Raw genomic sequence first — 57,671 nt, 5'->3', positions numbered from 1 at the left:
AGCACCAGCACCGCGTACACCACGAACAGCACCCACCCCCCGGCCACCGCCCGGGACGTGGAGAGCCGGTTGTCCTCACCGATGACGGGGGCGAGCGCACCCCCACGGCTCCGGTGCAACCAGGCCGCGCCCGTCAGCAGCCCGGCCACCACGACCGCCGCGACCAGCCCGGCGGTCCGCGCCGCCGTCCACCCCGCGCCGATCGCGGTGAGCGCCTGCGCCAGCAGGAGCGCGCCCACACCTCCCCAGACGGCGTACGCGGTGTACCGCCACAGCCGCGCCAGCCAGGCCGCGCCCTCCAGCCGCCCGCGCTCGGCGACGAGGTCCGCGGACTGGGTCAGTTCGTCGGAGACCCACTGCCGGGACGCGGACGCCGAGTGCGCGACGCCGGCCGGCAGCCCGCGCCCGGACGCCAACTCGTCGCGCTTCGCGAGGAATTCGGCGACGGCACGCCGGTGCCCCGCCCGCGCCCCGTGCGGGCAGTCCCCACAGGTGCAGCCCCCTTCATGGGCACCCCCGGGGCCACCTCTCCGGCCTCCCCCGGACGCACCCGAGAACGCACCGGGATCCGCCCCCTGCCCGGCTCCCGCCCCGGCACCGCGCCCCGCACCGTGTCTCGCCTCCTGCACCGCCACGCCCGCTGCCGCCTTCCCGCGCCGCACATCTCCGCGCAGCCAGACCTTCCGTACGCCTGACTGCCGCACAACTGCCTTACAACTGCCCCGCGATGACAGCGAATTGTGCCGTACGGAACACGGCCCGAATCCGGCAGGTCTGGTCAGCGTGGGTGAAGCACCGGCGCCCGTGTTGACCGGGCTGCGAGAATTTCCCCATGGCCGAGATCATCCAGCGCGACGGGACCTGGGCCTTCGACGGCAGCACGGTCAGGATCACGCCGGGGCTCCACCGTTCCGTGCCGCTGTTCCGCCAGACGTACGGGGAGATCGCCGTCCCGCTGGAGGCGGTGGCGGGCATCGTCTACGAACCCGAGCGCAAACGGGGCCGGCTGCGGCTCAGGCTGCGCGAGGGCTCGGACCCGCTGCTTCAGGCTACCGGGGGCAGACTGCCCGACGCGGCGGACCCGTACCGGCTCACGGTCGACGTCGACCGGTCCGGCGTCGCGGAGTACGTCGCCGAGGAGGTCCGCCGTGCGCTGCTGCTGGACCAGATCCCCAAGGAACCGGCGCGGACCTACCTCCTGGCGGGCCCGCCGGTCCCGGTCTCGGTGCGCTCCAGCGACGGGACGGTCTCGTTCGACGGCGTGCACGTGCGGATCGACTGGGCGGACACGTCGGACCGGGTGAAGCGGGCGACGGGCCCGCGGATCATCGCTGTGGGCGACCTCGTACAGGTCGAGTGGCTGCCCAACTCCGGTTACGAGGACGGATTCCTGCGTTTCGTCACCCGCGAGACGGTGTTCTCCAAGCTGCCGCCCGAGAAGGACCCGTATGCCCTGGACCTGTGGGGCAGCACGCGCCGTGACCTGCTGACGGCGCTGGTCGCCGCGGCGGTGACGGCGCGCCTGCCTCATCCGTCCACGCGGACGGGCGAGCACGTGGCCCGGGAGCGTCCCGCGCTGACGGCGGCGGCACCGCCCGCGTCGGACCGGCACGACGTACTGCTGCGCCGGCTCAGGGAGTTGGGCGAGCTGCACCGTGCCGGGGTCCTGACGGACGAGGAGTTCGCCCTGACGAAGGCAGCGGTCCTACGCGACTTCTGACCCACAACCCACGCCCCCAATGCACCGCCCCCCCAAGGCGCCCCCTCAACGCACCGCCCTCCGACGCACCGCCCTCCGACGCACCGCACCCAACACCACGCCACGCCTACGCCACACCGCCCCCAACGCCACACCTACGACAACAGATCCGGCTCACTCCGACTGATGTCCTGCCACAACGGCTGGTAGTTGATCCACGCCACCAGATCACCGCCGAGCTGTTCACGCGTGGCGACCGCCTGCTTGTGGTCGATGAGGAGGGGACGCCCCGCCGCCTTGGCGGTGAGCTGGACCTGGCAGGACCGCTCCATGGACAGGAACCACCAGGCGGCGGCGTCCACCGAGTCGCCCACGGTCAGCAGCCCGTGGTTGCGCAGGACGAGCGCCTTGCGGGTGTCGAGCGCGGCGGCGATCCGACGGCCCTCCTCGGCGTCGACGGCGACGCCGCTGTACGCGTCGTAGAGCGCGTGATCTTCGTAGAAGGCGCAGCTCTCCTGGGTGATCGGGTCGAGCAGGTCGCCCAGCGCGGCGAGGGCGCGCCCGTGCACGGAGTGGCAGTGCGCGACGGCGACGACGTCGGGCCGGGCGGCGTGGACCTGGGCGTGCACGGTGAACGCCGCCTGGTTCACGTGGTAGCGGCCCTCGATCACCTGCCCGTCCTGGTTGGCCAGGACCAGGTCACCGACGGTCACGTGCTTGAAGGGCATCCCGAACGGATTGACCCAGAAGCAGTCGCTGTACTCGGGGTCGCGCGCCGTGATGTGTCCGGAGACCCCGTCCTCGAACCCGAACCGGCCGAAGACGCGCAGCGCCCCGGCCAGCCGCTCCTTGCGGTGCCGCCGCTCGTCGTCGACCGACTCGTGCATCGGCGGCATGGCGAACCGGAGCCGGTCGGTGGGTAGGGGCAGGGGCGGGGTGGGCCCGTGCATATGTCCTCCAGCACTGGCGTGTGCGGTACGGAGCGGAAGTTACCCGGGGTCAGCGCAGGAGAACAGAGTCGTTCGGTGAAGAGATGGCCACAACCGTGGCCGGAGGTCACTGGTCTGTCTGGGTGACACCGACCCACGCCTGGGACACGGGAGGCACGCATGAACCGCGCAGAGCGGCGGATCCTCGTCCTGCTCGGGCAGCTCGCGGAGCGGGACTTCGTCGTCGTCGACGATCTCGGCGGCTCACCGCGCCGGCTCGCCACGCTCGCGTACGTGGCCGAGCAGCACGGTTTCCGTTACGCGGAGGCGCACCGGGTGGGACGTGCGCTGCAGATCCAACTGGTGCGCACCGAGCGCGCGGGAACGGCACCGAAGGCCGAGGACTCGCGCGCGGGAACGGCGCCGAAGGCCGAGGACTCGCGTGCGGGAACGGCACCGGGAGGCGAGGGCTCGCACGGCGGGAAGGCGCCGAGGACCGACGACTCGCGTGCCGTGCCCGGGCTGCGTCCCGGCACGCTCCGACCGCTCGGGGACGCGGCCCGGACGGTACGCGGGCTCCGCGACCGGATCGAGTTCGACGCGATGGCCGAGGATCCGAGCGCGTGGTCCCGCGCGGCGATCATGACGGGCTGCGCGCTCTTCGTCTCCCTGGTCTGCGCGGTGTACGGCTGGCGTGCGGCGCTGATCGGGTTCGCCGTCGCGGAGGCGTTGTCCATGGGCTTCCTGGCCCTGGAGGTCGCCCACCGCCGCAGAGTGGCGCGCCGCGTCGGCACGGCGGGCCTGGCCTCCGGCTGACCGAGACCAGGACATCCGGCCCCGAGGCCCCCACACCGACAGGGGACCCACACGGAAACCCGGACGGAAACCCAGACAGAAGATGTCCGGTATCCACGCCACACTCCTCGCATGACCGAGCACCCCACGCCCCGCCCACCGGACCCCGCTCCCTCGGCGCCCTCCTCCCGGTCGGCGCCGACTGCACAGTCGGCGCCCCCTGCACAGTCGGCACGATCGGCACCGCCGAAACCGGCGAACTGGGCAGCCTTCGCCGCCGCGCAACCGGATCTGGCCAGGACGGTCGAGGACCGCTTCGGCGGCTTCACGCACCACGTCCTGGCGACCCTCCGCATGGACGGCTCGCCCCGCACGACGGGCCTGGAGGTGCGCTTCCTGAACGGCGAGCTGTGGCTCGGCATGATGCCCGGCTCGCTCAAGGCCCTCGACCTGCGCCGCGATCCGCGCTTCGCGCTCCAGGCCAACCCGGGGCCGGGCACGGGGATGGGCGGCGGCGACGTGCGGATCAGCGGCCGAGCGGTGGAGGTCGGCGACGAGGACGCGGCGACGAAGGCCGCGTACGTGAAAGAGGTGGAACCGCCGCAGCCGTTCCACCTCTTCCGCACCGAGTTGACGGAGGTCGTACGGACCTACGTCGAGGACGACACGTATCTGGTCGCCGAGGTCTGGCGGCCCGGAGAGCCGGTGCGGACTCTCAAGCGGACGTGACCTGGGGATCTACTCCCACTCGATGGTGCCCGGGGGCTTGGACGTCACGTCCAGGACGACGCGGTTGACGTCCGCCACCTCGTTCGTGATCCGGGTGGAGATCCTGGCGAGGACCTCGTACGGCAGGCGCGACCAGTCGGCCGTCATGGCGTCCTCGCTGGAGACGGGGCGCAGGACGATCGGGTGACCGTACGTGCGGCCGTCGCCCTGGACGCCCACGGAGCGGACGTCGGCGAGCAGGACGACCGGGCACTGCCAGATGTCGCGGTCGAGGCCGGCGGCCGTCAGCTCCTCGCGGGCGATGGCGTCGGCCTCGCGCAGCAGGTCGAGGCGCTCCTTGGTGACCTCGCCGACGATGCGGATGCCGAGGCCGGGGCCGGGGAACGGCTGGCGCTGGACGATCTCGTCCGGCAGGCCGAGCTCCTGGCCGACCATGCGGACCTCGTCCTTGAAGAGCTTGCGCAGCGGCTCGACGAGCTCGAACTCGAGGTCCTCGGGGAGGCCGCCCACGTTGTGGTGGGACTTGATGTTGGCCGTGCCGGTGCCGCCGCCGGACTCGACGACGTCCGGGTAGAGGGTGCCCTGGACCAGGAAGGCGACGTCCTCGCCCTCGGCGGCCTCGGCGATGATCTCCGCCTGGGCCTGCTCGAAGACGCGGATGAACTCGCGCCCGATGATCTTCCGCTTCTCCTCGGGGTCGGAGACCCCGGCCAGCGCGGCGAGGAAGCGCTCCTCCGCGTCCACGACCTTCAGCTGGACGCCGGTGGCCGCGACGAAGTCCTTCTCGACCTGCTCGGTCTCGTCCTTGCGCATCAGACCGTGGTCGACGTAGACACAGGTCAGCTGGGAGCCGATGGCCTTCTGGACGAGGGCCGCGGCGACGGCGGAGTCCACGCCGCCGGACAGGCCGCAGATGGCGCGCTTGCTGCCGACCTGCTCACGGATGAGGGCGACCTGCTCGTCGATGACGTTGCCGGTGGTCCAGTTCGGCTTGAGGCCGGCACCGCGGTACAGGAAGTGCTCCAGCACCTGCTGGCCGTGCGTGGAGTGCATCACCTCGGGGTGGTACTGCACGCCGTAGAGCTTCTGCTCGTCGTTCTCGAAGGCCGCGACCGGGACGACGTCCGTGGACGCCGTGACGGTGAAGCCCTCGGGTGCGGCGCTGCACGCGTCGCCGTGCGACATCCACACCGACTGCTCGTCCGGGGTGCCCTCGAAGAGGGTGGAGCCGGACTTCGAGACGTGCAGGGGCGTGCGGCCGTACTCGCGGGCGCCGGTGTTGTCGACCGTGCCGCCGAGGGCCGTCGCCATCAGCTGGAAGCCGTAGCACATGCCGAACACGGGGACGCCGGCCTCGAAGATCTCGCGGTCGAGGCGCGGGGCGCTCTCCGCGTAGACCGACGAGGGGCCGCCGGAGAGGATGATCGCCGCCGGGTTCTTGGCGAGCATCTCCGCGACGGGCATGGTGCTCGGCACGATCTCGCTGTAGACCCGGGCCTCGCGGACGCGACGGGCGATGAGCTGGGCGTACTGCGCACCGAAGTCGACGACCAGGACGGTGTCGGGGGCGGCGGCAGCGGGGGTCGCTGATGACACGGGTTGCCTTCCGGCGGTGAGCATGGTGTGTGTGGTGCCGAGTCTACCGGGGGCCGGGACCGTGGCGCCTACGCCGGGTTTGTCACCCCCGCCCGGGGCCCGCGGGAGCCCACCGGGCGGCCCGCCCCGGCCACACCCCGAGCACCCCGCCCGGACTCACACCGTGCGCGGCCTGCCCGAGGTCACACCATGAGCGCCCCGCCCGGGGTCTCAGCATCCGAACGAGCTTGGTCCGCGTCCGCCGCCGGTGCATACTGGCCGCATGCTCACGCACCAGACCGCCGCGATCTTCGCGTTTACCTATGGCAACCGGCCCACCGGCTGCCATGGTCGTGCTGCTTGAGCAACTGACAAGCGACTTCCCAGGCGCCCCGGGCCGACAAGGCCCGGGGCGTCTGCCGTTTCCGGGACCTGCCGCCCCGGGGCATCCCTCCCACGGACAGAGGAGCCCCACCATGGCCGACGTACTCGACAAGACCGGCGCCCGCACCGACGAGGCCGCCGATGTGATCACCGGTGCCCGTGAGCGCATCGACGCGCTGGACGACCGGATCATCGGTCTCATGCAGGAACGGATGGCCGTCTCGGCGGTGATCCAGGAGGCCCGGATCTCGTCCGGCGGCCGCCGGGTGAACCTCTCGCGCGAGATGGAGGTGCTCGGCCACTACAGGGAGGCGCTGGGCAAGCCCGGCACCTCCCTGGCCATGACGCTGCTCGAGCTGTGCCGGGGCCGCATCTGACCACGTCGGGGCCGCTTCTGAAGCCCGTACACGGCGTACGCACGTACGCATTCCGTCTCACCCGTACGGCGCGTGACCGGGCCGCCGCGGGCTTCGTTGGTCCCGGTGTCCGTGTCATCCAGGGGCGGGCCCGAAAGAACCACGCGTGGCTCCACTGGAGCGATGAGACGTACGGATCGTGCTGTGCGTCGTGGGACCTCGTTCCAGGGGTGTGACCGGACGGCAGGGGACAGCAGCCCGGTCACTCAAGAGAACGGTCGGCTCCGGGGACGCCCGGGGCCGGCCGGCGGAATCCGTTCGGAGGCGGTCGCGACGGTTGCGGAGGCCGTCGCCCGTCCAGCACGATGCGAGAACGGCTCCCGTACGGACCCTCCGGCACCCGTCAGTCCCGTACGAACAGCCCGCACGACTCAGTCCCACGACGACCGGTCCGGTACGAACAGCCCTGCACGACTCAGTCCCGTGTCAGTCCCGTAGGCATCAGTCCCACAGGCATCAGTCCCGTACGAACGGCCCACCGTACGAGGACACCCGCCGTACGAGAACGATCCCGGCTCTCATGGCGGACATCCCCGTAGCCGACCGATCAGCCAACCGGATCCACTCCGCACCGCAGTACGCCCGTACCACCCGCTTGCCAAAGGTCGACACCACGTGCGCGCCTCGAACGCGCCGGGGCGCACGACCGGCGGTCACACCGGACCACCCCCGGACCGGCGACGCACCCCCCGGCGTCGCTCCCAGGCACCGGCGCTGCCCTGACGTCGGTGCTGACGAAAGAAGGGCCCCGCGGCACCTCCCTGATCTCTCGGCTCCGCCCGAGCAGGGACCACCGCGGGGCCCTTCGTCATGTCGCGCCGTGTCCCCGACTAGGTGCGGGACAGCGTGCCGCAGGCGCCCGGCTCGGAGTCCTGGATGCCGCGGCTGCGGTCGTACGGGTCGACGGTGGGCCCCGACGGGTCCGGTCCGCCGGGGTCGGCCGAGTCGAACCGCGGGTGCAGGAAGCCGTCGTGGACGTCGCAGGCCGAGTTGGCCAGGTCGCGGTCGTAGCGCAGGATGGCGAGCTTGCCGGGGGTGACCCGGTACTTCGCCGGGTCGGAGACCTCCAGGTCGAGGACACGGCGCACGATGGTGCGGGTCACCTCGGTGGAGTTGTTGTCGGCCCGGGTCACGGGATACACGAAGCTGTAGTCGGCGTGGATGACGACGGAGGCGCGCTCGCCCGCCTTGAACGTGATCCGGCCGCGCGTCTTGACCACGTCCCCGACGAGCCGGATCTCCTTGGGGTCGAACCGGGTGAACAGCGCGAGCGGATCGTCGTCCTTGCCCGGCGACCGCAGCCAGCGGTTCACGTCGTCGAGCATCTTCGGCTGCTTCGGGTCGAGCGTGGCGATCGCCGCCTCGGGGCGTTCGCCGCGCAGCGTCGACCGGTCGAGGTTCGCATCGACGAGCAGCGTCTTGGCGCGCTTCAGCGCGGTGGCGACCTGCGCCTCGGTGAGCGGGCCGACCGCGGTGGCCCGAGGGACGACGATGCCGTCCGCGCCGTCGGCCCAGCGCTCGGCGGGCGATCCGGCGAACGGCCTGTCCAGCGTCGGGGTGCCGGACGACGCGGAGGGCGCCGCCGTCGGGGGTGCGGTCTCGTCGGGGAGCCGGGAGACCGCGGGCGCGTCGTCGGACGACGTGCCGAAGGGGTCGCCCGGCAACAGGGACGGCTTCATCGCAACGACCGCCACCACGACGGCGAGCGGCACGCCGATGGCGGCCCACAGGCGTCGGCGCCGCCCGGCACGGCGATGCGCCTCCTGCACCGAGGGGCCCACCCGCCAGCTCTCCGGCCGGTCGCCGCGCTCGTCCTGCTGCCGCAGCCGCTCGGTCACCATGCGCGCCCGCGCGGACGGCTCCTTGGGAGCCGAACTCCGGATGTCGCGCTCGGTGTCGCGGGCGAACTGCTCCCACACGTCGTCGCTGAAGGACGAATCCCCGTTCCCACCCGGCTTGTTGTCAGACACGAGGGACATTTCTAAGCGGTTCGAAAGGGCTTGCACAAGTCGCACCCGGATGTGACTCAGCACACATAAAAATCATGTGAGGTACAGGACAACCATTCCCAGGTCCCACCGGTCACACCTGCAGAACCAACGGCCACACCCGCGCCCCACACGCGGAGGCCTCACCCAGACGAGCCCACTCGAGCGCCCGCGAACGCGCGGCGCACCGGACTTTCGAGGTCTTCATGAAGCTTCGCCGTGCCATGGCCGCTGCGGCCGCGACGGCTGCCATAGCCCCGCTGGCGCTGCTGTCGGCGCCGGCCGCGTTCGCGACGGACGACACTCCTGCCAGCCCGACCGCGAGCGCAACCGCATCCGAGTCTCCGAGCGAGTCGGCATCGCCGAGCGCCACCGAGACCACCCCCGAGGCGACCCCCTCCGCGACCGCCTCGGCGTCCGCGACCGAGTCCGCCCCGGCTCCGAGCGACTCCGCGTCCGCTTCCGCCACGTCCCCGGCTCCGAGCACCTCCGCTCCGGAGGAGTCCGAGTCGCCCGACCCGGAGCCGTCCGAGTGCGAGGACTCCAAGGTCGACGTGTCCATCACCGGCCTGCCCGGCAAGATCGCGGTGGGCAGCGGCTGGCACAAGTTCTCGCTGAACGTGGCGAACAACTCCGAGTCCACCCTCAGCGACCTCGGCTTCTTCGCCGGCGCCTCCTCCGACAAGGCGGGTGAGGACCTCTTCCAGAGCAAGAAGGTCCAGCTCCAGGCCTACAACCCGGACGACAAGGTCTGGGAGGACGTCGACTCCGAGGGTTACGCGGTCGGCTTCGTCGGCTACACCGACGAGCTCAAGCCCGACTACGAGGTCAACATCCCGATGCGCATCAACGTGAAGTCCAGCGCCCCGGTCGGCGCCGGCTTCTCCCTGGGCGCCAGCATCTACGGCGACGCCGACGGCGAGTGCACGGGCTTCGGCGAGGTCGCGTACAAGTTCCAGATCGTCGCCGCGGGCACGGACACCGACGGCACCAAGCCGCAGGAAGGCGGCAAGGTCCCGGTCTCGGACAAGCCCGCCGACAAGGGCAACACGCCCGAGGTCGACGGCAGCCTGGCCGAGACGGGCTCCAGCTCCGCCCTGCCGATGATCGGTCTCGTCGGCGGTGTCGCCGTCGTCGCCGGTGCCGGCGCGGTGTACGTCGTCCGTCGCCGCAACTCGGGCGGCGCGACCGCGTAACGCGGCCGGGCCCGTACGCCTGGGCAGCACGCCTGGTACGAGAAGAAGGACCTGCGCTCGGAGGGGGGCGCAGGTCCTTCTTTCTGTCCTCCGTGAGGGGGCGGACCTTCTTCCGGACTTTCTTCCGGACCTTCTTCCGTGAGGCACGGACCGGGTACGCGGGGGCCGAGCACCGGGCGGGTGGCGCCGGCGCGCACAGGCCCCCCGCGGGTCACTTCTTCGGCGGCACCGCGGGTATCCCCAGGAACGGCAGCTTCAGCGCGCCGAACGCGTCCGCCGGGACGGCGGGGTGCAGCGGCTCCACCGGCTGCAGCCGCTCGTACGCCGCGCCCGGCGCCGGACGCGGGTCGGCCTCGCCCTTGTTGGGCCAGTACGACATCGCCCGCTCGGCCTGGGCGGTGATGGTGAGCGACGGGTTGACCCCGAGGTTCGCGGAGACCGCGGCACCGTCGACCACGGAGATGCCCGGGTGGCCGTACAGCCGGTGGTACGGGTCTATGACGCCCGCCTCGGCGTCGGCGCCGATCGGGCAGCCGCCCAGGAAGTGCGCGGTCAGCGGCGTCCCCATCAGCTCGCCCACGTTGCTGCCCGCGAAGCCGTTGATCTCGGCGGCGATCGCGGAGGCGCTTTCCGAAGCCGCCTTGATCTGCTTGGGGTTGGGCGCCCCGTGGCCCTGCCGGGCGGTCAGCAGTCCCTTGCCCGCGCCCTTCGGCTTCAGGTACGTCGTCAGGGAGTTGTCCAGCGACTGCATCACCAGGCCGATGATGGTCCGCTCCGACCAGCGGCGGTTGGACAGCGAGCGGGCCACCAGGACGGGGTGCCGCGCGGCGTTGGCCAGCCAGCCCAGCACCCTCGACGAGCCCTCCGCGTAAGGGACTTGGAGGATGGACAGGCCGCCCATCGAGTTGGATCCCTTGCCGTAGCGGACCGGCTCGATGTGAGTGTTCTCGTCGGGGTGGATGGAGGACGTGATGGCGACACCGCGGGTGAAGTCGACGCTCTCCTCGCCGGTGGCCTTGCGGTAGCGGCGGTTGTCGGTCTGCGCGCCCACCAGCGCCTCGGAGTTGGTGCGGGTCAGCTCGCCCAGCTTCTGCGACAGGTACGGCAGCTGGCCACCCGCCTTCATGCGGTGCAGCAGGGTCTGCGTGCCGTAGGTGCCGGCCGCGAGGACGACCCGCTTCGCCTTGAAGGTCCGCCCCTCTCCCTTGCGTTTGCGGTCCGTGGGGAGGGTCTGGACGGCGTACCCGCCCTGCGAGTCGTCGGTGACGGACACCACGGTCGTCATGGGGTGGACCACCGCGCCCGCCTTCTCGGCGAGGTGGAGGTAGTTCTCGTTGAGAGTGTTCTTCGCGCCGTGACGGCAGCCGGTCATGCACTCGCCGCACTCGGTGCACGCCTTGCGGCTGGGTCCGGCACCGCCGAAGTACGGGTCGGCGATCTCCTGGCCGGGTCCCGCCTTCGCACCGCCGTCGGCGTCCTGGCCGTCCCCGAAGAAGACGCCCACCGGCGCCATGTGGAAGGTGTCGCCGACGCCCATCGCCTCGGCCGCTGCCTTGAGGTGGACGTCCGACGGGGTCATGGTCGGGTTGAGCCGTACGCCCAGCATGCGCCGGGCCTGGTCGTAGTACGGCTTCAACTCCCCTTCCCAGTCGGTGATGTCCTTCCACTGCGGGTCCTCGAAGAACGGCTTCGGGGGGACGTAGAGGGTGTTGGCGTAGTTGAGGGAACCGCCGCCGACGCCCGCGCCCGCCAGCACCATGACGTTGCCCAGCAGATGGATGCGCTGGATGCCGTACATGCCGAGCTTCGGGGCCCACAGGTAGTTCTTGATGTCCCAGGAGTTCTTGGGCAGGGAGTCCCGGGTGAAGCGGCGGCCCGCTTCGAGGACGCCGACGCGGTACCCCTTCTCCGTCAGGCGCAGGGCGGTGACGGAACCACCGAAGCCGGAGCCGACGACGATGACGTCGTAGTCGTACGCCGCCTCGTCCGGCTGATTCTGGGCAGAGCTCTCCTGTGACACGTGCTGCTCTCCTCGTTTCTCCTCGTCGAGAACCGCTGTGAGGAGCGGTGCGAAAGGGTGGGACGGACAGGGGGACGATCGGGACGGGTCGGGGAAGGGGCGGGCGGACAGGCCCGCCCCGGGGGCCGCGGCGCCTAGCGGAGCCGGAACGCCTTCATGACCTTGAGGCTCCGGCTCATGAACGCCGCGTACTTCTCGTCGTCCATGCCGAGCGACGGCGCCATCGGCAACAGCCGCTGCTGGGCGACCGTCTGGGCCTCCGTGTACTTGAGGATGCCCTCGGAGCCGTGCCGGCGGCCGAGACCGGAGTCCTTCATGCCACCCATTGGCGACTGGACGCTGCCGTACGCGGGCGCGTAGCCCTCGTTGACGTTGACCGTGCCGGTGCGCAGCCGGGCCGCGACCGCGCGGCCCCGGCGGCCGTCCTTGGTCCACACGGACGAATTGAGGCCGTAGGGCGTGGCGTTGGCGAGCTCGACGACCTCGTCCTCGGTCTTGAAGCGGTAGAGGGAGACGACGGGCCCGAAGGTCTCCTCGGCGCAGACGGCCATCGGTGCCTCGACGCCGTCGAGGATGGTCGGCTCGTAGAAGTAGGGGCCGATGTCGGGGCGGGCGACTCCGCCGGCGACGACCTTGGCGCCCTTGGCGACGGCCTCCTCCACGTGCCGGGTCACGGTCTCCAGCTGCCGCACGCCGACCAGGGAGCCCATGTCGGCGCCGTAGGCGAGCGAGGTGCCGAGGCGCATGGCCTTGGTGCGGGCGGCGAACCGGTCGGCGAACGCGTCGGCGATGGACTCGTGGACGTAGAGCCGCTCGATGGAGATGCAGAGCTGGCCGGCCGAGGAGAAGCAGGCGCGGACGGCGCCCGCGGCGGCCTTGTCGATGTCGGCGTCCTCCAGGACCACCATGGCGTTCTTGCCGCCGAGTTCGAGGGAGACGCCGACGAGGCGGGCCGCGGCGCCCTGGGCGACCTCCCGGCCGGTGCGCGTGGACCCGGTGAAGGAGACGTAGTCGGCGTGCTTGACGACCTCGGGACCCACGACGGGCCCGTCGCCGATGACGACCTGGAAGACCTCGGCGGGCAGCCCCGCCTCGATGAGCAGGTCGCGCGCCCACAGAGCGGTGAGGCAGGTCTCGGTGTCGGGCTTCATCACGACGGCGTTGCCCGCGACGAACGCCGGGAGGGCGTCGCCGACGGACAGTTCGAGCGGGTAGTTCCAGGGGGCGATCTGGCCGACGACACCGCGCGGGTGGCGCAGCTCGGTGACCTTGGTGAGGGTCGGCACGGCGCCGGTGTGCCGCTTGGGCCTCAGATACGCGGGCGCCTTGCGTCCGTAGTGCCGTGCGGCGACCGTGACGGCCTGGACCTCCTCGTGCGCGTGCAGCCGGGCCTTGCCGGTCTCCAGCTGGATGAGGTCCAGCACCTCGGCCTGCCGGGCGAGGACGAGGTCGTGGAAGCGCAGGAGCACGGCGGCGCGCTGCCGGACGGGCGTGGCTCCCCAGGCGATCTGCGCCGTGCGGGCCCGCGCGAACGCCTCGGCGACGTCCTCGGGGGTGGACTCGGGCAGGTCGGCCAGCTTCTCGCCGGTGAACGGGGTGTGGTTGGCGGTCCGCCCGGAGCCGGCCACGCCCTTGGTGAGCTGGGCCACCAGCTCGGGCGTCACGACGTCGGCTGCGGTGCGGGCCCCCGCGGGGGCGGGCGCGAGGGGGTTGGTACCGGGCCTGCCCGTACCGGCCTCGTCGCCGCTGGTCGTTTCCGTGGCCTGCTCCGTGGCCTGCGAGTCCGTCATGAGCCGCAGGGTATGCCTGCCCGGCCCCTTTGGGTACCCGTCGGTAATCGGCTTTCACGGACTGCACACACGCTGCCAGTGATCGCTGGCAACAAACGCCCTGATCAGGGCGTTGTTCGCCCGACGATCACGGGTTGATGACATCGCGGGGACGTCGCCGGGACACCGCGGGGACGACCGGGACGCTCGTGGTGGCGTTCCGGGGTGCCCCCGGCGGAGGCCTCAGGCATCCTCCGCCCTCGGCGGGCGACCGGGGCGGCGTCGGCGGAAGACCCCGGCGCCGTGACCGGAGGGCCGCGCCGTCCACGCCAGGGCCTTGTCGCCCGACGGACCCTCAAAGCCCCTTCGGCGTACGGGCGATGCAGGAGCGAACACTTCCGACCTTGATCGGTTGACGATTCCTTGACCCGTCCCTCATAGTCCTTTCACCCTCGGACAGATCGAAGGATCGACAAAAATGAAGAGACTCGCGCTGTCGCGCGCAGGCATCACCGCGGTCGCCTCGGCCCTCACCCTCACCCTGGCCACCGGCTGCTCCGACAGCTCCGGCGACAGCGGCAAGAGCACCGGCGCGGACAAGGAGACCACTGCCGCGAAGGCCCTCAGCAGCGCCGAGCTGGGGCAGCGGATCATCGTCACGAGCGACGTCGACGGCTACAAGGTCGAGTCGACGGACAAGTCCGACGGGTTCACCACCACCAAGGACGACCTCGAGGTGAAGGACGAGAAGTGCGCGCCGATCGCCTACGTCATGGCGGGGCTCGCGCCCGGTGACTCCGCCGCCGACGTCAAGCGCGTGGTCACGCAGGACCCTTCGGCCTCCCCCAGCGCGTCTCCCTCCAAGAAGCTGGAGGACATGACCGACGAGGAGCTCGACGACGCGATGAAGTCGATCACCGACGCCCTGACCGGCACGGTGACGATCGTCTCGCTCTCCTCCTACGAGGGCGACGGCGCCGAGAAGACCCTGTCCTCGGTGTCCGACGCGGTGAAGGGCTGCGCGGGCGGCTTCGAGGCCGCGGACAAGGGTGACGCCCAGAAGATCACCAAGGTGGAGAGCGAGAAGGCCTCCGGCGACGGCGACGAGGCCCTCGCGTTCGCGGTGACCGTGGGTGCCGACGGTGGTGACGTGACCGTGCACGGCGAGGTCGTCCGCCACGGCAGCACGGTCGCCACGTACTACACGCTGAGCCTGGCCGCGTTCTCGGGCGAGACCGCGGACGGCGCCGCCGACTACGACATCCCGTCCGAGATCATCAAGGCCCAGACCGCCAAGCTGGCCTGATCCCCACCCGGGCCTCCGGCCGATCCGGCCCGCCCGGGGCCGCCGGTCGGGTCGAGCCGGGACTGCCGGTCCGGCCCGAGCCCGGACTGCCGGCCTAGCCCGAGCCGGGACTGCCCGTGCCGGGTCCGCCGGTCAGACCCGAGCCGGGCTCGGGCCGCTGAAGCGGCCTGAGCGCAACCCCTCCCCCGCGACGGAGCCCTCAGAGCTTGTCGATGTCCAGGTTCGCGATCGCCGCCTTTGCGACTTCGCGGCCGCGTGCCGTGAAGTCGCCCTTGCCCGGGTAGCTGATGGTGAGCTTGTACATGTCGCGCGCGGACGACTTGTAGTAGAAGATCTGCACCTCGCGGGGGCGGGGGTTCTGGCTGTCGGTGGTCGTGTAGCGCACCGTGTTCTCCGCGGCGGGCTTGCCCTCGTACTTGGCGCTCCCGTCCGTGGACGTCCGCGGCCCCTCGGGCATGTTCAGTGCGTACTCGCCGCTCTCCTTGAACTTGTCGTTGTCGGCGTACATCTCGGCGGCGGCGGAGCCCTTGATCTGCTTGCTGGTGTCCTCCACCCTCCTGGCCAGCGTGAGACCGACCCAGACGCTGCCGCTCAAGTCGGTGTACGTGACCCAGTGGGTCTTGTCCGACGAGCGGTCGGGCCTGCTCGCCTGGTAGTCCTTGGGCACCGCGAGCGTCGCGGCGACGTCCTTCTCGTGCACCTTCTTCCAGCCGTCCGGCAGCGGCCCCGCGAAGGGGTCGGCGATCACCAGGTACGCCGCCACGGCCGCCGCGACGACCGCCGCACTGATGCCGAGCAGGGCCTTGCGGCCCACCCGGATGCCCTTGCCGTCGGGCAACGCGACCTGCGTGACCTGCGCGACCTGCGTGGGCGCCGGGGCCGGCGGTCGCGCCGCCTCCTCCAGGAGCCGCCGCACCCGGTCGGCGCCCGGCCGGCGTGAGGGGTCCTTGTCCAGCAGGCCGTTGATGACCTCGGCGAGCGGGCCGCTCGCCGAAGCGGGCGCCGCGGGTGTGGAGTTGAGGACCGACTGGAGCGTCGCGGGCGTGTTGCTGCGCCGGAACGGGGAGACGCCCTCGGTGGCCGTGTAGAGCACCACGCCGAGCGACCACAGGTCGGACGCCGGCCCGGGGCGCTGCCCCAGCACCCGCTCCGGAGCGATGTACTCGGGCGAGCCGACGAAGCCGCCGGTGTCCGTCAGACTGGTCTCGCCCTCGATCTGCGCGATGCCGAAGTCGGTGAGGACGACGCGGTCGTGACGGCCCAGCAGGACGTTGTCGGGCTTGACGTCGCGGTGCAGGACGCCCGCCGCGTGCGCGGCCTCCAGGGCTCCGAGGACCTCCAGGCCGACGCGTGCGGCCTCACGGACGCCGAGCGTGCCCTCCTGGAGGGCGTCGCCCAGCGAGCGGCCCCGCACGAGCTCCATGACGATCCAGGGCTGTCCGTCCACGACCGCGACGTCGTGGACGTTCACGACCGCCGGGTGGTCGAGCCGTGCGGCGGCGCGCGCCTCGCGGCGCATCCGCTCGAAGGCGTTGGAGCGTTCACGCTCGGGAAGGTGGTCCGGGACGCGTGGTTCCTTGACGGCGACCTCGCGGTCCACCGTCTCGTCCTTGGCCCGCCAGACCGTTCCCATGCCGCCGTGCCCGAGCTTGGCGAGCAGGCGGTAGCGTCCGGCGATCAGCCGACCCGTCCCCGGGTCCTGCGCGGCGCGGGCCTGCTGCTCGGGGACGACCTGGGTGGGCGCGGCGTAGGGATTGCCCGGGTACGGGACGGCCGACTGTGGTGCCGGTGCCGCCGGGCGCGGCGGTTGCAGACCGAAACTCGTTGGTTCGTCGGCCCCGTGAGGGACTCCCCCGTTGTTGCTCATGCCTCCATCTCTATCGTGGTGGGGGTTCGGCTTCCAGCCCCACCGGCGGCCGGTCACAGACCCGTGACGCGCGCCATCCCTTATCTCCTGTTTACGGCAGTACGTGCGGCGTGCGCCCTGGCCCCCGCGTACGCGGCCGTCGCGGGACGCGCAGACGGCCGTTCAGGTCGCCGTGAGCCGGCGCGCCGACACCCGTTCAGGACGCCATGAACCGGCCCACAGACACCCGTTCAGGACGCCATGAACCGGCGCGCACACACCCGTTCAGGACGCCGTGAACGTGTCCACCGCCACGTCGAAGTACTCCTTCGCCTCCGTCACCTTCCCGACCGGCGCCGAGACCCACACGTCGTACATCCGGCCGCCCTCCTCCCAGCACAGGTCGTAGGTGTGCCGGGCTCCCTCCGCCTCGTCGAAGCCGTCCCAGGTGAACTGCCACAGCGCGGCGGGCGCTCCGGCGTGAGTGGTCCGCTCGACGACGCCGTCGCGGTAACCCGGGTTGTTCGCGGGGCCCTTGGCGGCGGACTCCCGCATCACCGCGAGGGGGCCGCCCGGTTCGGGGTCGGCCACCTTGATGCCGATCCGGAAGGTCTGCCCCGGTGACATGTAGAAGACCCGCTCCCCCTGCGGATCGCGGGTGAACCCGTCGGGCACGGCGAGCGAGAAGTCCTGCTCCCGCGCGACGTGGTAGCCCGAGGGCGCGGTGCGGGAAGTGGCGGCAGGGCTCTGCCGCCGGGTCACGGTCACGGTCGGGGCGGGGCGCTCGGGCGACGCGGACGGCGTACGCGAGGCGCTGGGCGTACTCGGTGTCCCGGACGGGTGGGCCGTGCTCGACGAGGCGGGCGCACCGCCCCCGCCACCGCCGTCGTTCATCAGCAGTGCCGCCGCCGACACGCCCGCGCCGGCCATCGCGGCGACCAGGGCCGCGGCGACCAGGACACCCCGCGTGGACTGCTTCGGCGGAACGTCCGTCACGGCGCCGGTCGACGGGGACGGCACGGGCTTCGGTCTCGGCACGTCGCGCTGTGTCGGCGTGTACGGCACCGACAGCCGCGGCGTACGCCCGGTGTCCCGGAAGGCGCGCAGCATCCGCTCGGCCTCGGCCGCGCCGAGCCGCCGCTCGGGATCGCGTTCCAGCAGGCCGCGCACGACGGGCAGGAGCGGCGCGGCCTGGGCGGGCGGGCGGATCTCGTCGACGACGACGGCGTGCAGGATGCCGCCCAACGAGTCGCGGCGGAAGGGCGATTCACCGCTCAGGATCGTGCACAGCAGCGCGCCGAGCGACCACAGGTCGGACTCGGGTCCCGTCCTGACCCCGGACATCCGCTCGGGAGCGGTGTACTCGGGCGAACCGACGAACGCGCCGCTCTCGGTCAGCGTCGTCGCGCCCGCCACCTGGGCGATGCCGAAGTCGGTGAGCACGATACGGTCGCTGCCCGCCTCCAGCAGGACGTTGGCGGGCTTGAGGTCGCGATGCAGGACACCCGCGTCGTGCGCGCGGCGCAGTGCGCCGAGGAGGTCGATGCCGATGCGCGCGGCCTCGCGGGCGTCCACCGGCCCGCGCGCGGAGATCCGTTCGGCGAGGGAACCGCCGTCGATGAGCTCCATCACGATGTACGGCCGCTCGTCGTCCTCGACGACGTCGTGCACGACGATGATGTGCGGGTGCCGCAGCTGCGCGACGGCGCGGGCCTCGCGCAGGGTGCGGTCGCGTTGCTGCCGGGCCTCGTCCGCCGAGAGCGAGTCGTCGAGGGAGAGTTCCTTCACCGCCACCTGTCGGCCGAGCAGCTGATCGGTGGCACGCCAGACGACACCCATGCCGCCGCGCCCGATCCTGGCTGTCAGCCGGTAACGGCCCGCGATCACACGGACGTTCTCCCCCTCGGTCCCCATGGGCCCCATCATGCCGCACCGGATGGACGCCTTCCGGAGCAGCGACCGGCCAAGTATGCCGCCGCTCCAGGACAGCCGGAGGCACACTGCAGGGAACTCAGGCCTTGGCGCGGACCATGCTGGACCAGATCGACGAGGCCACCGCGATGGAACAGCGCATCAACGCTCGCGGCCGGGGACGGGATCAGCGAGTCCCCCGCCCACGCCTGCACCCGCGCGATCATCCACCTGCTCGCCGAACGCGCGCCTGATCGACTGAAGGTCCTGCGCGAGGCCCATCCGGACTTCGCCACCGACAAAGCCGTCCTCACGGAGGCAATCCAGCGCCTTGCCGAGCTCCGACGGGCCCGTGCTTCCTGCCGGACGTCTTGTCTACGAAGATCCGGGAGCAACCGGCTCGGCACACCAGCAGTCCAATGGCGCGCGACGGCTCCTTGGAGCCGGCGGGTTCGGCCAGTCCGTCGGCGTGCGTGAGCAGGGCGGGCCGGGCGGTCAGGGGCGATCGTTTTCGGCCACACCCTGTTTTGGAAGAATACAAAGCGCGGCAAATCGCCAAGAGATATACGACACGAAGGGCAAAGCGGGCGGCTGGAATCAAACTGTCATGTGAATCATGGAAGCCTTACCTTTTCCTTATGGGAAACACATGGAAGCGCCTTTCCGTCACGAGCGTCGCGGCGGTGGCCATATTCGCTGCGACCACAGTGACCAATGCCAGTGCGGCGAGCGGCGGAGCCGCGTGCTCGGTGACCGGCGCCTCGGGGACTCTCGCGTTCACCAACTGGACATCCAGCCATGTAGACATCAGCGGTTGGGTCAAGGACACCGCTGCCGATGGTCACCATGTGGCCATTCGGCTCGTTTCCATAGACGAAGGCACTGGATGGGTAACGGAATGGCCCTGGCATTCCGAATACGACGGAAACGGATCGACCAACTCATTCACGACTTACGCGTCGCCCACCACCGAGGACCTCGACTACATCGGCGCGCAGGTGGCGGTCATCGAAGGGAGCACGATAGTCCGTTCTTGCACGGACTATGCCTGATCCTCAGGCCGCCTGAGCCGCGGCCGGAGCAGGCAGATGCGCGGCCGTCTCCAGCAACACCCGTACCTGCCCGGCGCTCGGACGGCGGGCAGGTCATTCCGCAGAAGCCGTTGATGGCCTCGGCCAGCGCCCCTCGGCCGAAGTCGGCGCGGCAGGCATCGAGTCGAGGACGGACTGCAGGGTCACCGGAGTGTTGCTGCGGCGGAACGGCCAGGCGTCCTCACTCGGCGCGTACTGCACCACGCCTAGCGACCAGAGAGCGGAGGCGGGACCCGGCCGGTTCCCCAACATCCGCTCCGGGGCGACGGGAGCGACCACGGTGACAGCGGAACCTTTCCTGTTCCACCAGGATCAACCCTCCTGGAAGCCCCGCAGGATCCAGTCGAACTGCTTTCTGGTGGCGGTCCAGTCGTCGGCCGGCGAGGCCGCGTAGATGGCGTACTCGGTGCCGTCACCATCCATGTACCCGACGTCGATCGCACGGTAGGGCCCCGGGAAGTAGTGCGGCCCGTCCTTGGCCAGCGCGTTCCACGTGTACTCCCAGCGGACACCCGGCAGGTCGCGGAAAAGCTCTTCCTTGAGTCTCAACTGCTCGTAGTCCTGCAGCCGCCCTGAGACCCGCTGCTCCAAGTAGCTCATGTGCTCGTACGAGGTGCGGAAGTCCGGCGCCGTGTCGACGGCGACCCGCACGAGGTGCTTGCCCTTGTCCGGCGAGTAGTCGACCTGCCGGAGGCCGTCCTGATCGATGGAGACGGACCGCTTCCACCCCTTGGGCAGGGAGATGCTGAAGCCCACCGGGTCGTTGCGCCGCTCCCAACCGGCGGGAACCGCGCCCTGACCACCCTTGTCGCTCGGCGTGACACTGTCGCTCGGAGTCGACGACACAGAGTCGGAGTCGCCGGGGCTGCCCGTGCCGAACTGCTGCAGCGCGACCGCGACACCCCCGCCGACGATCGCCGCGAGGGCGACGACCAGAGCGAACATACGCAGGCGGTGCCGCTTCGGTGGCGCGGACACGGGCCCGTTCGTCACCGGCGGATACTGCGTGACGGGGGCCGTCTGCGCGCGGGTACCGGTGCCGGTCCCCGTCTCCACGGTGTCGTACCCCGCCTGCCCCGTCGGCGCATACGACCGCGCCGCACTCGGCAGTCGTCCCGCCGCCACCTCGACGAGCATCTGCTCGGCCTGCGCCGCGCTGGGCCGCTCGACCGGATCCTTGCGCAGCAGCGCGGCGAGGACGGGCCCCAGCGCACCTGCGTTGACCGGTTCGGCGGGTTCCTCCTCGACAACGGCCTGCATGGTGCTCAGCGGCGAGGTGCGGCGGAACGGAGACCTGCCCTCCACCGCCGTGTACAGCGTCGCGCCGAGTGCCCACAGGTCGGAGGAGGGCCCGGGGTCGTGCCCACGGACCCGCTCGGGCGCCAGATAGTCCACGGAACCGACGATCTCGCCGGTGCGCGTGATGGTCGTGTCGCCCTCGACCTGTGCGATGCCGAAGTCGGTCAGCAGGACGCGCCGGTCGACGGACAGCAGGACGTTGCCCGGTTTGACGTCACGGTGGAGTACGCCGGCGGCGTGGGCGGCCCGCAGCGCACGGAGCACCCACAGCCCGATCCGGGCCGCCTCGGCCGGTTCGACGCGGCCCTGTTCCTTGACCTCGTCGGCCAGCGAGTTGCCCTCGACCAGCTCCATGACGATCCACGGACGGTTGTCGTGCTCCAGGACGTCGTGCACGGTGACGACGGCCGAATGGTTGATCCGGGCGGCGGCCCGCGCCTCCGCATGGGTGCGGGCGAGCAGCCGGGCCAGGTCGCCCTCGGCGACGTACAGCGCGGCGGTCAGCTCTTTGACCGCGACCGCGCGGTGCAGCACCTCGTCGTGTGCGCGCCACACCCGCCCCATGCCACCGCTGCCGATGGAGTCGACAAGCCGGTAGCGGCCCGCGAGGAGCAGGCCCTGCATCTGATTCACGTTTCCCCGCAATGGTCTTGACAGGGTCAGACTAAAGAGCGGTCCCCGCGCAGGGAACAAGCGGGGTCGTACGGAGACCGCACTGTGACGGTTCTCCCTTCCGTGTACGGAAGGGAACCATCCGATGTTCACGCCTCTCGCCTGCGCACACCGGTGTTCAGGGGCCGGACGCCCGTACGGTCCGTGCTCAGCCGGTGACTTGGTAGGTCTGCGACGCCTGCTCGTACAGGCGGGTCACCTCGTCCCGCTCGGCCTCGGGGCCGCGTACCTGCACCACGTGGTAGCGCCCGCCGACGAGGATCGCGAGGTTGCGGACGTAGAGGGAGCGGCCCTGGGAGTCCTGCCAGGTGAACTGGCCCTCGGCCATGGCCCGTCCGCCGACGTCGATGCGCCGCATCCCGCTGGACGTCGCCCAGGTCGAGTCCCGGAACGGCTGCAACTCCTTCTCGCTCTCCCGCTGGTACGTCATCGGGTCGCTGCCGTACGTCCCCGTGCCGTCCCGGCCGGGCACGACGACGAGCTCGAAGTCGCCCTGGGAGTAGACGACCTGACCGCGGCCGTTCTTCGGTGCGCGGTCCCAGCCGCTCGCCACGGCGACCCGGAATCCCTCGGGGTCCTTGCGCAGGGTGAAGCCCCGGGCGACGTCCGGGTCGTCCGGGCTCTGCGAGGCGGCCGAACTGGACGCCCCCGACGGACTCTTGTCCGTGCCCGGGGAGGTCTGGTCGGGACGTGGCTCGCTGCTCGCCTTCGCGTCCCCGCCGGTGTCGGGCGGGGAACCGACGTCCCCGGCGGAGCCGGTCCGCTGGCTCGCCGAACCGCCGCTCCGGTCGGCCTTGGGCATGAAGACCATGGCGTACGCGATCGCGGCGGCCAGCAGGAGCAGGACCAGCAGGAGCAGGTTCCGGCCGAGCCGGCGGGGTTTCGCCGTCCGGTCCTGTTTGGCGCGCTTGTGGCGGGCGTGCGGGCTGGTCGCCGGCAGCCCGGCGCGGCGCCTGCGGACGAGCTCGCCCCGGCGCCGCACGATCGGCAGCCGGCTCGGGTCGACGGGAGGTGCCGCGACGACATGTGCCCCGGCCTCCGGTTCCGGCGCGGACCGTACCAAGGACCGCAGCCAGCCACGCAGCTCCTCGAAGTCGAGGCGCTCGGTGGGGTCCTGGCGCAGCAGCGACTCCACGACGGGCCGCAGCGGCCCGCACTCCTCGGCGAACGCGGGCGGCTCCGCGCACACCAGCTGCACCAGCTCGGCGGTGTTCTCCTCCGGGTAGGGCGCATGGCCCTGCACGGCACGGAAGAGCAGCGCGCCCAGCGCCCACAGGTCGGTCGCGGGGCCGATCGGCGCCGCCAGCTGCCAGTTCTCGTGGACGGGGCCGGCCTGTTCGGGCGCCCACCGCTCGGTCACGGGGCCGACCACGGCCATCCGGGCCTGCCGGGCCCGCTCCGCGGCGAGCGCCGTGCCGGGCCCGCGGCGCGAGGGCGCGGCGCCGACGAGCTCGCCCCAGCCGCCGCCCCCTGCCTGCACGTCCCGTGCCTGCGGGCCCTGCCCCGGTCCGGCCTCGGTTCCGTAGGACCGGCCCTGCGCGTGTCCGTCACCGGGTGTCCGGTCGGCGTCGGCGCCCCGAGGGGTGCCGTGGGTCTGCGCGGGTACGCCGGGTCCGCCGCCCTGCCCGACGGCGGAGGTCTGCTGTCCGGGTGCGAGCGCGGGCAGGCCGCTCCGTGTGACCGCCCCGCCGTGCACGCCTCCGGGGAGCGTGCCCTGCCGGCCGTCGCCGCCGACGGCCCCGGCTCGCGGCTGGGCGCCGTGCCAACTGCCCCGCCCTCCGACGCCGTACGGGTCGGCGATCTGACCGGGAGGTGCGGTGTGGGGGCGCTGCACGCCCTGGCCCGGCAGCTGGGGCGGTCCGCCGTGTCCGGCCTCGTCCGGGCCGGGGTTCCCCGGCACCTGGGCGTCGGGCTGTCCGGGGTGCTCCGAGGACCTGGGCGCCGGGAGCGCGAACCGGTCGCCCCGCTGTTCCTCCTGTACGCGTGCCGCGGCGCGCGCCCCGGCACGGTACGCGGCGATGGCTCCTGCCCGCGCCGCCCGGATGTCGCCGCCGGGTCCACCGGGTCCGCCCGCTCCTCGGCCGTCCCCGGCGGCCGGGCCGCCCGCTTCGAGCGCCCGCGGGCCGGAGCCCGCGGCAGCGGCTCCGGGCATCCCCGGAAGGGACGTGCCGTGCTCCGCACGCGCCTCGATCGCGGCCCGTCGCGCCGCCTCGGAGTCGGCTCCGGACGAGGCGGCCACGGCCACACCGGGCACACCGCCGTTCCCGGAAGCGGGACCGCCGGGGCCCCGGCCTCCGGCAGCCCGGGGCGCTCCTCGCGTGCCGGGTCCCAAGGCACCGCGCGAGGCGTCCGCGCCCACCGGACCGCCGTGCCCTGCCGGTCCGTTCCGCCCTGCCGGTCCGTTCCCCGGCTGACCGGTGCCGTCGGCTCCGGTCCCCGGCACGGGTCCGGCGTCGGCGTCCTCGCGGGCGGGCACCGGGTCGTACCCGCACAGCGCTTCCTCGGCGGCCCCCGCGGCGAGACCGGTCAGCATGACCCGGCCGTCGTCGCAGACGAGCACCGTGCGCACGGTGATGTTGCGGTGCACCCAGCCGTGCGCGTGCAGGACCCGCAGCGCGGTGAGGACGTCCGAGGCGACCTCGGCGGCGCGGTACGGGCTCAGCGGCTTCTCGGCGAGCAGCGCGGCCAGCGGCCTGGCCGGCACCAACTCGCTCACGATCCACAGCGACCCGCCCTCCGCGAACACGTCGAAGACCTGGTCGAGCCGGGGATGGTCCGGGATCTGCGCGGCGGCCTGGGCTGCCTCGATGGCCCTGCGCACGGCCGGTTCGGTGGGCCGGCGGGTGGTCCGCGCGGACGCCCGCCGTGCCCCGCCGTCCCGGGCCACGAACCCCTCGGGCAGGCCGTCCGCGTCGAGCACCTCGGCCTCGACGACCTCCGGCAACGGCACCTGCCGTACCAGGACTTCCTGCCCGCTGTAGGTGTCGAAGGCGCGGGACTCGGCGAACTCGTACTCGTCGGAGGGGGGCAGCGGCAGCCGGTAGCGGTCGGCGAGGACCCGTCCCGCATAGTCGTCCACGATGCCTCCCCCGGCCGATCGGTTGGTCAATTCCGTTCGCCTTGCGTTCCGTTACGGCTTCGTACGGTCCGCAACCACTCACGATACGTGCCGGAGGCAACCCGCAAGCGGGGATGCGAGATCTCAGGGCCACCATCCGTGGCGGAACGTCACACCGGTGAGCGGTACGTCACGACTTCGGCTGGAACGTCTTGGTCAGCGTCTTCCAGGTGTCCTTGCGCAGAGCGCTGTCCCAGTCGGCCGCTTTCGCCGTGTACATCAGGGCATATCCCTGATGCGAGTTGACGACGAACCCGCGGTCGATGGACCGGTACTTGGTGCCGCCCTCCGAGTAGGTGAACTCCCAGTCGGCCGTGTTCCAGCCGCGATAGTCCACCTTCTCTATGCGCACCCGCTGGTACTGCGAGCGCACCATGTACCGCTCCTGGTTCTTCCAGTCCGCGACCGGGTCGTCCTTCGGCGTCGTCGTCCAGCCGACGAGGAGCCTCTGACCGTCGGGGCCGGTGAAGCGGGTACCCGCGGCGCCCGTGGACTGGTACTTCCAACCCTTCGGAAGCCCGATCGAGAAGCCCTGCGCGCTCTTGTACTTCGACACGGCCGTGGAGTCCGACTCCTTGCCGCCGTCCGAGCCGCCCGACGGGGCCTCCGCGCTCGCCGACGGGTCCGACGTGTCGTCCGCGTTCCCGTCCTCGTCGGAGCCCTTGCCCTTGCCCTTGTCCTTGTCCGACTTGTCGTCGCCGCTGTCCGTGTGGGCGGCGCCGCCCTTGTCCTTGTCGTCGCTGCCGCTGCCGCCCGCGGTCACACCGCTGGAAGCGGCCGACTTGGTGTCGCCGCTCTTGCCGCCCTTGGCCCCCTCGTCGTCCCCGCCGCCGAGCGTGAGCGCCAGCACGGTCCCGAGCACGGCCAGCGCCACGAGCACCGCGACGATCACCAGCGTCCGGCGCGGTACGACATCCGTGAGCGACGCCCGCGGCGCCGGCCTCGGCGGCCGCTCCGGAGCCACCGGCCAGCCCGACCCGGAGACGCCGCCGGCCGAACCCGCCGAGCCCGCCGCCGAACCGGAGTCCGACGACGCTCCGTCACGAGCCCCCGCCTTCCCCGCGGAAGCCGCCCCGGCCTCGGAGGCCTTCCCGGACACCGGCGCCGAGGGCGACGACGAGGTGGCCGCACCGGCACCGGCGGAGGCCGCTCGCTCGCTCCCCGCCGTGTCGGCGGACTCCTTCGCACGCGCCGTCGCCGCCGCGGTGGCGGCTCCGGCAGCCGAGGCGGCCTTGCGCACGGAACGCAGCGCTCCGCGCAGCCGGTCCCCGGCCTCCTCGCCCCGCTTGCCCGAGGCTCCGCCCGAACTTCCCTCGTCGGGCACCGGCGGCAGGGCCACGACCTTCGTCGCGTCGACCGGCTCCGGCTCCGTCTTCTTCGGCTCGGGCGTGTGCAGCACGTCGTTGAGCAGGGAGCGCGCGCCCGCGTCGTCGAGCCGCTGTGCGGGGTCCTTGGCCAGCAGGCCGTAGATCACGCTCTCCAGGGGGCCCGCGTTCTTCGGCTGCTCGACCGGCTCGGTCATCACCGCGGTGAGCGTCGCGATCGCGGAACCCTTGTCGTACGGAGGGACGCCCTCCACCGACGCGTACAGCAGACCGCCCAGCGACCACAGGTCGGCCGCGGGGCCGGGCTTGTGCCCGCGGGCCCGCTCCGGCGAGATGTAGGAGGGGGCGCCGACGAGCATGCCGGTCGAGGTGATGGACGGGTCGCCCTCGACCTGGGCGATGCCGAAGTCGGTCAGCACGACCCGGCCGTCGTCGGAGATCAGCACGTTCGACGGCTTCACGTCCCGGTGCAGGATGCCCTCACGGTGCGCCGAGCGGAGCACGTCGAGTATCGCCAGACCCACCTCCGCGGCGCGCCGCGGCGTGAGCAGCCCGTCCTCGCGGATGACCTCGGCGAGCGACTTGCCCTCGACGAGCTCCATCACGATCCACGGCCTGTTGTCCTCGTCGACCACGTCGAAGACCGTCACCGCGCCGTTGTTGCGGATCCGGGCGATCGCCTTGGCCTCGCGCAATGTGCGCGTGACCAGCCGTCGCTTCTCCTCCTCGTCGATGCTCGACGGGAACCGCAGCTCCTTGACGGCGACCGTGCGACCCAGGGTCTCGTCCTTGGCCCGCCACACCGTGCCCATGCCGCCGCGGCCGAGAACATCCCCCAGCCGGTAGCGCCCGGCGAGGAGACGTTCGCTCTTGTCCTGACGGGATGCTCCCGCCCGCTCCGCCTCCGACATGCGTCCCCTCATGCAACCCGCCCTGACAGAGCCTCCATTGTCCCTCACCCGACAAGCGCTCAGCGCCCAGGGTGCCTCTCACGCGACGACGGCCCGGCGACCGCGGCGTCACTCGGGCCGGGACCGCCGCAGACCCGCGGGACGACGTCCCGCATGATGGACCGCGACAAGGAAGGACCGCCGATGCCTGCGCGCCGGACACCTCGGACACTCCTGGCCATACCCGTGTCCCTGGCGCTGTTCCTGCTGGTCCCGGCCGACCTGCCGGTCCAGGCTCCGGCGAGCTCGCCGACGGGCCCCTCGGCCCGTTCCCGAAGTCCTGTCGCAGCCGCGACGGACGCCGCGCTCGCCCGTCTCGTCACCCGGGGCGGGGCCCCGGCCGCCGCTCTGCTGGCCCGCGAGGAGTCCGGTACGCGCTTCGCCACCACCGGTGGCGCGATAGCGCGCTCCGACCACTTCCGGGCGGGCAGTGTCACCAAGACGTTCATCGCGACGATCGTCCTGCAACTCGCCGCCGAGCACCGGCTGTCCCTGTCCGACACCGTGGACGACCACCTTCCCGGTCTGGTGCGCGGCGCCGGCAACGACGGCCGCGAGCTGACCCTGCGCGCCCTGCTGACGCACACCAGCGGCCTGCACGACTTCACCGCGGACACCGGGGGCACCGTCCCCCTCACCCCGCTTCAGGCCGTACACATCGCGCTCACCCACCCTCCGGCCGACCGCGGCCGCTTCGCCTACTCCAACACCAACTACGTACTGCTCGGCCTGGTCGTCGAGCAGGTAACCGGCCACTCCTACGCCGCCGAGGCGGAGCGGCGCATCATCGCCCCCCTCGGTCTGTCCGGAACGTCCTTCCCGGGAAGCCGCCGCTCGCTTCCCGCTCCGCACGGCCGGGCGTACGCCGCGGACGGGTCGGACGTCACCACGCTCGACCCGCGCGTGGCCGGCGCGGCGGGCGAGCTGGTCAGCACCCTCGCCGACCTGAACCGCTTCTACGCGGCCCTGCTCGGCGGTGACCTGCTGCCCCCGCAGCTGCTGCGCGAGATGCGCAACACCCGCACCGCACACGGCTCCTACGGCATGGGGCTGTTCCCCGTGAAGCTGTCGTGCGGCGTCACAGTGTGGGGGCACAACGGCCGGATCAGCGGCAGCTACGTGCGCACCGCGGCCACCGTCGACGGCCGTCACGTCCTCACCTTCCGGGTGAACACGGACGGATTGGCAGATCCCGACCTCGAACCCGCGCTGCTCGCGGCCGAGTTCTGCCCCCGCATCTCGTAGAACGACTGGATTCCGGACAAAGATCCCCACTCCCGACACTCGTTCGAGTGACGAGCGTGGTCTACAGCGGCACGATGTCCGGCGCTCCGAGCCGCGCCGCGTCCGCCGTCAGGTCGTCGGGCTGTCGCTGCGACTCCCGCTCGGCCTCGACGCGCTTCTCGTAGTGCTCGACCTCGCGCTCGATCTGGTCCTTGTCCCAGCCGAGGACCGGGGCCATCAGTTCGGCGGCCTCGCGGGCGCTGCGGGTGCCGCGGTCGAAGGTCTCGATGGAGATGCGGGTGCGCCGCGTCAGGACGTCGTCGAGGTGCCGGGCGCCCTCGTGCGAGGCGGCGTAGACGATCTCGGCGCGGAGGTAGTCCTCGGCGGCCGCCAGGGGCTCGCCCAGGGAGGGGTCCTCGGCGATGAGGTCGAGGAGTTCCTCGGCGAGCGACCCGTACCGGTTCAACAGGTGCTCGACGCGCACCACATGGATTCCGGTGCGCTGCGCGATCCGCGCCCGCGCGTTCCACAGGGCGTAATAGCCCTCGGCCCCGAGCAGCGGCGTCTCCTCGGTGACGCATTCGGCGACCCGCTGGTCGAGGCCGTGCACCGCCTCGTCCACCGCGTCCTTGGCCATCACCCGGTACGTCGTGTACTTGCCGCCGGCCACGACGACGAGCCCGGGCACGGGGTGGGCCACCGTGTGCTCGCGCGAGAGCTTGCTGGTGGCGTCCGACTCCCCGGCGAGCAGCGGCCGCAGGCCCGCGTAGACGCCCTGGACGTCGTCGCGGGTGAGCGGGACCGCCAGCACCGAGTTCACGTGTTCCAGGAGGTAGTCGATGTCGGCGCTGGACGCGGCGGGGTGGGCCTTGTCGAGGTCCCAGTCGGTGTCCGTGGTGCCGACGATCCAGTGCCGGCCCCAGGGGATCACGAAGAGGACGGACTTCTCGGTGCGCAGGATCAGGCCCGTCGTCGAGTTGATCCGGTCCTTCGGCACGACCAGATGGATGCCCTTGGAGGCCCGTACGTGGAACTGACCGCGCTCCCCGACCATCGCCTGGGTGTCGTCGGTCCACACGCCCGTGGCGTTGACGACCTGCTTGGCGCGGATCTCGTACTCTCCGCCGCCTTCGACGTCCTGGACGCGGGCGCCGACGACCCTTTCACCCTCGCGCAGGAAGCTGGTGACGCGGGCGCGGTTGGCGACCTTCGCGCCGTACGACGCGGCGGTGCGGACCAGGGTGGCGACATAGCGGGCGTCGTCCATCTGTGCGTCGTAGTACTGCAGGGCGCCGACCAGGGCGTCCTTCTTCAAGGCGGGTGCGACGCGCAGGGCCTGTCGGCGGCTCAGGTGACGGTGCCTGGGCAGGCCGCGGCCGTGGCCCCGGGCCAGCGACATGGCGTCGTAGAGCGCGACGCCCGAGCCCGCGTAGAACCGCTCCCAGCCCTTGTGCTGGAGCGGATAGAGGAACGGGACGGGCTTCACAAGGTGCGGTGCGAGCCGTTCGAGGAGGAGGCCGCGCTCCTTGAGGGCCTCGCGGACCAGGGCGAAGTCGAGCATCTCCAGATAGCGCAGCCCACCGTGGATCAGCTTGCTGGACCTGCTGGACGTGCCTGACGCCCAGTCACGGGCCTCGACCAGTCCCGTGGACAGGCCGCGTGTCACGGCGTCGAGCGCGGTGCCCGCGCCGACCACCCCCGCGCCCACGACCAGCACGTCCAGCTCGCGCTCGGCCATCCCCGCCAGTGCCTCGGCACGCTCGGCCGGCCCCAGTGTCGCTGTCCTCATCGCTGCCTCCCGCTGTCCGTCGCGCTGGCCGCACCTGTCCGGCGAGACCGGGCTCGCATCCCCCCGCCCTCAAGTCTGACCGCGATGTCCTGCTTCGGCCACCGTCCGCTCCTCAGCCTGTGGACAACTCTCGACGACGCGCAGGGAATCTCAGCCAAACAATCCAGCAAATCGGTCATATTTACTCCTAGTGTGACATTGCGCTCGCTCGTTCTGTCCACCGGGCTTGCGCACCTGTCCCGCTTCGGCTACTGGGAAGGACGGCCCACGCCATGCCCGCAGATCTCGCCGTCATCGGACTCGGTCATCTCGGCCTGCCCCTGGCCCAGGCCGCCGTGGCCGTCGGCATCCCCACACTCGGCTACGGAACGGGGCCGGAAAGCGGCCCCCTCACCCCGGCCGAGCTGCGCCGGATGCTCGCGGGGGGCTTCCGGCCGACCACCGACCCGGCCGAACTGGGCCGGGTGCGCACCGCGGTCATCTGCGCGCCGACCCCGCGAGGTGCGGACGGCGGCCTCGACCTCGGCCAGGTGGAGGCCGCCGCCCGCACCCTGGCCACCCGGCTGCGCCCGCACACCACGGTGATCCTGGAATCACCCGTGTACCCCGGAACCACCGAGGATTTCCTGCGTCCTCTGCTCGAAGAAGGTTCGGGGCTGCGTGCGGGGCGCGACTTCTTCCTCGCCTACTCCCCCGGCCGGGTCGACCCCGGCAACCGTGACTTCACGCCCGCCAACACACCGAAGGTCATCGGCGGCCTGACCCCCGCCTGCACCGAGTCGGCCGCCGCCTTCTACGGCCGCCTCACCGACAAGGTGGTTCGCGCGCGTGGACCGCGCGAGGCCGAGACCGTGCAGCTGCTGGAGAGCAACTACCGCCACGTCAACATCGCGCTCGTCAACGAGATGGCGGTGCTCTGCCACAGTCTGGGCGTCGACCTGTGGGACGTCATCCGGTGCGCCGAGACGAAGCCGTTCGGCTTCCAGGCGTTCCGTCCGGGCCCCGGTGTCGGCGGGCACGGCACGGCCCAGGACCTCGGCGGCCACACGGGGCGCACCCTGCGGATGGTCGAACTGGCCCAGCAGGTCAACGACCAGATGCCGCAGTACGTCATCCAACGCGCCGCCACGCTCCTCAACGAGCACGGGAAATCGGTCCGCGGCGCACGCGTGCTCCTCCTCGGCGTCACCTACAAGGCGGATGTCGTCGACCAACAGGGCTCCCCGGCCCACGAGATCGCGGTCCGGCTGATGGAACTCGGCGCCTCCGTCAGTTATCACGACCCCTACGTGCCCGCGTGGAGCGTCCTGGACCGGCCCGTGCCACGCGCCGACTCCCTCTACGAGGCCGCGGCCGACGCCGACCTGACGATCCTGATCCAGCAGCACCGCACCTACGACCTGCAAGGTCTGTCCGTGAAGGCCCAACTCCTCCTGGACACGCGGGGAGCGACTCCGACAGGAGCGGCGCACCGCCTCTGACCTCCCGCTGATCCCCTCCCACCCGGTCACTCGGGCCTGCTAATGTGCGGCAGCTCTCGCACACAGGTGCGCCCGGGTCCCGGGCGCCCACAGGTGTGCTCCCACGTCTTGCGCACACCACAGGTGCGCCCGCATTCCCTGGGGGGAACCACATGAGTCAGTCGACTCCGCCGCCGTCCGGCCCGCCGCTCGAGAACAACCCGTACGCGGGTCAGGCGCCCGCCCCCGGGCAGGGTGCCCCGCAGGGCGCGCCCCAGCCGGGCTTCCCGGTCGCCCCGGTGGCGCCGGCCGCTCCGGTGCGCGACAACCTGGCGCTCGGCCTGGCCGCCGCCTTCGTCGCCGCGCTGGTCGCCGCGGGCGTCTACGGCGCCATCATCGGTCTGACCAAGCACGAGATCGGCTGGGCCGCGGTCGGCGTCGGCTTCCTCGTCGGCCTCGCCGCGGGCCGCGTCGGTGGCCGCAACCAGATCCTGCCGGTCGCCAGCGTGATCCTGTCGGTCGCCTCGATCTACCTCGGCCAGCTCGTCGGCGAGGCCATGATCGGCGCCAAGGAGCTCGGCGTCGGCTTCAACGAGGTCTTCTTCGACCACTTCGACGTGGTCCAGGAGGCATGGAAGGAGCAGGCCGACCCGCTGACGTTCGTCTTCTTCGCGATCGCCGCGTACGTCGCGTTCTCCAGCACCCGCAAGGCCGGGGACTGAGGGTGCCCCCCTATGTGTTCTTGATGCTGCTCGGCCTGCCGGCCGCGACAGCCGGCTGCTGGATCGCTTTCAACATCCGGGGAGCCGCCGACGCGCTGGAGGCCCTCCGGCAGCGCAACCTGGACCTGAACGCCCTGGCCGCAGGCAGCTTCGCTCCGCCGGCCGGCTCGACCCTCGGTCTCCGTTACCGGGTGTACGGCACGGTCACCGGCATCGGCGGCGTCGTCCTGGTCCTCGCGAGCATCGCCGAACTGCTGACCAGCGGCTGACAGGCCGGTCTCACGACGATGGGCCCGTTCATCGAGATGAACGGGCCCTTCGCGCGTACAGGCTTCGTGCCCGCGGACTACCGCTTGTGCTGGGAGTCCGCGACCGTCACCTCGACGCGCTGGAACTCCTTGAGCTCGCTGTAGCCGGTGGTGGCCATGGCGCGGCGGAGGGCGCCGAAGAAGTTCATGGAGCCGTCGGGGGTGTGCGAGGGGCCCGTGAGGACCTCCTCGATGGTGCCGACGGTGCCGAGGTCCACCTTCTTGCCGCGCGGCAGCTCCTCGTTGACCGCCTCCATGCCCCAGTGGTGGCCACGGCCCGGCGCGTCGGTCGCGCGCGCGAGCGGGGAGCCCATCATCACCGAGTCGGCGCCGCAGGCGATCGCCTTGGGGAGGTCTCCGGACCAGCCGACGCCACCGTCCGCGATGACGTGCACGTACCGGCCGCCGGACTCGTCCATGTAGTCACGGCGGGCCGCGGCGACGTCCGCGACCGCGGTGGCCATGGGCACCTGGATGCCCAGGACGTTGCGCGTGGTGTGCGCGGCGCCGCCGCCGAAGCCGACGAGGACACCCGCCGCACCGGTGCGCATGAGGTGCAGGGCCGCCGTGTACGTGGCGCAGCCGCCGACGATCACCGGGACGTCGAGCTCGTAGATGAACTGCTTCAGGTTCAGCGGCTCGGAGGCGCCCGATACGTGCTCGGCGGAGACCGTGGTGCCGCGGATGACGAAGATGTCCACGCCCGCGTCCACGACGGCCTTGGAGAACTGGGCCGTGCGCTGCGGGGACAGGGCCGCGGCGGTGACGACGCCGGAGTCGCGCACCTCCTTGATGCGCTGCCCGATCAGCTCCTCCTTGATGGGAGCCGCGTAGATCTCCTGGATGCGGCGGGTCGCGGTGTCCGCGTCCAGCTCGGCGATCTCGTCGAGCAGCGGCTGCGGGTCCTCGTACCTCGTCCAGAGGCCTTCGAGGTTGAGGACGCCCAGGCCGCCCAGCTCGCCGATGCGGATCGCGGTGGCCGGGGAGACGACCGAGTCCATCGGGGCGGCCAGGAACGGCAGCTCGAAGCGGTAGGCGTCGATCTGCCAGGCGATCGAGACCTCCTTCGGGTCTCGCGTACGGCGGCTCGGGACGACGGCGATGTCGTCGAAGGCGTACGCCCGGCGGCCGCGCTTGCCGCGCCCGATCTCGATCTCAGTCACGTGTGTGGCCTTTCCCTCTTCGCTTCTGCGCCTCCCAGTATCCCCGACGCCCACGCCGAGGGCGGCCCCGGAACCTCCGGGACCGCCCCGGGACACGGATCGGCGCGTGTCCACGCGCGCGTGGACGACGATGGGCCGCCACGCGCGCGTGGCGGCCCATCGGTGCCGTTCGGGTTACTTGCGGCTGTAGTTCGGCGCCTCGACCGTCATCTGGATGTCGTGCGGGTGGCTCTCCTTGAGGCCCGCCGAGGTGATCCGGACGAACCGGCCATGCTCCTGGAGCTCGGGGACGGTACGGCCGCCGACGTAGAACATCGACTGGCGCAGGCCGCCGACCAGCTGGTGGACGACCGCGGAGAGCGGACCACGGTAGGGCACCTGGCCCTCGATGCCCTCGGGCACGAGCTTCTCGTCGGAGGCGACGCCCTCCTGGAAGTAGCGGTCCTTGGAGAAGGAGCGCTGCTCGCCGCGGGACTGCATGGCGCCCAGGGAGCCCATGCCGCGGTACGACTTGAACTGCTTGCCGTTGATGAACAGCAGCTCGCCCGGGGACTCCTCGCAGCCGGCGAGCAGCGAGCCCAACATCACCGTGTCGGCGCCCGCGACCAGGGCCTTGGCGATGTCGCCGGAGTACTGCAGGCCACCGTCGCCGATGACCGGGACACCGGCCTCCTTGGCGGCGAGCGACGCCTCGTAGATCGCCGTCACCTGCGGCACGCCGATGCCGGCGACGACGCGGGTGGTGCAGATGGAACCGGGGCCGACACCGACCTTGATGCCGTCGACGCCCGCGTCGATGAGCGACTGGGCACCGTCACGGGTGGCGATGTTGCCGCCGATGACGTCGACACCGGACGAGTTCGACTTGATCTTGGCGACCATGTCGCCGACGAGGCGGGAGTGACCGTGCGCGGTGTCGACGACGATGAAGTCGACACCCGCCTCGATGAGGCCCTGGGCGCGCTCGAAGGCGTCACCGGCCACACCGACGGCCGCGCCGACGAGCAGCCGGCCCTCGGCGTCCTTGGCGGCGTTCGGGTACTTCTCGGCCTTCACGAAGTCCTTGACCGTGATGAGGCCCTTGAGGACACCGGAGTCGTCGACGAGCGGAAGCTTCTCGATCTTGTGGCGCCGCAGCAGCTCCATGGCGTCCTGGCCGGAGATGCCGACCTTGCCGGTGACCAGCGGCATCGGCGTCATGACCTCGCGGACCTGACGCGAACGGTCGGTCTCGAAGGCCATGTCGCGGTTGGTGACGATGCCCAGGAGCTTGCCGCCGCCGTCGGTGACGGGCACCCCGGAGATGCGGAACTTGGCACAGATCGCGTCGGCCTCGGCGAGCGTCGCGTCCGGGTGCACCGTGATCGGGTCGGTCACCATGCCGGACTCGGAACGCTTGACCAGGTCGACCTGGTTGGCCTGGTCCTCGATGGACAGGTTGCGGTGGAGGACGCCGACACCGCCCTGGCGCGCCATCGCGATCGCCATGCGGGACTCGGTCACCTTGTCCATGGCTGCGGAGAGCAGCGGGATGTTCACCCGCACGTTCTTCGAGATGTACGAGGCGGTGTCGATCTGGTCGGGCGCCATGTCCGACGCGCCCGGCAGCAGCAGCACATCGTCGTAGGTCAGCCCGAGTGTCGCGAATTTGGCGGGCACTCCGTCGACGTTGGCAGTCATGACACCTTCCCCAAATGGCCTTGATCGGTGCGGATGTCCATGCTAACGGGAAGCACGGCTCTCTCATTCCACGGTCGAGGGTGCGCTTCGGCTTCGTATGTTCGTACGGGTCCGGTGACCTCGACGTTCATCACGGGTCCGGTCGGGGCACGGACAGCGGGCCACCTCCCTCCGCTCCCGTCGCCCTTCGCGCCTGTGCGACGGGAAATCCCGCCGACGGCGGCGCGCGGCGCGCGCCACGCCGACGGACCGCTACTGCTCCGCGAGCGCCCGCAGACGGCTGAGCGCCCGGTGCTGGGCCACCCGCACGGCCCCGGGTGACATTCCCAACATCTGGCCCGTCTCCTCGGCCGTCAGGCCCACCGCGATGCGCAGCAGCAACAGTTCGCGCTGGTTCTCGGGGAGGTTGGCCAGGAGCTTCTTGGCCCATTCGGCGTCACTGCTGAGCAGGGCGCGCTCCTCGGGACCGAGGGAGTCGTCGGGGCGCTCGGGCATCTCGTCCGAGGGGACGGCCGTCGAGCCGGGGTGACGCATCGCGGCGCGCTGCAGGTCGGCGACCTTGTGCGCGGCGATGGCGAAGACGAACGCCTCGAAGGGGCGCCCGGTGTCCTTGTAGCGCGGCAGCGCGAGGAGAACGGCGACGCAGACCTCCTGCGCCAGGTCCTCCACGAAGTGCCGCGCGTCGCCCGGAAGCCGGGACAGACGGGTGCGGCAGTAGCGCAGCGCGAGTGGGTGTACGTGGGCGAGCAGGTCGTGCGTGGCCTGCTCGTCGCCGTCGACCGCGCGATGGACGAGCGCGCCGATCACCGTCGTCTCGTCTTCGCGCATCGGTCCATGGTGCCTCGGCGTCGTCCGTTCCGTGGCACCGCGTCCATAGTTGTGCACCGAAGCGTTATGAGCAGGTGCGCCGGAACTCATCTCCTGCGCCCTCCCCTTCCGCTCGACCGACCTGTCCCCGAGGAACTCCACACCTCAAGGATGCGGCATCCGCCGGGAAACGGGGATCGGGCACCGAAGAGGCTCTCTCTGAGGGCCCGGCCCCGCCCGCCGTCGAGCGGGCGGGGGCTGCTGCCGTCATACCCTCGGGGCGGCTCACCTAGCGAACCAGACCCCACCGGAAACCGAGCGCCACGGCGTGCGCGCGGTCCGAGGCGCCGAGCTTCTTGAAGAGCCGCCGGGCGTGCGTCTTGACCGTGTCCTCGGAGAGGAACAGCTCGCGGCCGATCTCGGCGTTGGAGCGGCCGTGGCTCATGCCCTCGAGGACCTGGATCTCCCGCGCGGTGAGGGTGGGCGCGGCGCCCATCTCGGCCGAACGCAGTCTGCGCGGCGCGAGCCGCCAGGTGGGGTCGGCGAGCGCCTGCGTCACGGTGGCGCGCAGCTCGGCACGCGAGGCGTCCTTGTGCAGATAGCCGCGGGCGCCGGCGGCGACGGCGAGCGCCACACCGTCCAGGTCCTCGGCGACGGTGAGCATGATGATGCGCGCACCGGGGTCGGCGGACAGCAGCCGCCGGACGGTCTCCACGCCGCCCAGTCCGGGCATGCGTACGTCCATCAGAATGAGGTCCGAACGGTCGGCGCCCCAGCGGCGGAGGACTTCCTCGCCGTTGGCCGCCGTCGTCACACGCTCGACGCCGGGCACGGTCGCCACCGCGCGGCGGAGCGCCTCTCGGGCAAGCGGGGAGTCGTCGCAGACGAGGACGGATGTCATGGCCGTCCTCCGCAGCTGATGCGCGTCACCTTGAGCCTCCAGGCTGGTACGAATCGTCACCTGTGCGGTCGACACTCGCCGACGGATTCTGCCGTCTGCCCGAGCGCTTGTTCCTTCAACCGCCTCCGCACTCTCAACGATGGTCACTCGAAAGAGTTACGGGGCACTCCGTCGTCTTCGGCACTGTACGTGAGGGTGCGGACACGGTGCAGACATGCACAACGGACCCTCAATGTTTCATCACAACCTATGCCCCATTTAGACCGATTTCTTCCCATTTGTTGGTGTCTGCGGCTAGATTCGCAATGAGTCATATTTTCATCTCCTTAGATCGTAGATGTACGGTCGGTGGGGCATAGCAGCCCAGAACGGCAACAAGGGGACACGCAATGGCAGATTTCTCCCGCCTTCCCGGTCCGAACGCGGACCTCTGGGACTGGCAGCTCCTCGCGGCCTGCCGCGGGGTCGACAGCTCGCTCTTCTTCCACCCGGAGGGCGAGCGCGGTGCGGCACGGAGCGCTCGCGAGAACTCGGCCAAAGAGGTCTGCATGAGATGCCCGGTACGCGCCGAGTGCGCGGCACACGCACTGGCGGTGCGCGAGCCGTACGGCGTGTGGGGCGGACTGACCGAGGACGAGCGCGAAGAGCTCATGGGGCGGGCGCGCAACCGGCTGGTCTCGGCATCGGCCGGTGGAAGCAGTCACGCTTCGAACAACTGAAGGAACGTTTCTTCACTCCGGGCACGTGTGCGCGTGCCCCTGTATTGGCATGCACACAGGCGTGCGGCCCGACGTCAGCGACCGCCCGTCAGCGGGCGGCGGCTCGTGCAAGCCGGTCGAGCGTCGCCGCCACCGCCGGCACCTGCGCCAGATCCGGCAGCGTGAGGGCGACGATCTCGCGCCGCACCGGCGGCTCCACCGTCACCGTGCGGGCCCGCTTGGGCCGGACGGACTCGATGGCCAGTTCCGGGAGCACCGCGACGCCCAGGCCCGCACCCACGAGACCGACCACGGCCGGATAGTCGTCGGTGGCGAAGTCGATGCGGGGCTCGAAGCCCGCGCCCCGGCACACCTCGACCAACTGTCCGCGGCAGCGCGGACAGCCCGCGATCCACGACTCGCCCGCGAACTCGCCGATGGCCACCGACCCGGCCGCGGCCAGACGGTGACGCTCGGGCACCAGCGCGACGAGCCGGTCCGTCAGCAGGGGCCGGACGACGAGGTCGTCCCACTCCTCACCGCCCGTGCCCTCGTAGCGGAAGGCCAGCGCGATGTCGCAGTCGCCGTCCCGGAGCTTCTCCACGGACTCCGGTGGTTCGGCCTCCTCCAGGAAGACACGGGTCCCCGGGTGCGCGGCGCGCAGTGCGGCGAGGGCGGTCGGCACGAGGGTGGAGCTCCCGCTGGGGAAGGACACGAGCCGGACCCGGCCCGCACGCAGGCCGGCGATCGCGGCGACCTCCTCCTCGGCGGCCGTGAGGCCGGACAGGATGCTCGCGGCGTGCTTGACCAGCGCCTCGCCCGCCTCGGTCAGACGCATCTCGCGGCCGGTGCGGATCAGCAGAGGGGTGCCGACGGAGGCCTCCAGCGCCTTCATCTGCTGGCTGACGGCCGGCTGGGTGCAGCCCAGCTCGCGCCCGGCCGCCGAGAAGGAGCCGGTGGCGGCGACGGCGCGCAGGACACGGAGATGACGGGCCTCGATCACCCTCCGAGCATAAGCGAGCCTTGGGGTGTGCCGCCAATATCGCGTCGACGCTTTGGCCGCGGTCGCCTAGCGTGGAGGGCATGAAGCTTCTGTCGCTGAATCTGGGCCGGGCACAGGCCGTTGCGTACACCGACCAGCCGGAGGGCCTGACCGGCATCGACAAGCAGCCGGTGGACGGTGCCGTGCGGGTGACCGCGCCCGGCCCCAAGTCGATCGGCGGCAGCGGACTCGCCGGGGACGCGGTGTGCGACGGGCGCCACCACGGCGGGGACGACCAGGCGGTGTACGCGGTGGCCCGCGAGGACCTGGACCACTGGGAGCGCGAGCTCGGCCGGCCGCTGCGCAACGGCGTGTTCGGCGAGAACCTCACGACCGAGGGGCTGGACGTCTCCGGCGCGCGGATCGGCGAGCGCTGGCGCATCGGCTCCGAGGTCGTCCTGGAGGTCACCAGCGGGCGCATCCCCTGCCGCACCTTCCAGGGGCACCTCGGCGAGAAGGGCTGGGTCAAGCGCTTCACGCAGAAGGCCGCGCCCGGCGCGTACCTGCGGGTGATCGAGCCCGGTGAGATCCGCCCGGGTGACGCGATCGAGGTCGTGCACCGGCCGGACCACGACGTCACGGTCGCCCTCCAGTTCCGCGCCGTGACTACCGAACGGGAGCTGCTGCCAAGGCTGTTGACGGCCGGCGACGCGTTGCACCCGGAGGCGCGGGCGAAGGCCCGGAAGTATGTGGCCGACCAGGGCGGTCGGTAGCGGGCGGGCCACGGCGCGGGGAACTCTTCGGGCGCGGCCGGACGTTGGACGGCGGCGGACGCCGGACGCCTGGCCAGGTCACTAACCTTGCGCCATGACAACGGCTCTGATTACGGGATCGACCGCGGGGATCGGTGCCGCCTTCGCGCGGCGCCTGGCGGCTGACGGGCACAACCTCGTTCTGGTGGCGCGCGACACGAAGCGACTGCAGGAGCAGGCCACCGAACTGCACGACCGGCACGGCATCGAGGCGGAGGTGCTGACGGCGGACCTGGCGACCGACGGCGGCATCGACGCGGTCGCCGCGCGCCTGGGCGACCGGAGGAACCCGGTCGACCTCCTGGTCAACAACGCGGGCTTCGGCAACAAGGGCCGCTATCTGGACGTATCGATGGCGGACGAGCTCAGGATGCTCAAGGTGCACTGCGAGGCGGTGCTCCGGCTGACGTCGGCGGCGACCGAGGTGATGCGCGAGCGCGGCCGGGGCGGAGTCGTCAACGTCGCCTCGGTGGCCGCGTTCGTGCCGCGTGGCACGTACGGCGCGTCGAAGGCATGGGTCGTGCAGTTCACGCAGGGCGCGGCGCGGGACCTCGCGGGCAGCGGGGTGCGGCTGATGGCGCTGTGCCCCGGCTTCGTGCGCACCGAGTTCCACGAGCGTGCCGGGATGGGCACGGACAACATCCCGAAGTGGATGTGGCTCGACGCGGACAAGCTGGTGGCGGCGGCGCTCGCGGACCTGGCCCGGGGCAAGTCGCTGTCGATCCCGGACCCGCGGTACAAGGCGCTGATGGGCGTGGTGAAGGTGACGCCGCGGGCGCTGCTCGGCGGGATCACGTCGAAGACGGGGCGGAAGTACGGGCCGCAGTGAGCTGGGCGGGGCCGTTAGGGCCTGTCCGCACCCTCGGGTGATATCCCCTTCAACCACGACAGTTGAGGGGGATTTTCACTAAAATGGACGCATTCATCCGGACCACGTGGGCCGGGAGGCCGCGCCATGACATTCGTGCAACTGATCGACTGCAAGACGAGCCGGTTCGACGAGGTGAACCGGCTGATGGACACCTGGGTCGAGCAGACCCGGGGGAAGCGGACCGCGACGCACAGCGTCATCGGCAAGGACCGGTCCGACGCGTCCCACTTCATCGAGATCGTGGAGTTCCCCTCGTACGAGGAGGCGGTGCGGAACTCGAACCTGCCGGAGACCGACAGGATCTTCCAGGAGATGGTCGCCCTCTGCGACGAGGCGCCGACGTTCACGGACCTGGACGTGATCCGTGACGAGCAGCTGTACGAGGCCACCATCCGCCGGTTCTTCGACACGGTGGCCACCGCGGGCGACCTGCCGCCGCTCAACGACCTGATGGTCGAGCACTACCACGACCACGATCCCGCCAATGAGCAGGACAACCTGGGCCTCGACGCCATGCGGCGCGAGATCGAGATGTGGCGGGGCGGGTTCGACTTCTCCTTCACCGTGGACGACCAGCTGGCCCAGGGCGACCGCGTCTGCACGCGGTGGACCTGGAACGGCACCCACACCGGCGACTTCATGGGGATCCCCCCGAGCGGGATGACGGTCACCATGACGGGGACGACCGTCTTCCGCTGCCAGGAGGACGGGAAGATCGCCGAGGGCTGGTGGCAGTACGACCGGCTGGGACTGATGGCCCAGCTCGGCGCGCTCGACGCGCTCGAGACCTAGAGGGTTTCGGTCCCCGGCCTCGCGCGGCCCGCGAGGCTCCGGCCCCTGTGGAGCATGAGCCTCGCGTGAGGCCGGCAACGCGGGAGGCCCCCGCTCCCTGTCGGGAACGGGGGCCTTCGCGAGGCACTGCTCGACGTCACGCCGGGGGCGTCACGTCGTGCGGCGCGTCGCCTCAGTGGGCGTGCCCGTGGCCGTGGCCGTGGCCCGCGTCGGCCTCCTCCTCGGCCGGCTTCTCGACGACCAGGGTCTCGGTCGTCAGGAGCAGGGAGGCGATGGAGGCGGCGTTCTCCAGGGCGGAGCGGGTGACCTTGACCGGGTCGATGACGCCGGCCTTGACTAGGTCGCCGTACTCGCCGGTCGCGGCGTTGAAGCCCTGGCCCTTGTCGAGCTCGGCGACCTTGGAGGTGATGACGTAACCCTCCAGGCCGGCGTTCTCGGCGATCCAGCGCAGCGGCTCGACGGCGGCGCGGCGGACGACCGAGACACCCGTGGCCTCGTCGCCGGTCTTGCCGAGGTTGTCCTCGAGGACCTTCACGGCGTGGACGAGCGCGGAGCCACCACCGGAGACGATGCCCTCCTCGACCGCGGCGCGGGTCGCGGAGATGGCGTCCTCCAGACGGTGCTTCTTCTCCTTGAGCTCGACCTCGGTGGCGGCGCCGACCTTGATGACGCACACGCCGCCGGCCAGCTTCGCGAGGCGCTCCTGGAGCTTCTCGCGGTCCCAGTCGGAGTCGGTGTTCTCGATCTCGGCCTTGATCTGGTTGACGCGGCCGACGACCTCGTCGGAGCTGCCGCCACCGTCGACGATCGTGGTGTCGTCCTTGGTGACGGTCACGCGGCGGGCGGTGCCCAGCACGTCCAATCCGACCTGGTCGAGCTTGAGACCGACCTCCTCGGCGATGACCTGACCACCGGTGAGGGTGGCGATGTCGCCGAGCATGGCCTTGCGGCGGTCACCGAAGCCGGGGGCCTTCACCGCGACGGCGTTGAAGGTGCCACGGATCTTGTTCACGACGAGGGTGGAGAGGGCCTCGCCCTCGACGTCCTCGGCGATGATCAGCAGCGGCTTGGAGGCGTTGGACTGGATGACCTTCTCCAGCAGCGGCAGCAGGTCCTGGATGGAGCTGACCTTGCCCTGGTGGATGAGGATGTACGGGTCCTCGAGGACGGCCTCCATGCGCTCCTGGTCCGTCACGAAGTACGGCGACAGGTAGCCCTTGTCGAAGGCCATGCCCTCGGTGAAGTCCAGCTCCAGACCGAAGGTGTTGGACTCCTCGACGGTGATGACACCGTCCTTGCCGACCTTGTCCATCGCCTCGGCGATGAGCTCGCCGACCTGCTGGTCCTGGGCGGACAGCGCGGCGACGGCGGCGATGTCGGACTTCTCGTCGATCGGGCGCGCGGTGGCGAGCAGGTCGTCGGAGACGGCCTTGACGGCCGCGTCGATGCCCCGCTTCAGCAGCGCCGGGGAGGCGCCCGCGGCGACGTTCTTCAGGCCCTCGCGCACGAGCGCCTGGGCGAGCACGGTGGCGGTGGTCGTACCGTCACCCGCGATGTCGTTGGTCTTGGTCGCCACCTCCTTCACCAGCTGGGCGCCGAGGTTCTCGTACGGGTCCTCGACCTCGACCTCGCGGGCGATGGTGACACCGTCGTTGGTGATGGTGGGGGCGCCGAACTTCTTGTCGATGACGACGTTGCGGCCCTTGGGGCCGATCGTCACCTTGACCGTGTCGGCAAGCTTGTTGACGCCGCGCTCAAGGGCGCGACGGGCGTCCTCGTCGAACTTCAGGATCTTCGCCATAGGAGCGGTTCAGCCCTCTCGGAAAACTGGGAGAAACGAACGGCGCCCCCGGCGCCCGGCTTGTTGACGTCGCGGGGGCCAGGGGCGCAGTTCACTGCAATTCTGGGTGAATTACTTCTCGACGATCGCGAGCACGTCGCGGGCCGAGAGGACGAGGTACTCCTCGCCGTTGTACTTCACCTCGGTGCCGCCGTACTTGCTGTACAGCACGACATCGCCGACGGTGACGTCGAGCTCGACGCGCTTTCCGTCCTCGATGCGGCCCGGGCCCACGGCCAGGACGACGCCCTCCTGGGGCTTCTCCTTGGCGGTGTCCGGAATGACCAGGCCAGAGGCCGTGGTCTGCTCGGCGTCCAGCGGCTGGACCACGATGCGGTCCTCGAGCGGCTTGATGGCAACCTTGGAGCTGGCGGTCGTCACGATCCGACCTCCCCCTTCGGAGATCTCACGGGGTTAACTGTCTGAGGTGGCGACCAGGTCGATCCGTCGTCGCGGGTGCCGGACCTGCCCGTCGCTATTGGCACTCTCCAGGGGGGAGTGCCAGGGCCGAGACTATGACTGCGATTAGCACTCGGTCAAGCGGAGTGCCAACGCGGCGCTTACATGTCCGCAAAACCTCGGCGCACGTCCGCGCGCGTTCACGTCCGCTTCCCCGTCCCCGAGGCGGAGCTCAGAGGTAGTCCTCCAGCCGGGCCACCGTGAATCCCTGCGCCTGGATGCGGCGCAGCAGGCGGGTCGTGGAGTCGATGAGCGTCACTCCGCCGGTGTCCTCCGGCCGGGCCAGGACGATGTCGCCCGGCCGCAGCTCGTGCCCGTGCTCGTAGCTCAGTCCTTCCGCCCGCATGGAGGCCCGCCACAGCACGACGGCGGCGACCCCGCAGTCGGCGGCGGCGCGCAGCGTGGTGCGGTCGTAGGTGCCGTACGGGGGCCGCAGCAGCCGGGGCCGGATGCCGAAGCGCTGTTTGAGCTTGTCCTGCTGGCCGCAGATCTCGGCGCGCTGGCCGACATAGGGCAGGCCGCGCAGGGAGGCGTGGTCGAGGGTGTGGTTCTGCACGCTCGCGCCGACCGCGCGGAGCCGGGCGAAGTCCCCGTACCCCGGCCCGACGACAGCGTCCGTGAGGAACACGCTGACCGGCAGCCGCAGTTCACGGACCATGTCGACGAACCGCGGATCGCGCTCGGCGCCGTCGTCGTAGGTCAGGAAGACCACCCGGTCGTGGGTGGGGACGTGGTCCACGACGGGCGGCAGTCCGGGGCCGGCGGGGCGTGCGACGGTCCGAGCGGGCGGGCGCGGCGGGCGGGCGAGCGGGGCGGCGAGGCCCCAGCGGCGGTACGCCGACTCCCGGGGCCGTACCTTCTGCGCCGCTTTCTTGCCCAGCCGCTCGATGGGGTCGACGGACTGGGCGCAGCCGGTGAGCAGCACGGCGGCGAGCAGTCCGGCACCGAGCGCACACACCCCGCGCCGCGCCGGGTGCGGTGGCCGCGGGCGCGCCGGGCGCCGCACCCGGAGCCTCACAGGTAGTCCTCCAGGCGCGCCACCGCGTACCCCTTGTCCGTGACCTTCTTCAGGAAGCGGCGGACCATGTCGGTCATCGTGCCGTCCCAGTCGGCGCGGCCCCGGAAGTGGGTGAGGACGATGTCGCCGGGGTGCAGGTCCCGGTCGTCCTCGCGGTACTCCCAGTGGTCGACGTAGACCTCCTCGTCCCAGATCGGGGCGTACTTGATGCCGCAGGACTTGGCGGCGCGCAGGGTGTCGCCGTCGTAGTCGCCGTAGGGCGGCCGGAAGAGCGTGGGGCGCTTGCCGAACTGCTTCGTCATGATGGCCTGCATGCCGCAGATCTCCTCCCTCTGCTCGTCGTACGACAGCCCGGGGAGGTACGGGTGGTGCAGCGTGTGGTTGTTGAGGGTGACACCGCGGTCGCGCATCTCGCGGAAGTACCCGTAGTCGTCCTTGATCAGGTAGTTGCTGAGGAAGGCGGTGTACGGGATCTTCAGATCGCTCATCATCCGCAGGAACTTCGGGTCCTTCTCCTCGCCGTCGTCGATGGTGAGGAAGACGACCTTGTCCTTGGTGGGGACGGTGGTGAAGACCGGGGGCAGCCCCTCCTCCTCCTGGCCGTCGACCTCGAACCCGTCGCGGGCCTTGATCACCGGCTTCGTGGCGGGCGGCGCCGGGGGCACGAGCGGCGCCCTGTCCAGGCCCCAGCGCTTGGCGGCGGCGACGCGCTCGGCCTGGGTGTTGCTCACCCGGTCGGCATAGGAGCCGGCGGCGGGGGACGCCTTGACCTTCGGCTGCTGGCCGGGGGTCCCCTTGACGCCGGATTCCCCGCCGGAGCAGCCGGAGACGAGAGCGGTGAGGGCGAGCACGGCAAGACCGCCGCGAACACCGGCCCGCATTGCGGCGGTTTTATCATTTTGTCGCACTGATCGCATGGTGCGGGATCTTCCCAGCGCGAGCCCCTCACGAGGCCCCGACACCACCGCGGCCCCACTGCCGGACGCGCAGCATCCACCGACTGGCCCACAATGGGCCGGTGAACGACGTCTCCTTCGCCTCCCTCCTCACCCCCGAGGGCCGCGCCCTGCTCGACGAGGTCCGCGGCACCGAACCGGCGCGGGAACTGGCCGTGGCCACCCGGCTGCGCCGCGAGCACCCGGCCGAGCTGGTCTCCGCCGCCCTCGGGCAGGAGCGGCTGCGGCAGCGGGCCACGGCGAAGTTCGGGGCCGAGGACGCGGAGCGGATGTTCTTCACCCCGAACGGGGTCGAGCAGTCGACGCGGACGAGCGTGGCGGCCCACCGCGCGCGGCGGTTCCAGGAACTGGGCATCCGCTCCGTGGCCGACCTGTGCTGCGGGATCGGCGGCGACGCGATCGCGCTGGCCCGCGCCGGCATCCGGGTCCTCGCCGTCGACCGCGACCCGCTGACCGCGGCGGTCGCCCGCGCGAACGCGGACGCGCTGGGGCTCTCGGAGCTGATCGAGGTCCGCGAGGCGGATGTCACCGCCGTCGACACCTCCGCGTACGAGGCGGTCTTCGTGGACCCGGCACGGCGTGGCGGCCGGGGCCGGATCTTCGACCCGGAGGCCTACTCGCCGCCGCTGTCCTGGGCGGTCGAGACCGCGACGAAGGCGCCGCTGGCCGCCTTGAAGATCGCCCCCGGCATCCCGCACGAGACGGTGCCCGCCGAGGCCGAGGCCGAGTGGATCTCCGACGGCGGGGACGTGAAGGAGGCGGTGCTGTGGTTCGGCACCGAGCCGGGGCTGGTGCGGGCCACCCTGCTGCCCGGCCCGCGCGAACTGCGCGGCCGCGGCCTGCCCGATCCCGCCGTGCGTCCGGTCGGCCGCTACCTGTACGAGCCCGACGGCGCCGTCATCCGCGCACACCTGGTCGCGGAGGTGGCCGAGGACCTCGACGGCGGCCTGATCGACGAGACCATCGCCTACGTCACGTCGGACGAACTGCGGCCGACGCCGTACGCCTCCGCCTACGAGATCACCGACCGGCTGCCCTTCAACGTCAAGCGCCTGAAGGCGTTGCTGCGGGAGCGCGAGGTCGGTGTGCTGACGGTCAAGAAGCGGGGCTCGGCCGTCGAGCCGGAGGAGTTGCGGCGGAAGGTGAAGCCGCAGGGGCCCGCTTCCGCGACGGTGTTCCTGACGCGGGTGGCGGGTGCCCCGACCATGCTGGTGGGGGCACCCGCGCAGCCGCCTACTGCTGGTGGCGGCTGCTGAGCGGAGCGAGGTCCGGCGCGGTGACGGGCCGCGGCGCCGTGCCGGGACGCGCCGCCGGAGCACCCGCGGCCGGGCCGCCGACCGTGGCCGAGGAGAACGAACTCGCCTGCGGGGCAAGGCCGTTGTAGTCCGGCATGTACGTCCACTGGCTGCTGTTCGCGCTGATCGCCGCGCCCGCGGAGTTCAGTGCCGCCGTCGACACCGAGCCGGTGCCGCCGAAGACCGCCAGACCGCCCAGGTTCGCGGCGCCCTTGACCAGGTAGGACCTGGTGTCGGCGGAGAGGGCGCTGACGTCCGTCCACAGCAGCGGGCCGAACACGTTCATCGCGGCGCCCGCCGTGGCGCCGCCGCGCCAGCTGTCCGTGTACGCGAGCGCCGCGCTGCTCGGCGCGCGCCACCACATCGCGGCCAGCGCGGCCGCGGTGCCCTCGTTGGTGGACGCGGTCACCGGGTAGTAGGTGTACCGGGAGGGCCACTTGGAGAAGGACGTGTGGGTGAGCGCGTACTTCGCCGAGGCACCGACCGGGATCATGTAGGTCTCGTCCGGGTCGAGGCCGTTCAGGTACGACTTCACCGACGAGGTCAGCGTGTTCCCGTCGTTGAGCACGACGACGGCCTTGCCGCCGGTCCCCAGGGAGCCCGCGGCGGACGCGGCGGCGAGCGCCGAGTGGTAGTCGGTGCCGGTCGCCAGGAACACGTACTCGGGAGCGCTGGTGATGGACTTCGCGACGGCGACCGAGGTCGAGTAGCGCGAGGTGCCCGCCAGCCGCTTCGGGGTGAAGCCCAGCGCGGAGACCTTCGAGGCGACCGCGCTGCTGAGGATCGACGTGCCGCCGACCAGGTAGACCGTGGCGCCGGGCTTGAGGACCCGCTTCAGCTCCGCCTGCACGGCCGAGGAGACCGAGGTCGAGGGCGTCAGCAGGACCGGTCCGTGCTTCTTGCCCGCGAGGGCGGGCGCCGTGAGCGCGTACGACTGGCTGTCCCGGGAGACCAGGACGGCGGACGAGGCGTTCATCAGCCCCGCCTCGCTCTTGCCGACCGTGTTCCACGTCCAGCGGGAGCCGGCGATGTTGCTGCCGTAGACGTCGGCGCCCCAGACCCGGACGACGGTGTTCTTGCGCAGCGGCTGCCAGGCGGGCGAACGGCCGCCCCACGGGAAGGGCTCGCCCTCCGTCACCGCGTCCGCGGTGATCGTCATGACGATGTTGCTCTCCTGGCGGCCGCCGCTGGTGGGCCGGTCGAAGTGCACGACGAGCCGGTCGCTCGCGGGCGCCCAGGAGGGGGTGTCGTACTCGCCGTCGTCGTCGGTCAGGCGGCGCTCGCCGGTGCCGTCGGTGTTGACGGAGAACAGCTGGCGGTGACCGTCGACGGTGCGCACGAACGCGACCTTGGTGCCGTCGGGCGAGAGGGCGGGCGAGCCGCCGTTCGCGACGAGCGTGGTCTGCGTCTTCGTCGCCGCGTCGTAGAGCACGACCGACGGCGTCTTGGTGGTGCACGAGCCGCCGTTGCGCTGGAAGACGAGACGCTTTCCGACCGCGTCGCCGCTCGGCAGGGTGTCGCAGCCGCCGGAGGCCAGCAGCCGGACCGGGGTGCTGCCGTCGGCGGCGATGGAGTACAGCTTGCTCGCCGCGGAGTAGACGATCTCGCGGCCGTAGGTCCAGTACGTCGGGTGCGACGCCGAGGGGCCGCTGTCGGCACCCTCGTAGACCGTCGTCCTGGTGCTGCCGGTGACGCCGATGGTCTGCAGTGATCCGGCGTCCTCGAAGACCACGCGGCTGCCGTCGGGCGACCACGCGGGCGACTCGTCGTCGGAGCCGTTGGAGATGCGCTTCTCGTCGTTGCCGGTGACGTCCGTCGACATGATGCCGTCGTTGACCACGGCGATCCTGCCGTCGGTCGCCGGCCATCCGGTGACGTCGGCCGACGCTCCGGGCGCCAGCGCGGTCGCGGTGCCGGCGGCGAGCGCCGTCACCGCGGTGAGCGCCACGAGTCTGTGGCGCGCGGAAGTCCTCATGGGTGTACCCCCCAGGTAGCGATGGGCTGCCGGACCGTGTCCCTCAGGGGTCTTCGGGGCGAACGAAGAGCGTCACGCCCGTGTACGGCAGCGGCGCAACTGTAAGCCTTCGCTGATCACCTTGGGAATGGAGTCACCGGGGGAACGATCACGCCCGCCCAGCTCACGCGCCCGCCCCGCCCAGCTCACGCGCCCGCCCCGCCAGCAGCTCCCGCTCCCGTTCGTTGCGCGCCAGCGCGGCCGCGCGCTCGAACTCCGCCCTCGCCTGCTCCGTGCGGCCGAGCCGGGCGAGCAGATCGCCCCGGACGCTGGGCAGCAAGTGGTAGTCGCGCAGGGCGGGTTCACCGGCGAGGGCGTCGACGATCTCCAGGGCGGGGCCGGGCCCCTCGGCCATCGAGACGGCCACGGCACGGTTCAGCTCGACCACCGGGGACGGCGTACGGGCCGCCAGCAGGCCGTAGAGGGTGACGATCTGCCCCCAGTCCGTGTCCTCGTACGCGTACGCCTGCGCGTGGCAGGCGGCGATGGCGGCCTGCAGGGCGTACGGGCCCGGGCGGCCCGCGGCGACGGCGTTGGCCCGGCCCAGCGCGGTGAAGCCGCGACGGATCAGCATGCGGTTCCAGCGGCGGCGGTTCTGGTCCCTGAGCAGGACCGGTTCGCCCGAGGGGGAGGTACGGGCGGGCGTGCGGGACGCCTGGAGCTCCAGCAGGGCGGCGAGCGCGTGCACCTCGGGCTCCTTGGGCATCAGCTCGGCGAGCACGCGCGCCAGCCGCAGGGCGTCCTCGCACAGGGCGGGGCGCAGCAGGTCGTCGCCCGCCGTGGCCGCGTAGCCCTCGTTGAAGACCAGGTAGATGATCTCCAGGACCGACCCCAGCCGGGCCTCCCGTTCGGGGCCGTACGGGACCTCGAAGGCGACGCCCTTCGCCGCCAGCGTCCGCTTGGCGCGCACGATGCGCTGGGCGACCGTCGCCTCGGACGTGAGGTAGGCGCGGGCGATCTCGGCGGTCGTCAGGCCGCCCAGGAGACGCAGGGTGAGCGCGATGCGGGCCTCCGCGGAGAGGACCGGATGGCATGCGGTGAAGACGAGGCGGAGCAGGTCGTCGTCGATGTCGTCCGGGTCGGAGGGTTCGTCGACGTGGTGCGGCGCGGACAGCGAGAGGTCCCGGCCGACCTCCTCCAGCTTGCGCGCGTACCGCTCCCGGCGGCGTACGAGGTCGATGGCGCGATGCTTGGCCGTGGCCGTCAGCCAGGCGCCCGGATTGTCGGGCACACCGTCCCGCGGCCACTGCTCCAGAGCCGCGACCAGTGCGTCCTGGGCGAGTTCCTCGGCGATGCCGACGTCCCGGACGATCCGGGCGACGCCGGCGATGATGCGCGGCGACTCGATCCGGAAGATCGTCTCGACGGTTTCCAGGGCGCTGCTGTCGGACCCGGCTGCGGTGATGGTGGGCTGCTCTTCCACAGCCCACCATCAGACACCCTCCGGACGGCCGGGCCAAGCGGTCCCCCGGGCCGCGCGGTGGCGCGGCGGCCGGGGCGGGGCCCCGGCCGTGCTCCCGGTCAGCCCTCCGCGATCTCCCGGACCTCACAGGTCACCGTCCAGTGCTCCTCGTGCACCTTCAGGAACCGCTTGGTCCACTCCAGGGCCTCGGCCATGTCCTTGCACTGCATGAGCGCGTAGCCGCCGACGACCTCCTTGGACTCGGTGAAGGGCCCGTCGGTGACGGACAGCTGCCCGCTCTGCCAGTGCACCCGCTTGCCCTGGGCGCTGGGCGTCAGCCCGGCGGTGTCGAGCATGACCCCGGCCTTCGTGATCTCCTCGATGAGCTCGCCCATCCGCTGCATCAGTTCGGGGCTCGGGCCCTCGGCGGGCGCGGTGCTCTCGTCGATCTGGACCAGCGACAGGTAGCGCGGCATGGTGACTCCTCGTATCCGTGGCTCTTGTGCTTCGGAGGCGGAGCTCCTCCCCGCCTCTCACCCATGCGTCGAACGGGGGACACCGGTATCGACACCGCTGCGGAATTTCTTCGAAGTTTTTTCCGCGAATGTCGTTCTCGCAGGTCAGGAGGGTGCGAACAGGTGGGTGCCCGGCTGATCGCCCCGGTGTCACCTCAGCGACTTCCACAGCTCGGTGGCCGCCGGTTCCCGGGCCACCACCCGGTTGTGGTCCGTGGGCGCCGTCACCACCGGCATCATCACCGTCTCGACGGCGTCGGACGACAGGCCCTTCAGGCTCCGGCCGAGTTTCGACAGCTCGCCCAGCGAGTCGAGTCCGGTGTCCGTCGTCAGGCTCCCGGTCACCGCGTCCGCGACCTTGTAGAGCCTGGCCGGGTCGGCGAGCAGGTCGGTGGCCGAGATCCGCGCCGACAGCGCCTTCACCAGCTTCTGCTGGAGGCCTATGCGCCCGAGGTCGCTGCCGTCTCCGATGCCATGGCGTGTCCGGGCCAGCGCCAGCGCCCGCGTGCCGTCGAGGTGGTGCTCGCCGGCCGCCAGGTGCAGATGGCTCTGGTCGTCGTCGATGTCCTCGTCGGTCGTGACGGTGACACCGCCGACCGCGTCGACCAGGTCCGCGAAACCCGCGAAATCGATCTCGATGTAGTGGTCCATGCGGATGTCGGTCATGGACTCGACGGTCTTCACCGCGCAGGCCGGACCGCCCACCGCGTAGGCGCTGTTGAACATCACGCCGTACGCCACCGCCGTGGTCCCTCCGGACGGCGTGGGGCACGACGGACGGGTCACCAGGGTGTCCCGGGGGATGCTCACCACGGTCGCGTGCCTGCGGCCCTCGTCGAGGTGGACGACCATCGCCGTGTCGGAGCGCGCCCCGCCGCTGTCGCCGCCGCCGAGCTTCTCGTTGCGCTCGCCGCTGCGCGAGTCGGAGCCGAGGACCAGGATGTTCAGCGCGCCGCTCGGCAACGGGGCGGCGGAGGCGGAAGCGGACCCGGTGGCGGACGCGCTCGGCGTCGGCACCGCCCGGGCCGGCCGGTCGTCGCCGAGCGCGCTGTCGATGTCGACGCTCTTGATGTTGTGGCCGAGGTGCCAGTACGCCCAGCCGGCGCCGGATGCGCAGAGCACGAGGACGCCGGCGAGAACGGCGCCCGCTGCCTTCAGCAGGCGCCGCCGGCCGCCGTGTCCCGCGACGACCTCGCGGTCGTCCCCGTGCTCGTCCTCACCCGTCACGCAGAGGAACGTAAGTCCGAATTATGACGAGCAGGAACCTGTTCTCGGGTTTCCTTCGGAAATTCTCAGACTTCTCAGGCGCACCTCAGCGATCACGGTGCGCGCTCAGCCCAGGGTCACCGTCGGGGCCGGATTGCTCCCGCTCCACGAGGCGTTGAAGCCGAAGGTCACCGAACCGCCGCTGGGTACAGTCCCGTTGTAGGACGCGTTGGAGCAGCTGACGGCGGCACCCGTCTGCGTGCAGGTGGCGTTCCAGGCCTGGGTGATCCGCTGGCCCGCACCGTACGTCCAGTTCACCTTCCACGACGACAGCGCGGCCCCGGAGCAGGCGATCGTCACCTGGCCCGTGAAGCCCGTGTTCCACTGGCTCGTGACGCTATACGTCGCAGTGCACGCGCCGGTGGGAGGCGGCGTCGACGTCCCGCCCAGCGAGGTCGCGATCGCGGAGTACGCCGGTTTCGGTGCGTAGTTCTCGTCGTACGGGGTCGCCGCTCCGTAGCCCGGGAAGACGTCCGGGATCCAGGAGTCGGAGTCCGTGAAGCCCCAGACGGTGACACCGGCGCACCGGGTGACCGCGACGCACGCGTCCAACACGGCCTTGTAGTCGGCGGCCTGCTGCGCCAGTTTCGTGCTGTCGGCGGGGAGTTGCATACGGATGTCCAGCTCGGTGACCGCGACGTCGACGCCGAGGTCGGCGAAGCGCTGGATGTTCTGCTGGAGCGTGCCGGGGACCTGGCCGAGGATCAGGTGGGCCTGGAGGCCGACGCCGTCGATCGGGACGCCACGCTCCTTCAGCGACTTGACCAGGTTGTAGAGGGCGGTGCTCTTCGCGTTGACGCCCTCGACGTTGTAGTCGTTGATGTAGAGCTTGGCGCTCGGGTCGGCGGCGTGCGCCCAGGTCAGCGCCTGGGCGATGTAGTCGGCGCCGAGGCCGTTGTACCAGAGCGTCGAGCGGTAGGTGCCATCCTCGTTGAACGGCTCGTTCACCACGTCCCAGGCCGCCAGCTTGCCCTTGTACCGGGTGACTTCGGTGGTGATGTGGTCCTGGAGCAGACCGCTGAGCTGTGCCTGCGTCCAGGTGCCGTTCGTCAGCCAGCTCGGGTTCTGACTGTGCCAGACGAGGGTGTGCCCGCGCACCTGCTGGTTGTGGGCCTGGGCGAAGGCGACGATCTGGTCGGCCTCGGACCAGTTGAAGCTGCCCCGGGTGGGTTCGACCGAGCCCCACTTCATGGCGTTGCCCGGGGTCAGCGAGTTGAACTGCCCGCCGGCGATGTCGCCGTAGGTGCCGGTGAGCTTGGATCCGGTGACCGCGGTGCCGATGACCTTGCCCTTGGCGGCGGCGAGATCGCGTAGCGGGGTGTCGGCGGCGTGGGCGGTCGTCCCGGCGGCGAGCAGGGCGGCCACGGCCGCGGCGCCCGTGAACAAGGCCGAGAGTCGTTTCCCTAAGGATGTCCTGGAGGTTCTCATGGCGGGTGCCTCCGAAAGTTTCGGTCGTTCAACCGATTGACTTCGGAGCAGTATGGGAGCGCTCCCATAACTCGTCAAGACATCCGTCACGCCTGTATCGCCTTCCTCGCGGAGCGGGGTCACCGCCGTGCGGAGTCACCGCCGTACGGGGTCACCGCCGTACGGCACGGCGGCCGCCGTGCCGGGATCCGCCGCCGGACGTCCCCACTACGCCGGTGGCGCGCCGGTGCTGCTGCGCACCACGAGGCTCGTGGCCAGTTCCACGCGTGTCGCCGACGGCGGCCGTTCCTCGCGGCCCAGTTGGAGCACCAGCCGCGCCGCCGCCTCGGCCATCTCGGTGAGCGGCTGGCGCACCGTCGTCAGCGGCGGGCCGACCCAGCGGGCCACCGGCAGGTCGTCGAACCCGACGACGCTCAGGTCCCCGGGGATGCGCAGCCCGAGCTCACGCGCGGCCTCGTACAGGCCGAGCGCCTGGAGGTCGTTGCCCGCGAAGACGGCGGTGGGCCGGTCCGGGAGGCGCAGCAGTTCGAGGCCCGCCCGGTAGCCGCTGTCGTGGTGGAAGGTGCCCGGCCGGATCAGGGCCGGGTCGGACGGCAGCCCCGCCGTCTCCAGCGCGGCCCGGTACCCGTCGACGCGGGCGCGGCTGCACATCATGCGTGTGGGCCCGCTGATCGCGCCGATCCGGGTGTGGCCCAGCTCGACGAGATGACGGGTGGCGGCCAGGCCGCCGTGCCAGTTGGTGGCCCCGACGGACGGCACGTCGTCGCCCGGGTCGCCGGCCGGGTCCATCACCACGAACGGGATGGACCTGCTGGTCAGCAGCGCCTGCCCGGACTCGTCCAGGCCGGAGAGCACGAGGACCACGCCGTGCGGGCGGCGGGCCGCGACCTGGTCCGCCCAGGTGCGTCCGGGGGTCAGCCGGCCCGCGCTCTCGGAGAGGACGACGCTCAGCCCCTCGTCCCGGGCGACGTTCTCGACGCCCCGGATCACCTCCATCGCCCAGGCGCTCTCCAGCTCGTGGAAGACCAGGTCGATGAGGGGCGAGCGGGTCGCCTCGGCCCGGCGGCGCCGATAGCCGTAAGAACGCAGCAGCGCCTCCACACGCGTACGCGTCCCGGGAGCCACGTCCGCGCGGCCGTTGAGCACCTTCGAAACGGTCGGCGCGGACACGCCGGCCTCGCGGGCGATCTCGGCGAGCGTCGCGGTCTGCGCGGACCGTGCGGGCGGACCCGCCGACGTGCGTGTTCCCGGGGTTCGCGGCGGCTTCGCGGGATTCATGGGCGGGATCGTAGCCCCGCCCACCCGCACTCCGACCCTCCTTTGCGCGCCATGCACCGGCGGAACGATCGGCAGTTGGCGCGAAAGAATCGGAGCTCGTCCCGCCGCCTCACTTCACGCGCACCTCGCACCGCATCCGCCGTCCGGGCCCCACCACCCGCTCGGGTCCGGTCAGTGTCACCGGCACCGCCCAGCGCACCCCCTCGTCCGCGCCGGACACCGCCAACCGCAGTTCGAGCGCCCCGGGTTCGACGATCCGGTCGCCGTCGGGTCCGGTGTACGCGGCCAGGTCCGCGGGCACCGTGAAGTGCACCTCCGCCGACGTGCCCGCCTCCAGCGGCACCCGCGCGTAGCCGATCAGCCGGACCACGGGCCGCGCCACCTTGCCGACCGGGTCGTGGAGATAGAGCTGGACGACCTCCGTGCCGGCCCGCTCCCCCGTGTTGCGGACGGTCAGCCGCAGCGTCGTCACGCCGTCCGTCGGGAACGAACGGTCGTCGACCGTCGGTGGCTGCCAGTCCCAGGAGGTGTAGGACAGGCCGTGCCCGAACGGGAACAGCGGGGTGGGGTCGAGACTGCTCGCCTCGCCCCGGCGGCCCAGCGGCGGCGCCAGATACGTGCCCGGCTGCCCGCCGGGGTCGCTGGGCACGCTCACCGGGAGCCGCCCCGAGGGGTTGACGCGTCCGGACAGCACACCGGCGACGGCGGAGCCGCCCGCCTGCCCCGCGAAGAAGGCCTGCACCACCGCCGCGCACCGGTCCGCCCAGCGACCGAGCGCGTACGGGCGCCCGGAGAGCACGACCAGCACGACCGGGGTCCCCGACGCCAGCGCCTTCTCCACCACCTCGCCCTGTCCGTCGGGCAGTTCCAGATCGGCCGCGTCGCAGCCCTCGCCCGACGTACCGCGTCCGAACAGCCCGGAGCGGTCACCGACGGCGACGACACACACGTCGGCCGCGACCGGGTCCTCGGTGAACTCGGTGTCCGGCAGCTCCGCGCGCAGCGCTTCGAGCAGCGTGGGCACCTCGACACCCATCGGCACGTCGGGGTGGTCGAGCAGGACGTGGCGGGGGAAGGTGTAGCAGCCGAGGAGGGCCGCCGCGTCGTCGGCGAGCGGGCCGAGCACGGCGATCCTCCCGGTGCCCGGTGCGAGCGGCAGCACCCCGCCGTTGGCCAGCAGGGTGACCGACTCCTCGGCCAGCTGCCGCGCCAGCACCCGCATGTGGGGCGGGTCGAGGTCCACGGCGCCGGCGTCCGTGCCGGGCGACGACCAGTCGGGGTCCAGCAGACCGAGCTCGCACTTCTGGGTCAGGACCCGCAGCGCGGCCCGGTCCACGAGCTCCTCGTCGAGCGGCCCGGCGCCGTAGCAGCGCACCGCGGGCAGTTCCACGTCCACGCCCGCGGCGAGGGCCAGCGCCGCGGCCCCGGCCGGGGAGTCGGTGATCCCGTGCGTCGACTCCAGGAAGGAGACGCCGAAGTAGTCGGCGACCACCGTGCCGGTGAACTGCCATTCATCGCGGAGCAGTTCGGTGAGCAGCCGGTGGTGGGCGTGCGCGGGCAGTCCGTCGAGGTCGTTGTACGCGGCCATCACCGAGCGGGCGCCGCCCTCCCGCACGGCCATCTCGAACGGGGGCAGGATGACGTCGGCGAGCTCGCGCTGGCCGATCGACGCGGGCGCGTGGTTGCGGCCTGCGCGCGAGGCCGAGTATCCGGCGAAGTGCTTGAGGGTGGCGACGACGCCCGCCGACTCCAGGCCCTGGACGTAGGCGGTGCCGATGGTCGCGACGAGGTACGGGTCCTCGCCGATCGACTCCTCGGTACGGCCCCAGCGGGGGTCGCGCACGACGTCGAGCACGGGGGCGAGGCCCTGGTGGACGCCGACCGAGCGCATGGAGGCGCCGATCGCCGCGGCCATCTCCCGGACCAGGGCGGGGTCGAAGGCGGCACCCCAGGCGAGCGGGGTGGGGAAGACGGTGGCACGCCAGGCGGTGAAGCCGGTGAGGCACTCCTCGTGGGCGAGGGCGGGCAGCCGGAAGCGGTTGGCCGACCGGATGCGTTCCTGGAGGGAGGCCAGCCGGGCGGCGCCCTCCGCGGGGTCGACGGGGGCGGTGCCGAAGGGGCGGGTGAGCTGGCCCAGCCCGTCGGGGAGGAGTTCCGCCAGGTCGATGTCCTCGGACAGGGCGTGCTGGAGCGGCGCCATGTCCCCTCCGGGCGTCTCGTCGGAGCCGGGCCAGACGCTGTAGAGCTGGGCGATCCGCTCGCGCGGGGTCATCCGGGCGAGCAGGTCGGCGGCACGGACGTCGGCGGGCAGAGCGGGATCCTGCCAGGGGTGGGTCATGTAACTCCTCACGTCGGTGAAGTGGTTCGGCGACGGAACGGGTCCGCCGGGGCCCGCCCGGACGGGCGTGCACCGCGGGGCGGGGCCTATCCCTTGGTCGCGCCGAGCGTGATGCCGCCGATCAACTGGCGTTCGGCGACCGCGTAGAAGGCGAGGGCGGGTGCCATGGCGAGCACCAGGTACGCGAAGATGCGGGCCACGTCGGAGGCGTACTGGCCCTGGAACTGCTGGATGCCGACGGGGATGGTCCACCAGGTGGGCTCGCTGAAGACGAGCAGCGGGAGCAGGAACTGGTTCCAGCTGCTGACGATGGCGAGGACGGAGACGGTGCCGAGCGCGGGCCGGGCCAGCGGCAGCAGGATGCGCCAGAAGAAGCCGAAGCGGGAGCAGCCGTCGAGGGTCGCGGCCTCCTCCAGTTCGCCGGGGATCTCCCGGAAGAACCCGCGCAGGATGATGATCGTCACCGGCAGCCCGAAGGCCGCCTCGGGCAGGATCACGCCCCAGGGGTTGTCGAGGAGCCCGAAGGTGCGCAGCAGGATGAACAGCGGCAGGATCGCCACCGCGAACGGGAACATCAGGCCCATGGTGAACAGCGTGAACACCAACTCCCGCCCGCGGAAGGCGAACCGGGCCAG

General features: G+C 71.6%; 45 protein-coding genes and 1 pseudogene (2 of these 46 only partly in view). 16 read left to right on the top strand and 30 right to left on the bottom strand.

Annotated features, from left to right (window positions below; all coding sequences use genetic code 11):
* Nucleotides 1-635, bottom strand: partial view of a hypothetical protein gene (locus tag BKI49_RS22735; RefSeq protein WP_095936111.1) — the start only. 727 nt of this gene lie to the left of the window's left edge; the window shows 635 of its 1,362 coding nt (coding positions 1-635); it begins with the start codon at nt 633-635; its stop codon lies beyond the left edge, outside the window.
* Between the two features lie 197 nt (nt 636-832).
* Here BKI49_RS22735 and BKI49_RS22730 point away from each other — a divergent pair, with 197 nt between their 5' ends.
* On the top strand, nt 833-1,720 hold the full coding sequence (locus tag BKI49_RS22730) for a DUF4429 domain-containing protein (RefSeq protein ID WP_095936110.1): 888 nt from the start codon (nt 833-835) through the stop codon (nt 1,718-1,720).
* A gap of 134 nt (nt 1,721-1,854) precedes the next feature.
* Here BKI49_RS22730 and BKI49_RS22725 read toward each other — a convergent pair whose 3' ends face one another.
* Nucleotides 1,855-2,649: a class II aldolase/adducin family protein gene (locus BKI49_RS22725; protein WP_095936109.1), complete on the bottom strand. Its 795-nt coding sequence runs from the start codon at nt 2,647-2,649 to the stop codon at nt 1,855-1,857.
* A gap of 159 nt (nt 2,650-2,808) precedes the next feature.
* Between BKI49_RS22725 and BKI49_RS22720 the strand changes: the two genes are divergently transcribed.
* Nucleotides 2,809-3,444 (top strand): hypothetical protein, encoded by a 636-nt coding sequence (locus BKI49_RS22720; RefSeq protein WP_095936108.1) that lies wholly within the window; start codon nt 2,809-2,811, stop codon nt 3,442-3,444.
* Nucleotides 3,445-3,555: 111 nt separating this feature from the next.
* Nucleotides 3,556-4,152, top strand: a complete 597-nt coding sequence (locus BKI49_RS22715) for a pyridoxamine 5'-phosphate oxidase family protein (RefSeq protein ID WP_257004913.1) — start codon at nt 3,556-3,558, stop codon at nt 4,150-4,152.
* Between the two features lie 9 nt (nt 4,153-4,161).
* On the opposite strand, the gene guaA is transcribed toward BKI49_RS22715, so the two are convergent.
* Complete coding sequence (guaA, locus tag BKI49_RS22710; protein WP_095936107.1) at nt 4,162-5,748, bottom strand: glutamine-hydrolyzing GMP synthase; 1,587 nt, start codon at nt 5,746-5,748, stop codon at nt 4,162-4,164.
* Nucleotides 5,749-6,203: 455 nt separating this feature from the next.
* Between guaA and BKI49_RS22705 the strand changes: the two genes are divergently transcribed.
* Nucleotides 6,204-6,488: a chorismate mutase gene (locus BKI49_RS22705; RefSeq protein ID WP_095936106.1), complete on the top strand. Its 285-nt coding sequence runs from the start codon at nt 6,204-6,206 to the stop codon at nt 6,486-6,488.
* Nucleotides 6,489-7,357: 869 nt separating this feature from the next.
* On the opposite strand, the gene BKI49_RS22700 is transcribed toward BKI49_RS22705, so the two are convergent.
* Nucleotides 7,358-8,506 carry a hypothetical protein gene (locus BKI49_RS22700; RefSeq protein ID WP_095936105.1) on the bottom strand — a complete coding sequence of 383 codons (1,149 nt, stop codon included), beginning with the start codon at nt 8,504-8,506 and terminating at the stop codon, nt 7,358-7,360.
* Between the two features lie 215 nt (nt 8,507-8,721).
* Between BKI49_RS22700 and BKI49_RS22695 the strand changes: the two genes are divergently transcribed.
* Nucleotides 8,722-9,711 carry an LAETG motif-containing sortase-dependent surface protein gene (locus BKI49_RS22695; protein WP_095936104.1) on the top strand — a complete coding sequence of 330 codons (990 nt, stop codon included), beginning with the start codon at nt 8,722-8,724 and terminating at the stop codon, nt 9,709-9,711.
* Between the two features lie 211 nt (nt 9,712-9,922).
* On the opposite strand, the gene BKI49_RS22690 is transcribed toward BKI49_RS22695, so the two are convergent.
* Both BKI49_RS22690 and BKI49_RS22685 read right to left on the bottom strand, forming a co-directional pair.
* Nucleotides 9,923-11,731 (bottom strand): GMC oxidoreductase, encoded by a 1,809-nt coding sequence (locus tag BKI49_RS22690; protein ID WP_095936103.1) that lies wholly within the window; start codon nt 11,729-11,731, stop codon nt 9,923-9,925.
* A gap of 134 nt (nt 11,732-11,865) precedes the next feature.
* Entirely contained in the window at nt 11,866-13,521 is a 1,656-nt protein-coding gene (locus BKI49_RS22685; protein WP_095936102.1) for a succinic semialdehyde dehydrogenase, read from the bottom strand.
* Nucleotides 13,522-13,978: 457 nt separating this feature from the next.
* Between BKI49_RS22685 and BKI49_RS22680 the strand changes: the two genes are divergently transcribed.
* The gene (locus BKI49_RS22680) at nt 13,979-14,806 is read left to right on the top strand and encodes a hypothetical protein (RefSeq protein ID WP_095936101.1); all 828 of its coding nucleotides are present in this window, start codon (nt 13,979-13,981) and stop codon (nt 14,804-14,806) included.
* A gap of 199 nt (nt 14,807-15,005) precedes the next feature.
* On the opposite strand, the gene BKI49_RS22675 is transcribed toward BKI49_RS22680, so the two are convergent.
* Nucleotides 15,006-16,673: a serine/threonine-protein kinase gene (locus tag BKI49_RS22675; protein WP_095936100.1), complete on the bottom strand. Its 1,668-nt coding sequence runs from the start codon at nt 16,671-16,673 to the stop codon at nt 15,006-15,008.
* 264 nt (nt 16,674-16,937) lie between these two features.
* Nucleotides 16,938-18,566, bottom strand: a complete 1,629-nt coding sequence (locus BKI49_RS22670; protein ID WP_095936099.1) for a serine/threonine-protein kinase — start codon at nt 18,564-18,566, stop codon at nt 16,938-16,940.
* A 635-nt stretch (nt 18,567-19,201) separates the two neighbouring features.
* On the opposite strand from BKI49_RS22670, the gene BKI49_RS35095 reads away from it, so the two are divergent.
* Entirely contained in the window at nt 19,202-19,615 is a 414-nt protein-coding gene (locus tag BKI49_RS35095) for a hypothetical protein (RefSeq protein WP_143658498.1), read from the top strand.
* Between the two features lie 12 nt (nt 19,616-19,627).
* On the opposite strand, the pseudogene BKI49_RS35935 reads toward BKI49_RS35095, so the two are convergent.
* The 4 genes and pseudogenes from BKI49_RS35935 to BKI49_RS22650 form a co-directional block, all read right to left on the bottom strand.
* Nucleotides 19,628-19,921 (bottom strand): annotated as a pseudogene (locus tag BKI49_RS35935) (serine/threonine protein kinase); the annotation flags it as partial.
* A 45-nt stretch (nt 19,922-19,966) separates the two neighbouring features.
* Nucleotides 19,967-21,577: a serine/threonine-protein kinase gene (locus BKI49_RS22660; RefSeq protein ID WP_095936097.1), complete on the bottom strand. Its 1,611-nt coding sequence runs from the start codon at nt 21,575-21,577 to the stop codon at nt 19,967-19,969.
* Nucleotides 21,578-21,773: 196 nt separating this feature from the next.
* On the bottom strand, nt 21,774-24,704 hold the full coding sequence (locus tag BKI49_RS22655; protein WP_095936096.1) for a protein kinase: 2,931 nt from the start codon (nt 24,702-24,704) through the stop codon (nt 21,774-21,776).
* 169 nt (nt 24,705-24,873) lie between these two features.
* On the bottom strand, nt 24,874-26,979 hold the full coding sequence (locus tag BKI49_RS22650; RefSeq protein WP_095936095.1) for a serine/threonine-protein kinase: 2,106 nt from the start codon (nt 26,977-26,979) through the stop codon (nt 24,874-24,876).
* A 183-nt stretch (nt 26,980-27,162) separates the two neighbouring features.
* Here BKI49_RS22650 and BKI49_RS22645 point away from each other — a divergent pair, with 183 nt between their 5' ends.
* Nucleotides 27,163-28,263, top strand: a complete 1,101-nt coding sequence (locus tag BKI49_RS22645) for a serine hydrolase domain-containing protein (RefSeq protein WP_179332537.1) — start codon at nt 27,163-27,165, stop codon at nt 28,261-28,263.
* 61 nt (nt 28,264-28,324) lie between these two features.
* Here BKI49_RS22645 and BKI49_RS22640 read toward each other — a convergent pair whose 3' ends face one another.
* Nucleotides 28,325-30,031 (bottom strand): glycerol-3-phosphate dehydrogenase/oxidase, encoded by a 1,707-nt coding sequence (locus BKI49_RS22640; RefSeq protein ID WP_095936094.1) that lies wholly within the window; start codon nt 30,029-30,031, stop codon nt 28,325-28,327.
* A 272-nt stretch (nt 30,032-30,303) separates the two neighbouring features.
* Between BKI49_RS22640 and BKI49_RS22635 the strand changes: the two genes are divergently transcribed.
* The 3 genes from BKI49_RS22635 (at nt 30,304) to BKI49_RS22625 (ending at nt 32,482) form a co-directional block, all read left to right on the top strand.
* A complete protein-coding gene (locus tag BKI49_RS22635) occupies nt 30,304-31,512 on the top strand; it encodes a nucleotide sugar dehydrogenase (protein WP_095936093.1) in 1,209 nt (402 codons plus the stop codon).
* A gap of 152 nt (nt 31,513-31,664) precedes the next feature.
* On the top strand, nt 31,665-32,213 hold the full coding sequence (locus tag BKI49_RS22630) for a hypothetical protein (RefSeq protein WP_095936092.1): 549 nt from the start codon (nt 31,665-31,667) through the stop codon (nt 32,211-32,213).
* 2 nt (nt 32,214-32,215) lie between these two features.
* Nucleotides 32,216-32,482: a hypothetical protein gene (locus BKI49_RS22625; protein WP_143658496.1), complete on the top strand. Its 267-nt coding sequence runs from the start codon at nt 32,216-32,218 to the stop codon at nt 32,480-32,482.
* Nucleotides 32,483-32,559: 77 nt separating this feature from the next.
* Here BKI49_RS22625 and BKI49_RS22620 read toward each other — a convergent pair whose 3' ends face one another.
* The 4 genes from BKI49_RS22620 to BKI49_RS22605 all read right to left on the bottom strand — a co-directional run bounded on the left by BKI49_RS22620 (nt 32,560) and on the right by BKI49_RS22605 (nt 37,072).
* On the bottom strand, nt 32,560-33,684 hold the full coding sequence (locus BKI49_RS22620; protein ID WP_028805395.1) for a GuaB3 family IMP dehydrogenase-related protein: 1,125 nt from the start codon (nt 33,682-33,684) through the stop codon (nt 32,560-32,562).
* Nucleotides 33,685-33,858: 174 nt separating this feature from the next.
* Nucleotides 33,859-35,364 carry an IMP dehydrogenase gene (guaB, locus tag BKI49_RS22615; RefSeq protein ID WP_095936090.1) on the bottom strand — a complete coding sequence of 502 codons (1,506 nt, stop codon included), beginning with the start codon at nt 35,362-35,364 and terminating at the stop codon, nt 33,859-33,861.
* Between the two features lie 252 nt (nt 35,365-35,616).
* Nucleotides 35,617-36,192 (bottom strand): sigma-70 family RNA polymerase sigma factor, encoded by a 576-nt coding sequence (locus tag BKI49_RS22610; RefSeq protein ID WP_028805397.1) that lies wholly within the window; start codon nt 36,190-36,192, stop codon nt 35,617-35,619.
* A 268-nt stretch (nt 36,193-36,460) separates the two neighbouring features.
* Nucleotides 36,461-37,072 (bottom strand): response regulator transcription factor, encoded by a 612-nt coding sequence (locus tag BKI49_RS22605; protein ID WP_003948568.1) that lies wholly within the window; start codon nt 37,070-37,072, stop codon nt 36,461-36,463.
* A 389-nt stretch (nt 37,073-37,461) separates the two neighbouring features.
* On the opposite strand from BKI49_RS22605, the gene BKI49_RS22600 reads away from it, so the two are divergent.
* Entirely contained in the window at nt 37,462-37,791 is a 330-nt protein-coding gene (locus BKI49_RS22600; protein ID WP_028805398.1) for a WhiB family transcriptional regulator, read from the top strand.
* Between the two features lie 88 nt (nt 37,792-37,879).
* Here BKI49_RS22600 and BKI49_RS22595 read toward each other — a convergent pair whose 3' ends face one another.
* A complete protein-coding gene (locus BKI49_RS22595) occupies nt 37,880-38,773 on the bottom strand; it encodes a LysR family transcriptional regulator (protein WP_095936089.1) in 894 nt (297 codons plus the stop codon).
* A gap of 80 nt (nt 38,774-38,853) precedes the next feature.
* Between BKI49_RS22595 and BKI49_RS22590 the strand changes: the two genes are divergently transcribed.
* The 3 genes from BKI49_RS22590 to BKI49_RS22580 all read left to right on the top strand — a co-directional run bounded on the left by BKI49_RS22590 (nt 38,854) and on the right by BKI49_RS22580 (nt 41,227).
* Nucleotides 38,854-39,525 (top strand): MOSC domain-containing protein, encoded by a 672-nt coding sequence (locus tag BKI49_RS22590; RefSeq protein WP_095936088.1) that lies wholly within the window; start codon nt 38,854-38,856, stop codon nt 39,523-39,525.
* Between the two features lie 94 nt (nt 39,526-39,619).
* Nucleotides 39,620-40,393, top strand: a complete 774-nt coding sequence (locus BKI49_RS22585) for an SDR family NAD(P)-dependent oxidoreductase (RefSeq protein WP_095936087.1) — start codon at nt 39,620-39,622, stop codon at nt 40,391-40,393.
* A gap of 126 nt (nt 40,394-40,519) precedes the next feature.
* Nucleotides 40,520-41,227: an ester cyclase gene (locus tag BKI49_RS22580; protein ID WP_095936086.1), complete on the top strand. Its 708-nt coding sequence runs from the start codon at nt 40,520-40,522 to the stop codon at nt 41,225-41,227.
* A 172-nt stretch (nt 41,228-41,399) separates the two neighbouring features.
* Here the strand turns inward: BKI49_RS22580 and groL are convergent, their stop codons facing one another.
* The 4 genes from groL to BKI49_RS22560 form a co-directional block, all read right to left on the bottom strand.
* On the bottom strand, nt 41,400-43,028 hold the full coding sequence (gene groL / locus BKI49_RS22575) for a chaperonin GroEL (RefSeq protein WP_095936085.1): 1,629 nt from the start codon (nt 43,026-43,028) through the stop codon (nt 41,400-41,402).
* A gap of 111 nt (nt 43,029-43,139) precedes the next feature.
* Nucleotides 43,140-43,448: a co-chaperone GroES gene (gene groES, locus BKI49_RS22570; protein ID WP_028805404.1), complete on the bottom strand. Its 309-nt coding sequence runs from the start codon at nt 43,446-43,448 to the stop codon at nt 43,140-43,142.
* Nucleotides 43,449-43,698: 250 nt separating this feature from the next.
* Nucleotides 43,699-44,484 (bottom strand): polysaccharide deacetylase family protein, encoded by a 786-nt coding sequence (locus tag BKI49_RS22565; protein ID WP_095936302.1) that lies wholly within the window; start codon nt 44,482-44,484, stop codon nt 43,699-43,701.
* 56 nt (nt 44,485-44,540) lie between these two features.
* A complete protein-coding gene (locus tag BKI49_RS22560; protein ID WP_306453569.1) occupies nt 44,541-45,425 on the bottom strand; it encodes a polysaccharide deacetylase family protein in 885 nt (294 codons plus the stop codon).
* 137 nt (nt 45,426-45,562) lie between these two features.
* Between BKI49_RS22560 and BKI49_RS22555 the strand changes: the two genes are divergently transcribed.
* On the top strand, nt 45,563-46,756 hold the full coding sequence (locus BKI49_RS22555) for a class I SAM-dependent methyltransferase (protein ID WP_095936083.1): 1,194 nt from the start codon (nt 45,563-45,565) through the stop codon (nt 46,754-46,756).
* On the opposite strand, the gene BKI49_RS22550 is transcribed toward BKI49_RS22555, so the two are convergent.
* The 8 genes from BKI49_RS22550 to BKI49_RS22515 all read right to left on the bottom strand — a co-directional run.
* Nucleotides 46,734-48,770 (bottom strand): cell wall-binding repeat-containing protein, encoded by a 2,037-nt coding sequence (locus BKI49_RS22550; RefSeq protein ID WP_095936082.1) that lies wholly within the window; start codon nt 48,768-48,770, stop codon nt 46,734-46,736. The genes BKI49_RS22555 and BKI49_RS22550 overlap by 23 nt on opposite strands.
* Before the next feature lie 163 nt (nt 48,771-48,933).
* Nucleotides 48,934-50,232: an RNA polymerase sigma factor gene (locus tag BKI49_RS22545; protein WP_095936081.1), complete on the bottom strand. Its 1,299-nt coding sequence runs from the start codon at nt 50,230-50,232 to the stop codon at nt 48,934-48,936.
* A gap of 98 nt (nt 50,233-50,330) precedes the next feature.
* Nucleotides 50,331-50,687, bottom strand: coding sequence for a YciI family protein (locus tag BKI49_RS22540; protein ID WP_028805410.1), 357 nt, complete (start codon nt 50,685-50,687; stop codon nt 50,331-50,333).
* 189 nt (nt 50,688-50,876) lie between these two features.
* Complete coding sequence (locus BKI49_RS22535) at nt 50,877-51,953, bottom strand: LCP family protein (RefSeq protein ID WP_095936080.1); 1,077 nt, start codon at nt 51,951-51,953, stop codon at nt 50,877-50,879.
* A 105-nt stretch (nt 51,954-52,058) separates the two neighbouring features.
* Nucleotides 52,059-53,420: a glycoside hydrolase family 10 protein gene (locus BKI49_RS22530; protein WP_095936079.1), complete on the bottom strand. Its 1,362-nt coding sequence runs from the start codon at nt 53,418-53,420 to the stop codon at nt 52,059-52,061.
* 207 nt (nt 53,421-53,627) lie between these two features.
* A complete protein-coding gene (locus BKI49_RS22525) occupies nt 53,628-54,698 on the bottom strand; it encodes a LacI family DNA-binding transcriptional regulator (RefSeq protein WP_095936078.1) in 1,071 nt (356 codons plus the stop codon).
* 109 nt (nt 54,699-54,807) lie between these two features.
* Entirely contained in the window at nt 54,808-57,036 is a 2,229-nt protein-coding gene (locus tag BKI49_RS22520; RefSeq protein ID WP_095936077.1) for a beta-xylosidase/alpha-l-arabinosidase, read from the bottom strand.
* An 86-nt stretch (nt 57,037-57,122) separates the two neighbouring features.
* Nucleotides 57,123-57,671 carry the 3' portion of a carbohydrate ABC transporter permease gene (locus tag BKI49_RS22515; protein ID WP_095936076.1) on the bottom strand. It continues 312 nt past the right edge of the window, so the window shows 549 of its 861 coding nt (coding positions 313-861); its start codon lies off the right edge, out of view — the gene reads right to left on this strand; it ends in the stop codon at nt 57,123-57,125.

Source organism: Streptomyces sp. Tue6028, from assembly GCF_002300165.1.
GTDB classification, from domain to species: Bacteria; Actinomycetota; Actinomycetes; order Streptomycetales; family Streptomycetaceae; genus Streptomyces; species Streptomyces siamensis.
The sequence above is the reverse complement of the archived record's forward strand: the minus strand, read 5'-3'. Positions and strand labels throughout refer to the sequence as shown.

Excerpts from the sequence above, each read along its gene's own strand:
- BKI49_RS22730 (WP_095936110.1), top strand. The coding sequence starts at position 833 with ATGGCCGAGATCATCCAGCGCGACGGGACCTGGGCCTTCGACGGCAGC.
- BKI49_RS22725 (WP_095936109.1), bottom strand. The coding sequence starts at position 2,649 with ATGCACGGGCCCACCCCGCCCCTGCCCCTACCCACCGACCGGCTCCGG.
- BKI49_RS22720 (WP_095936108.1), top strand. The coding sequence starts at position 2,809 with ATGAACCGCGCAGAGCGGCGGATCCTCGTCCTGCTCGGGCAGCTCGCG.
- BKI49_RS22715 (WP_257004913.1), top strand. The coding sequence starts at position 3,556 with ATGACCGAGCACCCCACGCCCCGCCCACCGGACCCCGCTCCCTCGGCG.
- BKI49_RS22705 (WP_095936106.1), top strand. The coding sequence starts at position 6,204 with ATGGCCGACGTACTCGACAAGACCGGCGCCCGCACCGACGAGGCCGCC.
- BKI49_RS22700 (WP_095936105.1), bottom strand. The coding sequence starts at position 8,506 with ATGTCCCTCGTGTCTGACAACAAGCCGGGTGGGAACGGGGATTCGTCC.
- BKI49_RS22695 (WP_095936104.1), top strand. The coding sequence starts at position 8,722 with ATGAAGCTTCGCCGTGCCATGGCCGCTGCGGCCGCGACGGCTGCCATA.
- BKI49_RS22685 (WP_095936102.1), bottom strand. The coding sequence starts at position 13,521 with ATGACGGACTCGCAGGCCACGGAGCAGGCCACGGAAACGACCAGCGGC.
- BKI49_RS22680 (WP_095936101.1), top strand. The coding sequence starts at position 13,979 with ATGAAGAGACTCGCGCTGTCGCGCGCAGGCATCACCGCGGTCGCCTCG.
- BKI49_RS22675 (WP_095936100.1), bottom strand. The coding sequence starts at position 16,673 with ATGAGCAACAACGGGGGAGTCCCTCACGGGGCCGACGAACCAACGAGT.
- BKI49_RS22670 (WP_095936099.1), bottom strand. The coding sequence starts at position 18,566 with ATGGGGACCGAGGGGGAGAACGTCCGTGTGATCGCGGGCCGTTACCGG.
- BKI49_RS35095 (WP_143658498.1), top strand. The coding sequence starts at position 19,202 with ATGGGAAACACATGGAAGCGCCTTTCCGTCACGAGCGTCGCGGCGGTG.
- BKI49_RS22660 (WP_095936097.1), bottom strand. The coding sequence starts at position 21,577 with ATGCAGGGCCTGCTCCTCGCGGGCCGCTACCGGCTTGTCGACTCCATC.
- BKI49_RS22650 (WP_095936095.1), bottom strand. The coding sequence starts at position 26,979 with ATGTCGGAGGCGGAGCGGGCGGGAGCATCCCGTCAGGACAAGAGCGAA.
- BKI49_RS22645 (WP_179332537.1), top strand. The coding sequence starts at position 27,163 with ATGCCTGCGCGCCGGACACCTCGGACACTCCTGGCCATACCCGTGTCC.
- BKI49_RS22640 (WP_095936094.1), bottom strand. The coding sequence starts at position 30,031 with ATGAGGACAGCGACACTGGGGCCGGCCGAGCGTGCCGAGGCACTGGCG.
- BKI49_RS22635 (WP_095936093.1), top strand. The coding sequence starts at position 30,304 with ATGCCCGCAGATCTCGCCGTCATCGGACTCGGTCATCTCGGCCTGCCC.
- BKI49_RS22630 (WP_095936092.1), top strand. The coding sequence starts at position 31,665 with ATGAGTCAGTCGACTCCGCCGCCGTCCGGCCCGCCGCTCGAGAACAAC.
- guaB (WP_095936090.1), bottom strand. The coding sequence starts at position 35,364 with ATGACTGCCAACGTCGACGGAGTGCCCGCCAAATTCGCGACACTCGGG.
- BKI49_RS22610 (WP_028805397.1), bottom strand. The coding sequence starts at position 36,192 with ATGCGCGAAGACGAGACGACGGTGATCGGCGCGCTCGTCCATCGCGCG.
- BKI49_RS22605 (WP_003948568.1), bottom strand. The coding sequence starts at position 37,072 with ATGACATCCGTCCTCGTCTGCGACGACTCCCCGCTTGCCCGAGAGGCG.
- BKI49_RS22600 (WP_028805398.1), top strand. The coding sequence starts at position 37,462 with ATGGCAGATTTCTCCCGCCTTCCCGGTCCGAACGCGGACCTCTGGGAC.
- BKI49_RS22590 (WP_095936088.1), top strand. The coding sequence starts at position 38,854 with ATGAAGCTTCTGTCGCTGAATCTGGGCCGGGCACAGGCCGTTGCGTAC.
- BKI49_RS22585 (WP_095936087.1), top strand. The coding sequence starts at position 39,620 with ATGACAACGGCTCTGATTACGGGATCGACCGCGGGGATCGGTGCCGCC.
- BKI49_RS22580 (WP_095936086.1), top strand. The coding sequence starts at position 40,520 with ATGACATTCGTGCAACTGATCGACTGCAAGACGAGCCGGTTCGACGAG.
- groL (WP_095936085.1), bottom strand. The coding sequence starts at position 43,028 with ATGGCGAAGATCCTGAAGTTCGACGAGGACGCCCGTCGCGCCCTTGAG.
- BKI49_RS22560 (WP_306453569.1), bottom strand. The coding sequence starts at position 45,425 with ATGCGGGCCGGTGTTCGCGGCGGTCTTGCCGTGCTCGCCCTCACCGCT.
- BKI49_RS22550 (WP_095936082.1), bottom strand. The coding sequence starts at position 48,770 with ATGAGGACTTCCGCGCGCCACAGACTCGTGGCGCTCACCGCGGTGACG.
- BKI49_RS22540 (WP_028805410.1), bottom strand. The coding sequence starts at position 50,687 with ATGCCGCGCTACCTGTCGCTGGTCCAGATCGACGAGAGCACCGCGCCC.
- BKI49_RS22530 (WP_095936079.1), bottom strand. The coding sequence starts at position 53,420 with ATGAGAACCTCCAGGACATCCTTAGGGAAACGACTCTCGGCCTTGTTC.
- BKI49_RS22525 (WP_095936078.1), bottom strand. The coding sequence starts at position 54,698 with ATGAATCCCGCGAAGCCGCCGCGAACCCCGGGAACACGCACGTCGGCG.
- BKI49_RS22520 (WP_095936077.1), bottom strand. The coding sequence starts at position 57,036 with ATGACCCACCCCTGGCAGGATCCCGCTCTGCCCGCCGACGTCCGTGCC.